Annotated in this window: 56 protein-coding genes, 5 tRNA genes and 1 pseudogene (2 of these 62 only partly in view); 50 read left to right on the top strand and 12 right to left on the bottom strand. The window is 71.5% G+C overall.

All coding sequences use genetic code 11. From position 1 onward, the window contains the following. From AB0K02_RS19375 to AB0K02_RS19355, 5 genes are all read left to right on the top strand, one after another. Positions 1-11, top strand: a tRNA-Gln gene (locus AB0K02_RS19375); it begins 61 nt to the left of the window's first position. Positions 12-32: 21 nt separating this feature from the next. Then, positions 33-105, top strand: a tRNA-Glu gene (locus AB0K02_RS19370). Positions 106-192: 87 nt separating this feature from the next. Beyond that, positions 193-265, top strand: a tRNA-Glu gene (locus tag AB0K02_RS19365). 16 nt (positions 266-281) lie between these two features. Beyond that, positions 282-353 (top strand) — tRNA-Gln (locus tag AB0K02_RS19360). A 27-nt stretch (positions 354-380) separates the two neighbouring features. Beyond that, positions 381-453: transfer RNA gene (locus tag AB0K02_RS19355), tRNA-Glu, on the top strand. A gap of 270 nt (positions 454-723) precedes the next feature. On the opposite strand, the gene AB0K02_RS19350 is transcribed toward AB0K02_RS19355, so the two are convergent. Together AB0K02_RS19350 and ndgR are read right to left on the bottom strand one after the other, a co-directional pair. Beyond that, entirely contained in the window at positions 724-972 is a 249-nt protein-coding gene (locus tag AB0K02_RS19350; RefSeq protein WP_365993662.1) for an SCO4226 family nickel-binding protein, read from the bottom strand. A 120-nt stretch (positions 973-1,092) separates the two neighbouring features. After that, the gene (ndgR, locus tag AB0K02_RS19345; protein ID WP_026278050.1) at positions 1,093-1,809 is read right to left on the bottom strand and encodes an IclR family transcriptional regulator NdgR; all 717 of its coding nucleotides are present in this window, start codon (positions 1,807-1,809) and stop codon (positions 1,093-1,095) included. Positions 1,810-1,953: 144 nt separating this feature from the next. Between ndgR and leuC the strand changes: the two genes are divergently transcribed. From leuC to AB0K02_RS19325, 4 genes are all read left to right on the top strand, one after another. Further along, positions 1,954-3,384, top strand: coding sequence for a 3-isopropylmalate dehydratase large subunit (gene leuC / locus AB0K02_RS19340; protein WP_365993661.1), 1,431 nt, complete (start codon positions 1,954-1,956; stop codon positions 3,382-3,384). A gap of 6 nt (positions 3,385-3,390) precedes the next feature. Continuing rightward, positions 3,391-3,984, top strand: coding sequence for a 3-isopropylmalate dehydratase small subunit (gene leuD, locus AB0K02_RS19335; RefSeq protein ID WP_307713251.1), 594 nt, complete (start codon positions 3,391-3,393; stop codon positions 3,982-3,984). 104 nt (positions 3,985-4,088) lie between these two features. Continuing rightward, the gene (locus tag AB0K02_RS19330) at positions 4,089-4,316 is read left to right on the top strand and encodes a hypothetical protein (protein WP_365993660.1); all 228 of its coding nucleotides are present in this window, start codon (positions 4,089-4,091) and stop codon (positions 4,314-4,316) included. A 142-nt stretch (positions 4,317-4,458) separates the two neighbouring features. Further along, on the top strand, positions 4,459-5,115 hold the full coding sequence (locus tag AB0K02_RS19325; protein WP_365993659.1) for an HU family DNA-binding protein: 657 nt from the start codon (positions 4,459-4,461) through the stop codon (positions 5,113-5,115). A gap of 93 nt (positions 5,116-5,208) precedes the next feature. Here the strand turns inward: AB0K02_RS19325 and AB0K02_RS19320 are convergent, their stop codons facing one another. Continuing rightward, positions 5,209-5,412: a hypothetical protein gene (locus tag AB0K02_RS19320; protein ID WP_365993658.1), complete on the bottom strand. Its 204-nt coding sequence runs from the start codon at positions 5,410-5,412 to the stop codon at positions 5,209-5,211. Between the two features lie 52 nt (positions 5,413-5,464). After that, the gene (gene cofC, locus AB0K02_RS19315) at positions 5,465-6,106 is read right to left on the bottom strand and encodes a 2-phospho-L-lactate guanylyltransferase (RefSeq protein WP_365993673.1); all 642 of its coding nucleotides are present in this window, start codon (positions 6,104-6,106) and stop codon (positions 5,465-5,467) included. A gap of 195 nt (positions 6,107-6,301) precedes the next feature. Here cofC and AB0K02_RS19310 point away from each other — a divergent pair, with 195 nt between their 5' ends. The 3 genes from AB0K02_RS19310 to AB0K02_RS19300 are packed head-to-tail and all read left to right on the top strand — an operon-like array spanning position 6,302 to position 9,253. Beyond that, entirely contained in the window at positions 6,302-7,054 is a 753-nt protein-coding gene (locus tag AB0K02_RS19310) for a lysophospholipid acyltransferase family protein (protein ID WP_365993657.1), read from the top strand. Next, the gene (locus tag AB0K02_RS19305) at positions 7,051-8,061 is read left to right on the top strand and encodes an NAD(P)H-dependent glycerol-3-phosphate dehydrogenase (RefSeq protein ID WP_365993656.1); all 1,011 of its coding nucleotides are present in this window, start codon (positions 7,051-7,053) and stop codon (positions 8,059-8,061) included. The genes AB0K02_RS19310 and AB0K02_RS19305 overlap by 4 nt, the downstream gene beginning before the upstream one ends. A 34-nt stretch (positions 8,062-8,095) precedes the next feature. Further along, on the top strand, positions 8,096-9,253 hold the full coding sequence (locus AB0K02_RS19300; RefSeq protein ID WP_365993655.1) for a D-alanine--D-alanine ligase family protein: 1,158 nt from the start codon (positions 8,096-8,098) through the stop codon (positions 9,251-9,253). A 12-nt stretch (positions 9,254-9,265) separates the two neighbouring features. Here the strand turns inward: AB0K02_RS19300 and AB0K02_RS19295 are convergent, their stop codons facing one another. Beyond that, the gene (locus AB0K02_RS19295) at positions 9,266-9,736 is read right to left on the bottom strand and encodes a DUF3515 domain-containing protein (RefSeq protein ID WP_365993654.1); all 471 of its coding nucleotides are present in this window, start codon (positions 9,734-9,736) and stop codon (positions 9,266-9,268) included. A gap of 20 nt (positions 9,737-9,756) precedes the next feature. After that, positions 9,757-9,990, bottom strand: coding sequence for an Lrp/AsnC ligand binding domain-containing protein (locus tag AB0K02_RS19290; RefSeq protein WP_365993653.1), 234 nt, complete (start codon positions 9,988-9,990; stop codon positions 9,757-9,759). A 273-nt stretch (positions 9,991-10,263) separates the two neighbouring features. On the opposite strand from AB0K02_RS19290, the gene AB0K02_RS19285 reads away from it, so the two are divergent. Together AB0K02_RS19285 and thiD are read left to right on the top strand one after the other, a co-directional pair. Further along, on the top strand, positions 10,264-11,250 hold the full coding sequence (locus AB0K02_RS19285) for a thiamine-phosphate kinase (protein ID WP_365993652.1): 987 nt from the start codon (positions 10,264-10,266) through the stop codon (positions 11,248-11,250). 109 nt (positions 11,251-11,359) lie between these two features. Continuing rightward, positions 11,360-12,148, top strand: a complete 789-nt coding sequence (thiD, locus tag AB0K02_RS19280) for a bifunctional hydroxymethylpyrimidine kinase/phosphomethylpyrimidine kinase (protein WP_365993651.1) — start codon at positions 11,360-11,362, stop codon at positions 12,146-12,148. Between the two features lie 83 nt (positions 12,149-12,231). Here the strand turns inward: thiD and rpmB are convergent, their stop codons facing one another. After that, on the bottom strand, positions 12,232-12,417 hold the full coding sequence (gene rpmB / locus AB0K02_RS19275; protein WP_003957616.1) for a 50S ribosomal protein L28: 186 nt from the start codon (positions 12,415-12,417) through the stop codon (positions 12,232-12,234). Positions 12,418-12,670: 253 nt separating this feature from the next. Here rpmB and AB0K02_RS19270 point away from each other — a divergent pair, with 253 nt between their 5' ends. From AB0K02_RS19270 to mutM, 9 genes are all read left to right on the top strand, one after another. Next, positions 12,671-14,266 carry a DAK2 domain-containing protein gene (locus tag AB0K02_RS19270; RefSeq protein ID WP_365993650.1) on the top strand — a complete coding sequence of 532 codons (1,596 nt, stop codon included), beginning with the start codon at positions 12,671-12,673 and terminating at the stop codon, positions 14,264-14,266. Between the two features lie 63 nt (positions 14,267-14,329). After that, on the top strand, positions 14,330-16,564 hold the full coding sequence (gene recG, locus AB0K02_RS19265; protein WP_365993649.1) for an ATP-dependent DNA helicase RecG: 2,235 nt from the start codon (positions 14,330-14,332) through the stop codon (positions 16,562-16,564). Between the two features lie 37 nt (positions 16,565-16,601). Beyond that, positions 16,602-17,186 (top strand): 16S rRNA (guanine(966)-N(2))-methyltransferase RsmD, encoded by a 585-nt coding sequence (rsmD, locus tag AB0K02_RS19260; RefSeq protein WP_365993648.1) that lies wholly within the window; start codon positions 16,602-16,604, stop codon positions 17,184-17,186. Positions 17,187-17,212: 26 nt separating this feature from the next. Then, positions 17,213-17,692: a pantetheine-phosphate adenylyltransferase gene (coaD, locus tag AB0K02_RS19255; RefSeq protein ID WP_218183855.1), complete on the top strand. Its 480-nt coding sequence runs from the start codon at positions 17,213-17,215 to the stop codon at positions 17,690-17,692. A 99-nt stretch (positions 17,693-17,791) separates the two neighbouring features. Further along, positions 17,792-18,886 (top strand): ATP synthase F0 subunit B, encoded by a 1,095-nt coding sequence (locus AB0K02_RS19250; RefSeq protein ID WP_365993647.1) that lies wholly within the window; start codon positions 17,792-17,794, stop codon positions 18,884-18,886. Positions 18,887-19,039: 153 nt separating this feature from the next. Then, complete coding sequence (locus tag AB0K02_RS19245; protein ID WP_365993646.1) at positions 19,040-19,669, top strand: DUF177 domain-containing protein; 630 nt, start codon at positions 19,040-19,042, stop codon at positions 19,667-19,669. A gap of 2 nt (positions 19,670-19,671) precedes the next feature. Continuing rightward, a complete protein-coding gene (rpmF, locus tag AB0K02_RS19240; protein ID WP_026165248.1) occupies positions 19,672-19,845 on the top strand; it encodes a 50S ribosomal protein L32 in 174 nt (57 codons plus the stop codon). Positions 19,846-19,864: 19 nt separating this feature from the next. After that, on the top strand, positions 19,865-20,716 hold the full coding sequence (rnc, locus tag AB0K02_RS19235) for a ribonuclease III (RefSeq protein WP_365993645.1): 852 nt from the start codon (positions 19,865-19,867) through the stop codon (positions 20,714-20,716). A 139-nt stretch (positions 20,717-20,855) separates the two neighbouring features. Then, positions 20,856-21,716, top strand: coding sequence for a bifunctional DNA-formamidopyrimidine glycosylase/DNA-(apurinic or apyrimidinic site) lyase (gene mutM, locus AB0K02_RS19230; RefSeq protein WP_365993644.1), 861 nt, complete (start codon positions 20,856-20,858; stop codon positions 21,714-21,716). A gap of 10 nt (positions 21,717-21,726) precedes the next feature. Here mutM and AB0K02_RS19225 read toward each other — a convergent pair whose 3' ends face one another. Together AB0K02_RS19225 and AB0K02_RS19220 are read right to left on the bottom strand one after the other, a co-directional pair. Then, complete coding sequence (locus AB0K02_RS19225; RefSeq protein WP_365993643.1) at positions 21,727-22,125, bottom strand: helix-turn-helix domain-containing protein; 399 nt, start codon at positions 22,123-22,125, stop codon at positions 21,727-21,729. Positions 22,126-22,266: 141 nt separating this feature from the next. Then, positions 22,267-23,157, bottom strand: a complete 891-nt coding sequence (locus tag AB0K02_RS19220; protein WP_365993642.1) for a CAP domain-containing protein — start codon at positions 23,155-23,157, stop codon at positions 22,267-22,269. Between the two features lie 154 nt (positions 23,158-23,311). Between AB0K02_RS19220 and AB0K02_RS19215 the strand changes: the two genes are divergently transcribed. The 4 genes from AB0K02_RS19215 (at position 23,312) to AB0K02_RS19200 (ending at position 29,629) form a co-directional block, all read left to right on the top strand. Further along, on the top strand, positions 23,312-23,593 hold the full coding sequence (locus AB0K02_RS19215; RefSeq protein ID WP_177151414.1) for an acylphosphatase: 282 nt from the start codon (positions 23,312-23,314) through the stop codon (positions 23,591-23,593). A 404-nt stretch (positions 23,594-23,997) separates the two neighbouring features. Continuing rightward, on the top strand, positions 23,998-24,216 hold the full coding sequence (locus tag AB0K02_RS19210) for a hypothetical protein (RefSeq protein ID WP_365993641.1): 219 nt from the start codon (positions 23,998-24,000) through the stop codon (positions 24,214-24,216). A 164-nt stretch (positions 24,217-24,380) separates the two neighbouring features. Next, the gene (smc, locus tag AB0K02_RS19205; RefSeq protein WP_365993640.1) at positions 24,381-27,950 is read left to right on the top strand and encodes a chromosome segregation protein SMC; all 3,570 of its coding nucleotides are present in this window, start codon (positions 24,381-24,383) and stop codon (positions 27,948-27,950) included. A 257-nt stretch (positions 27,951-28,207) separates the two neighbouring features. Next, positions 28,208-29,629 carry a sugar porter family MFS transporter gene (locus tag AB0K02_RS19200; protein WP_365993639.1) on the top strand — a complete coding sequence of 474 codons (1,422 nt, stop codon included), beginning with the start codon at positions 28,208-28,210 and terminating at the stop codon, positions 29,627-29,629. 40 nt (positions 29,630-29,669) lie between these two features. On the opposite strand, the gene AB0K02_RS19195 is transcribed toward AB0K02_RS19200, so the two are convergent. Further along, on the bottom strand, positions 29,670-30,641 hold the full coding sequence (locus AB0K02_RS19195; RefSeq protein WP_365993638.1) for an LLM class flavin-dependent oxidoreductase: 972 nt from the start codon (positions 30,639-30,641) through the stop codon (positions 29,670-29,672). A gap of 191 nt (positions 30,642-30,832) precedes the next feature. Between AB0K02_RS19195 and ftsY the strand changes: the two genes are divergently transcribed. Beyond that, complete coding sequence (gene ftsY, locus AB0K02_RS19190; RefSeq protein WP_365993637.1) at positions 30,833-32,053, top strand: signal recognition particle-docking protein FtsY; 1,221 nt, start codon at positions 30,833-30,835, stop codon at positions 32,051-32,053. A gap of 69 nt (positions 32,054-32,122) precedes the next feature. On the opposite strand, the gene AB0K02_RS19185 is transcribed toward ftsY, so the two are convergent. Next, a complete protein-coding gene (locus tag AB0K02_RS19185; protein ID WP_365993636.1) occupies positions 32,123-32,782 on the bottom strand; it encodes a bifunctional DNA primase/polymerase in 660 nt (219 codons plus the stop codon). Positions 32,783-33,210: 428 nt separating this feature from the next. Here AB0K02_RS19185 and AB0K02_RS19180 point away from each other — a divergent pair, with 428 nt between their 5' ends. From AB0K02_RS19180 to ffh, 5 genes are all read left to right on the top strand, one after another. Beyond that, positions 33,211-34,686 (top strand): hypothetical protein, encoded by a 1,476-nt coding sequence (locus AB0K02_RS19180; RefSeq protein ID WP_365993635.1) that lies wholly within the window; start codon positions 33,211-33,213, stop codon positions 34,684-34,686. A gap of 304 nt (positions 34,687-34,990) precedes the next feature. After that, entirely contained in the window at positions 34,991-36,346 is a 1,356-nt protein-coding gene (locus AB0K02_RS19175) for an ammonium transporter (protein WP_365993634.1), read from the top strand. Further along, positions 36,343-36,681 carry a P-II family nitrogen regulator gene (locus AB0K02_RS19170; RefSeq protein ID WP_365993633.1) on the top strand — a complete coding sequence of 113 codons (339 nt, stop codon included), beginning with the start codon at positions 36,343-36,345 and terminating at the stop codon, positions 36,679-36,681. The genes AB0K02_RS19175 and AB0K02_RS19170 overlap by 4 nt, the downstream gene beginning before the upstream one ends. 25 nt (positions 36,682-36,706) lie before the next feature. Continuing rightward, on the top strand, positions 36,707-39,163 hold the full coding sequence (locus AB0K02_RS19165) for a [protein-PII] uridylyltransferase (protein WP_365993632.1): 2,457 nt from the start codon (positions 36,707-36,709) through the stop codon (positions 39,161-39,163). 106 nt (positions 39,164-39,269) lie between these two features. Beyond that, on the top strand, positions 39,270-40,820 hold the full coding sequence (gene ffh, locus AB0K02_RS19160; protein ID WP_365993631.1) for a signal recognition particle protein: 1,551 nt from the start codon (positions 39,270-39,272) through the stop codon (positions 40,818-40,820). A 67-nt stretch (positions 40,821-40,887) separates the two neighbouring features. Here ffh and AB0K02_RS19155 read toward each other — a convergent pair whose 3' ends face one another. Further along, on the bottom strand, positions 40,888-41,733 hold the full coding sequence (locus AB0K02_RS19155; protein ID WP_365993630.1) for an SAM-dependent methyltransferase: 846 nt from the start codon (positions 41,731-41,733) through the stop codon (positions 40,888-40,890). Between the two features lie 207 nt (positions 41,734-41,940). Here AB0K02_RS19155 and proS point away from each other — a divergent pair, with 207 nt between their 5' ends. The 17 genes and pseudogenes from proS to whiG form a co-directional block, all read left to right on the top strand. Further along, a complete protein-coding gene (gene proS, locus AB0K02_RS19150) occupies positions 41,941-43,353 on the top strand; it encodes a proline--tRNA ligase (protein WP_365993629.1) in 1,413 nt (470 codons plus the stop codon). Positions 43,354-43,559: 206 nt separating this feature from the next. Continuing rightward, positions 43,560-44,189 (top strand): hypothetical protein, encoded by a 630-nt coding sequence (locus AB0K02_RS19145; RefSeq protein WP_365993628.1) that lies wholly within the window; start codon positions 43,560-43,562, stop codon positions 44,187-44,189. A 285-nt stretch (positions 44,190-44,474) separates the two neighbouring features. Next, positions 44,475-44,918, top strand: coding sequence for a 30S ribosomal protein S16 (gene rpsP, locus AB0K02_RS19140; RefSeq protein ID WP_365993627.1), 444 nt, complete (start codon positions 44,475-44,477; stop codon positions 44,916-44,918). 2 nt (positions 44,919-44,920) lie between these two features. Further along, the gene (locus AB0K02_RS19135; protein ID WP_005311361.1) at positions 44,921-45,160 is read left to right on the top strand and encodes an RNA-binding protein; all 240 of its coding nucleotides are present in this window, start codon (positions 44,921-44,923) and stop codon (positions 45,158-45,160) included. A 112-nt stretch (positions 45,161-45,272) separates the two neighbouring features. Next, positions 45,273-45,821: a ribosome maturation factor RimM gene (gene rimM / locus AB0K02_RS19130; protein ID WP_365993626.1), complete on the top strand. Its 549-nt coding sequence runs from the start codon at positions 45,273-45,275 to the stop codon at positions 45,819-45,821. Then, positions 45,821-46,642 (top strand): tRNA (guanosine(37)-N1)-methyltransferase TrmD, encoded by an 822-nt coding sequence (gene trmD, locus AB0K02_RS19125; RefSeq protein ID WP_365993625.1) that lies wholly within the window; start codon positions 45,821-45,823, stop codon positions 46,640-46,642. The genes rimM and trmD overlap by 1 nt, the downstream gene beginning before the upstream one ends. A gap of 125 nt (positions 46,643-46,767) precedes the next feature. Continuing rightward, positions 46,768-47,118: a 50S ribosomal protein L19 gene (rplS, locus tag AB0K02_RS19120; RefSeq protein WP_307713218.1), complete on the top strand. Its 351-nt coding sequence runs from the start codon at positions 46,768-46,770 to the stop codon at positions 47,116-47,118. Positions 47,119-47,175: 57 nt separating this feature from the next. Then, the gene (gene lepB / locus AB0K02_RS19115) at positions 47,176-47,955 is read left to right on the top strand and encodes a signal peptidase I (protein ID WP_365993624.1); all 780 of its coding nucleotides are present in this window, start codon (positions 47,176-47,178) and stop codon (positions 47,953-47,955) included. Then, a pseudogene (lepB, locus tag AB0K02_RS19110) lies at positions 47,948-48,977 on the top strand (signal peptidase I); the annotation flags it as partial. The gene lepB (AB0K02_RS19115) and the pseudogene lepB (AB0K02_RS19110), both read left to right, overlap by 8 nt. After that, positions 48,925-49,836, top strand: a complete 912-nt coding sequence (gene lepB / locus AB0K02_RS19105; RefSeq protein ID WP_365993623.1) for a signal peptidase I — start codon at positions 48,925-48,927, stop codon at positions 49,834-49,836. The pseudogene lepB (AB0K02_RS19110) and the gene lepB (AB0K02_RS19105), both read left to right, overlap by 53 nt. A gap of 69 nt (positions 49,837-49,905) precedes the next feature. Continuing rightward, the gene (gene lepB, locus AB0K02_RS19100; RefSeq protein ID WP_365993622.1) at positions 49,906-50,646 is read left to right on the top strand and encodes a signal peptidase I; all 741 of its coding nucleotides are present in this window, start codon (positions 49,906-49,908) and stop codon (positions 50,644-50,646) included. Beyond that, positions 50,636-51,145, top strand: coding sequence for an NUDIX hydrolase (locus AB0K02_RS19095; protein WP_365993621.1), 510 nt, complete (start codon positions 50,636-50,638; stop codon positions 51,143-51,145). Before lepB (AB0K02_RS19100) ends, AB0K02_RS19095 begins: the two co-directional genes overlap by 11 nt. Positions 51,146-51,200: 55 nt before the next feature. Next, entirely contained in the window at positions 51,201-51,509 is a 309-nt protein-coding gene (locus AB0K02_RS19090) for a DUF2469 domain-containing protein (RefSeq protein ID WP_005311352.1), read from the top strand. A 119-nt stretch (positions 51,510-51,628) separates the two neighbouring features. After that, the gene (locus AB0K02_RS19085; RefSeq protein WP_365993620.1) at positions 51,629-51,991 is read left to right on the top strand and encodes a YraN family protein; all 363 of its coding nucleotides are present in this window, start codon (positions 51,629-51,631) and stop codon (positions 51,989-51,991) included. Next, positions 51,992-53,611: a YifB family Mg chelatase-like AAA ATPase gene (locus AB0K02_RS19080; RefSeq protein ID WP_365993619.1), complete on the top strand. Its 1,620-nt coding sequence runs from the start codon at positions 51,992-51,994 to the stop codon at positions 53,609-53,611. An 89-nt stretch (positions 53,612-53,700) separates the two neighbouring features. After that, positions 53,701-54,837 (top strand): DNA-processing protein DprA, encoded by a 1,137-nt coding sequence (dprA, locus tag AB0K02_RS19075; protein ID WP_365993618.1) that lies wholly within the window; start codon positions 53,701-53,703, stop codon positions 54,835-54,837. Positions 54,838-55,077: 240 nt separating this feature from the next. Continuing rightward, positions 55,078-55,485, top strand: partial view of an RNA polymerase sigma factor WhiG gene (gene whiG / locus AB0K02_RS19070; protein ID WP_365993617.1) — the 5' end (the start) only. Its footprint extends 429 nt past the window's final position; the window shows 408 of its 837 coding nt (coding positions 1-408); the start codon lies at positions 55,078-55,080; its stop codon lies off the right edge, out of view.

The raw sequence follows: 55,485 nt of genomic DNA, 5'->3' as shown, positions 1-55,485 counted from the left end.
TGGTAGGCCAGCTCGCAGAGCTCATCTGCAAAGCCCCCGTTGTGTAGCGGCCTAGCACGCTGCCCTCTCAAGGCAGTAGCGCCGGTTCGAATCCGGTCGGGGGTACAGATCCTTCCCGCCAGATCACCTGGGTCGCACCCGGTGGTTCTCGCGGTGACAACATCCGGCTGCCGCCGGATGAGGATCGCTAGGGCCCCCGTTGTGTAGCGGCCTAGCACGCCGCCCTCTCAAGGCGGTAGCGCCGGTTCGAATCCGGTCGGGGGTACTGGTCTAAACCACCATGGGCTATGGTGTAATTGGCAGCACGAGTGATTCTGGTTCATTTAGTCTAGGTTCGAGTCCTGGTAGCCCAGCGGATCCAGCCCATGGATCATGAGCTTGCCCCCGTTGTGTAGCGGCCTAGCACGCCGCCCTCTCAAGGCGGTAGCGCCGGTTCGAATCCGGTCGGGGGTACAAGACCGAAGGGGTCCTCCACGAAGGTGGAGGGCCCCTTCGGCGTTCTCCCGGGCCGGCCCGTGGCTGCCTGCCGATCCGCTCCATCCGGCATGCGTACGGCAGGAGTTGGGCGGCCCGGACCCGTACCCGAGGCTGTCGGCGTCACGAGCGACGTGGCGCGGTGGACCGGGGGCGAGGTGCGGGACCTCCCGTGCGCTGTCCCGCCCAGGCCCGCCGGACACGAGGGAGCCTCCGTCACACGCGGTGACGGAGGCTCCACGGAAAGGCTCACACGGTCAGGGGCACCGCGTGGATCTCGTCCGCCGGGTGGCCCGTGCGCTCGTGGATGCGCTGCACGGCGTCCGCGGACGGCCCTTCGGACAGGCAGTACACGGTGCCCGACTCCGGGTCCGCCCACGCCTGCTTGAAGTGCACGCCCTCCTCGCCCTCGATCGCGAGGTCCGCGCGGTGCGCCTCCATGAGCTGGTCGCTCGTGATGCCCTTCATCCCGTGGTGTACGTCCATGAACTCGGCCATGGTCCTGCACCTCCGTCGCTCGGCAGGTACCTCCATGCTGCACCCGGCGGGCCCCGGAAACACCTCCGGCCGGCCCCTGCGGCGTTGAAGGGGCCGGCCGGACGTGGACGCGCGGGAAAGTCAGCCGGAGCGGCGCAGGGCCTCGCTCAGGCGCGCGGCGGCGTCGATGACCGCCTGGGCGTGCATGCGCCCGGGGTGGCGGGTCAGGCGCTCGATGGGGCCGGAGACCGACACGGCGGCCACCACGCGGTTCGACGGGCCCCGCACAGGAGCGGAGACCGAGGCCACGCCCGGCTCGCGCTCGCCGATCGACTGGGCCCAGCCCCGGCGCCGTACGCCTGACAGGGCCGTCGCCGTGAAGCGCGCGCCCTGCAGCCCGCGGTGCAGCCGCTCGGGCTCCTCCCAGGCCATGAGGATCTGCGCCGAGGAGCCGGCCTTCATCGTGAGCGTGGAGCCGACGGGCACGGTGTCCCGCAGTCCGGACAGCCGCTCGGCCGCCGCCACGCAGATGCGCATGTCTCCCTGCCGGCGGTAGAGCTGCGCGCTCTCGCCGGTCACGTCGCGCAGGTGGGTGAGCACAGGTCCGGCCGTGGCCAGCAGCCGGTCCTCGCCGGCCGCCGCGGCGAGCTCCGCCAGCCGCGGTCCGAGGATGAACCGGCCCTGCATGTCCCTCGCCACCATACGGTGGTGTTCCAGTGCCACGGCCAGGCGATGGGCCGTGGGTCGTGCGAGTCCCGTGGCCGCGACCAGACCCGCGAGGGTGGCCGGACCGGACTCCAGGGCGCTCAAGACAAGGGCTGCCTTGTCGAGAACACCGACGCCGCTAGAGTTGTCCATGCAACGATACTCACGTCTCACTCTGTGAAACGCAAGTTCAATTTTCCATGGAACTTGTCACGCTGTAGTGGCGGCCCGCGGACCAACGGGCACTGCACAAGATCTCTAGTTGTGTCGGCGGCACAGCCGGCCGGAGGGAAAGCGATGGGTAGGACACTCGCGGAGAAGGTCTGGGACGACCATGTCGTCCGGCGCGCCGAAGGCGAGCCCGACCTCCTCTTCATCGATCTGCACCTGCTGCACGAGGTGACCAGCCCCCAGGCCTTCGACGGTCTGCGGAAGAGCGGTCGCCGGGTGCGGCGGCTCGACCTCACCATCGCCACCGAGGACCACAACACCCCGACCCTCGACATCGACAAGCCGATCGCCGACCCGGTCTCCCGCGCACAGCTGGAGACCCTGCGGAAGAACGCGGCGGAGTTCGGTGTCCGGCTGCACCCGCTCGGCGACGTCGAGCAGGGCGTCGTGCACGTCGTCGGCCCCCAGCTGGGTCTGACCCAGCCCGGCACCACGGTCGTCTGCGGCGACTCGCACACCTCCACCCACGGCGCCTTCGGCGCGCTGGCCTTCGGTATCGGCACCTCCCAGGTGGAGCATGTGCTGGCCACCCAGACCCTGCCGATGGCCCGCCCCAAGACCATGGCCATCACGGTCGAGGGCGAACTGCCCGAGGGCGTCACCGCCAAGGACCTGATCCTCGCCATCATCGCGAAGATCGGCACCGGCGGCGGCCAGGGCTACGTCATCGAGTACCGCGGCTCCGCCATCGAGAAACTCTCGATGGAGGCCCGGATGACCATCTGCAACATGTCGATCGAGGCCGGCGCCCGGGCGGGCATGATCGCCCCGGACCAGACCACGTTCGACTACCTGCAGGGCCGCGACCACGCCCCCGAGGGCGAGGACTGGGACGCCGCCGTCGCGTACTGGAAGACGCTGCGCACGGACGACGACGCCGTCTTCGACGCCGAGGTGTTCATCGACGCCGCCGAACTGGCCCCGTTCGTCACCTGGGGCACCAACCCCGGCCAGGGCGCGCCCCTGTCGGCGAACGTCCCCGACCCGGCTTCGTACGAGGACGCTTCGGAGCGCCTGGCGGCCGAAAAGGCCCTGGAGTACATGGGGTTGACCGCGGGACAGCCGCTGCGCGACATCAAGGTCGACACCGTCTTCGTAGGCTCGTGCACCAACGGCCGTATCGAGGACCTGCGCTCCGCCGCCGCGATCCTGGACGGCCGCAAAGTCGCCGACGGCGTACGGATGCTGGTCGTCCCGGGCTCCGTCCGGGTCGCCCTGCAGGCGGTCGAGGAGGGCCTGGACAAGGTCTTCACCGCCGCCGGGGCCGAATGGCGCCACGCGGGCTGCTCCATGTGCCTGGGCATGAACCCCGACCAGCTGGCTCCGGGCGAGCGTTCCGCGTCCACCTCCAACCGCAACTTCGAGGGCAGGCAGGGCAAGGGCGGCCGTACGCACCTGGTCTCGCCGCAGGTCGCCGCCGCCACCGCGGTGCTCGGCCATCTGGCCTCCCCGGCCGACCTGTCCGACTCCGTCGTCTCTACGCCCGCGGGGGTCTGAGGAACCATGGAAGCTTTCACCACGCACACCGGCCGGGCCGTTCCGCTGCGCCGCAGCAACGTCGACACCGACCAGATCATCCCCGCCCACTGGCTGAAGAAGGTCACCCGCGACGGGTTCGAGGACGGCCTGTTCGAGGCCTGGCGCAAGGACCCCGAGTTCGTGCTCAACCGGCCGGAGCGCAGCGGCGCCACGGTTCTGGTCGCCGGCCCCGACTTCGGTACCGGCTCCTCGCGCGAGCACGCGGTGTGGGCCCTGCAGAACTACGGCTTCAAGACCGTCATCTCGTCCCGCTTCGCCGACATCTTCCGCGGCAACTCCCTCAAGAACGGCCTGCTGACCGTCGTGCTCGACCAGGAGACCGTGGACGCGCTCTGGGCGCTGACCGAGGCGGACCCCACGGTGGAGATCACGGTGGACCTGGAGCAGCGAAAGGTCCTCGCGCCGGGAATCGACGCCGACTTCGAGCTCGACGAGAACGCCCGCTGGCGACTGCTGAACGGCCTCGACGACATCAGCCTCACCCTTCAGAACGAAGCGGACATCGCGGCGTACGAGGCGGGCCGACCGTCCTTCAAGCCCCGCACGATTGACGCCTGAGCAGCGCTTTTCCCGATCTGCGCCCTCCACCTGCCGGTGGGGGGCGCAGTCGTATGTTGAGACCCCATCGGGCGACAACTCGCCCCAGATGGCACAATCGGTGCATGGACCGTGACAGCCAACTCGAGCTCTACGAGGCGGTCGCGGCCCGGCTGAAGGAAGCGCACACAAGAGTGCGCGCACTGCAAGTCCCGGAGGGCGTAAGGATGGCGCTGTCCCGGAAGCTGCTGATCATCACGGCGGCGGCGAAGCACGATCTCCCGGACGCGGCAAGGCGTCTGGACCGGTTGATGAAGGACCTCGACGAGGGCCGATTCCCCGAAGGTGACTGACCTCAGAACTCCGCCGAGGTCGACTTCGTTGCGGCACTAGGGTGATTAGCCCGTTTCGTGTTTGATTTGCGGTATATATCTGCCTAACGTGCGAAAAAGCCTGGACGCAATCGTTCCGGCCAATGTCTCCGAAGGGGAAGACGTGAACAAGGCGCAGCTCGTAGAAGCGATTGCCGACAAGCTCGGCGGCCGCCAGCAGGCCGCTGACGCTGTCGACGCGGTGCTTGACGCGATCGTCCGCGCAACAGTCGCCGGAGACCGGGTTTCGGTCACCGGCTTCGGCTCGTTCGAGAAGGTCGACCGTCCCGCCCGTTACGCCCGCAACCCGCAGACGGGTGAGCGCGTGCGGGTCAAGAAGACGTCCGTTCCGCGGTTCCGTGCGGGCCAGGGCTTCAAGGACCTGGTCAGCGGCACGAAGAAGCTCCCCAAGGGAGGCGAGGTCTCCGTCAAGAAGGCCCCCAAGGGCAGCCTCTCCGGCGGTGCCCCGACCCGTACGACCGCCAAGGCCGCCGCCAAGAAGGCCACCGCCAAGAAGGCCACGGCGAAGAAGACGACCGCGAAGAAGACCACCGCGGCCGCCAAGAAGACCACGGCGAAGAAGACGACCGCGAAGAAGGCCCCGGCCGCCAAGAAGACCACCGCGGCGGCCAAGAAGGCGGCACCGGCGAAGACGACGGCCAAGAAGGCGGCGGCGAAGAAGACCGCTCCCGCCAAGAAGGCCACCGCCAAGAAGGCGCCCGCCAAGAAGGCGACGGCGCGCAAGACCACCGCCAAGAAGACCACCGCCCGCAAGAAGTAGGCGGAAGCAAGCGGTACGAGGTCACAGGGCCACTCACGCGCCGGGCCGGTCTCCCCCTGGGAGACCGGCCCGCGGCGTGTGCGCGCCCCGGTGTCAGAAGGTGTGCAGCGTCACCAGCGTGACGCGGCGGGAGTCGCCCTCGCCCTCGGTCTCGATCCGCACCCGCTGGCCGGGGCGCAGGAGCCGCAGGCCGCCCGCGTCGAACGCGGCGGCGTCGAACTCCACCGGGGTGCCGTCGTCGAGCAGCACACTCCCGCTGCGGGTCTCGGGGTCGTACGTGTACGAGGTCGCCTGCATGCGCCCAGCCTACGGGGCCGGGAGCACCCCCGTGGATCAGGGCGGGCGGCGGCTAGAGGCTGTCCGGCGCGGGCGCGCCCTTCATGAGCCGCCGGCTGGTCCGAGGGCCGACCCCGAGCGCCAGCGCCACCGACAGATCCGCCGCCGTGTCCACGTCGCGGCGCACCGAATCGACACCGCCGACGACGATTTCCGATGCGCCGGATGCCAAATGCCGACGGCGTGAAGGGCCGCCGAAAGCCGGACGCAATTCCACTCCCGGCAACGCGCTGAGCAATGTCGTACCGATTCCTGCGGCATCCGCCAGAAATGCCCGGGAAAATACCGAAGCCGCGCCCAGTACCCGGGCCAATTCGCGCGGCCGCAATGCCGGCAGATCGGCGTTGAGCGCGGCGACGGCCGCCCCCGGGCGTCGCGCGCGCACCGCGTGTGCGCCGTACGCCAGTGCCGCGTTGAGACCGGCCGCGGGCGCGTCCGGCACCGTCCGCGCCCCGAGCGCCGCCAGTGACGCCCCGGCCGCGGGGTCGTCCGTGACGACCACCACATCGCGCACCGCGGTGCAGGCCAGGGCCGCGGCCACGGTGTCCTGGGCGAAGGCGAGCGCGAGCCGCGGCCGCAGCACCTCGTCCGCCGCTTCCGCCAGCCTGCTCTTGGCGAGGGCAAGGGGCTTCAGCGGGACGATCAAGGACCACAGGAGGGTCGGCTTCGTGTCCGTGGCGGGCTCTCCGTCCGTGCGCGTCGGGGCCCCATTGTCGCCTGGGACGGCGAAGGGCCCGAGGGCCGGGTGCGGGTGGCGAGGCGTACCGTGTCCTCGACAGACCAGGGGCCTGGGGCGACACTTGACCCCCAGCAGCCAGGCAATAGCCCGGTCGTAGAGGAAGGTGTCCGAGTGTCCCGCCGTAGAATCGGCTTCTGGTACCGCCTGGCGGCGGTCATCGCCAAGCCGCCGCTGTTGCTTCTGTTCAAGCGGGACTGGCGGGGAATGGAACACATTCCGGCCGAGGGCGGATTCATCACCGCCATCAATCACAACTCGTACCTCGACATGTTCTCCTACGGGCACTTCCAGTACAACACCGGACGAGTGCCCCGCTTCCTGGCCAAGGCGGCGCTCTTCAAGGCGCCGGGGGTCGGGCTGATGCTGCGCGGGACGGGCCAGATCCCCGTCTTCCGCGAATCCTCGAACGCGGTCGGCGCCTTCCGCGCCGCCGTCGACGCCGTGCAGCGCGGCGAATGCGTGGCCTTCTACCCCGAGGGCACACTCACCCGCGACCCCGGCCAGTGGCCGATGACCGCGAAGACGGGCGTGGCCCGCGCGGCCCTGCAGACCAAGGCACCGGTCATCCCGGTCGCCCAGTGGGGTGCCAACTTGGCGATGCCGCCGTACGCCAAGGAGAACAAGATCCGCCTCTTCCCGCGCAAGACGCTCCGGGTGCTGGCCGGCCCGCCCGTCGACCTCACGCGTTTCTACGACCAGGACCCCACGCCCGACGTGCTCAAGGCCGCGACGGAGGAGATCATGGCCGCGGTCACCGCGCTCCTGGAGGAGATCCGCGGCGAGAAGGCACCCGAGAAGCCGTACGATCTGCGCGAAGCGCGAGCCGAGCAGCGCCGCAAGGCCGCCGGGGAGGAAGTGAAGTGACCCAGCCCGTCAAGGCAGCCGTCTTCGGAACGGGCTCGTGGGGCACCGCGTTCGGCATGGTCCTCGCCGACGCCGGGTGCGACGTCACCCTCTGGGGCCGCCGCGCCGGACTCGCCGACGCGATCAACACCACCCGCACCAACCCGGACTACCTGCCCGGCATCGAGCTCCCGGCGAACCTGCGGGCGACCACGGACGCGGCGGAGGCCCTGCACGGCGCCGACTTCACCGTCCTCGCCGTCCCCTCCCAGACGCTGCGCGGCAACCTCGCCGCCTGGGCTCCCGAACTGGCCCCCGACACCGTCCTCGTCTCGCTGATGAAGGGTGTCGAACTCGGCACCGCGAAGCGGATGAGCGAGGTCATCGAGGAGGTGGCCGGGGTGCCCGCCGACCGCGTCGCCGTGGTCACCGGCCCCAATCTGGCCAAGGAGATCGCCTCCCGCATGCCGGCCGCCGCCGTGGTCGCGTGCCGCGACGAGGCCGTGGCCCGGCGGCTGCAGTCCGCCTGCCACACGCCCTACTTCCGCCCCTACACCAACACCGACGTCGTCGGCTGCGAGCTGGGCGGCGCCGTCAAGAACGTCATCGGGCTCGCCGTCGGCATCGCGGACGGCATGGGACTCGGCGACAACGCCAAGGGATCGCTCATCACCCGCGGCCTCGCCGAGACCACCCGCCTCGGCCTCGCCATGGGCGCCGACCCGCTCACCTTCTCCGGGCTCGCGGGCCTCGGCGACCTCGTCGCCACCTGCTCCTCGCCCCTGTCGCGGAACCACACCTTCGGCACCAACCTCGGCCGCGGGATGACGCTCCAGGAGACGATCGCCGTCACCAAGCAGACCGCGGAGGGCGTCAAGTCCTGCGAGTCGGTGCTCGATCTGGCGCGCCGGCACGATGTCGACATGCCGATCACGGAGACGGTCGTCGGGATCGTCCACGAGGGGAAGCCGCCGGTCGTCGCGCTCAAGGAACTCATGTCCCGCGCCGCCAAGCCCGAGCGGCGCTGACGCGTCAGGAACCAGCGGGTAGTCTCATCGCGATATGAGCACCGAGAACCTCCCCCAGAGCCCCGAGCAGCAGCTCCGCAAGCCGCGCGTAGCCGTCGTCTTCGGCGGCCGCAGCTCCGAACACGGGATCTCCGTGGTCACCGCGGGCGCGGTGCTGCGGGCCATCGACCGCACCACGTACGACGTGCTGCCGATCGGCATCACCAGCGACGGCCGGTGGGCTCTGACCGCCGACGAGCCGGAGCGGATGGCGATCACCGATCGCCGTACCCCCAGCGTCGACGAACTGGCCGAGTCCGACGAGGGCGGCGTGGTGCTCTCCGTCGACCCCGGCAGCCGTGAGGTCGTCTACAGCGAGCCCGGCTCCGTGCCCAAGGTGCTGGGGGAGGTCGACGTCGTCTTCCCGATGCTGCACGGCCCGTACGGCGAGGACGGCACGCTGCAGGGGCTCCTGGAGCTCTCCGGCGTCCCGTACGTCGGCTCGGGCGTGCTCGCCTCCGCGGTCGGTCAGGACAAGGAGTACATGAAGCGCGTCTTCATCTCCTTCGGCCTGCCCGTCGGCCCCTACGAGGTGATCCGCCCGCGCGAGTGGGCGGCCGACCCGTCCGCGGCCCGCAGGAAGATCGTGGACTTCGCGGGCGAGCACGGCTGGCCGCTGTTCATCAAGCCCGCACGCGGCGGTTCCTCGATGGGCATCACCAAGGTCGACGGCCTCGCCGGACTCGACGACGCGATCGCCGAGGCGCAGCGCCACGACCCCAAGATCCTGGTGGAGTCGCTGCTGCGGGGGCGCGAGATCGAGTGCGGCGTGCTCGAGTTCGAGGACGGCCCGCGCGCCAGCGTGCCCGCCGAGATCCCGCCGGTCTCGTCGCACGACTTCTACGACTTCGAGGCCAAGTACATCGACTCGGCGGCCGGCCTGGTGCCCGCGCCGCTGACCGACGAGCAGACGGCCGAGGTGCAGAGGCTGGCGGTCAAGGCCTTCGACGCCGCCTCCTGCGAGGGCCTCGTGCGTGCGGACTTCTTCCTCACCGAGGACGGCGAGTTCGTCATCAACGAGATCAACACCATGCCGGGCTTCACCCCGATCTCCATGTACCCGCGGATGTGGCAGGAGAGCGGCGTCACGTACACCGAGCTGGTGGACCGGCTCATCCAGGCGGCGCTGAACCGTTCCACCGGGTTGCGGTAGTTCCGGGCCGGATCAGAGCGTGGCCGGGACCGTCTTCTCGACGGGCCCGGCCAGATCCGTGAGCGGGCTCGCGTCGTGCGTGTACTGCTTCGCGAGCGTGACCTCGACATAGGTCCTGCGGTACGTGGTGGTGAACCGCGGACCGTCGTCCCGCTCCTCCAGCAGCCAGTTGACCCCGTTCACCTCGACGCCCTGTGCCTGCGGATCGGACATCCTCTCCGGCCGCGGCACCCCGCAGCGCAGTACGATCGCGGCGTCGCCCCAGCCGGCGGTGAGTTCGGACGCGGGCTCGGGATCATTCCGCTCCTGCCCCGCGACCGACCGCGGCAGCGCTCGGTCGAGCGCACGGCACAGGGCGGCTTCTCCGGCCGGGGGGCTGGGAACCGCCGCCGACGCCGGCGCGTCGCTGGAGGAGCAGCCGACGGCGGCGACAAGGAGCGCGGCGGCGGACAGGACAAGTGGCCGGCGGGCGAAAGACGTCACCGGCCAAGGGTAGACGGGGGCTACAGGTGGACGACCGGGCAGGTGAGGGTGCGGGTGATGCCGTCGACCTGCTGGACCTTGGCGACCACCATGCGACCCAGCTCGTCGACCGTGTCGGCCTGTGCGCGCACAATGACGTCGTAGGGGCCGGTCACATCCTCGGCCTGGATCACGCCGGCGATCTTGCCGATGGTCTCGGCGACCGTCGACGCCTTGCCCACCTCGGTCTGAATGAGGATGTACGCCTGTACCACGGAACCTCCAGGGCGGCAGCAGGATCATGTCCCCTACCGTCGGTGGGGAGATCCCAGGGAGAAGGGTCGTTACGGTATCGCGTCGTCGCGGGTCACGGGGAGACCTGGGCGGCTTACGGCGCCCGCAGCGTGGCGTGCACAGAGCAGAAGTTGACGTATCTCTTGACGGTACCGACGGCCGTGACGGCCTGCGACCCCAGTGCGGGGTCGCCGGCTGGGGCCGCCGGCGCGCCGGATCCATCGGACACATCACAAACGAAGAGGTGAACCTCGGTGAAGGGCACTGTGGGCGAGTTGGGGGAGTTCGGGCTCATCAGGGAGCTCACCTCCCGGCTCACCTCCACCCCCGCGGTGCGGCTGGGACCCGGCGACGACGCCGCGGTCGTGGCCGCACCGGACCGGCGGGTCGTGGCGAGCACGGACCTGCTGCTGGAGGGCCGGCACTTCCGCCGTGACTGGTCGACGGCGTACGACGTCGGGCGCAAGGCCGCCGCCCAGAATCTGGCCGACATCGCCGCCATGGGCGCGGTCCCGACCGCTCTGCTCCTCGGCCTCGTGGTGCCCGCCGAGCTGCCCGTCACCTGGGCCACCGAGCTGATGGACGGCATCCGGGACGAGTGTCAGGTGGCCGGGGCGGCCGTCGTGGGGGGCGACATCGTGCGCGGCGACGTGATCACCGTCGCGATCACCGCACTCGGGGACCTGCGCAACCACGAGCCGGTGACCCGGGCGGGCGCCCAGCCCGGTGACGTCGTCGCCTACACCGGCTGGCTGGGCTGGTCGGCCGCCGGGCACGCGGTGCTCTCCCGCGGCTTCCGCTCGCCGCGCGCCTTTGTCGAGGCCCACCGCCGGCCGGAGCCGCCGTACCACGCCGGCCCGGCGGCCGCCGGGCTCGGCGCCACCGCCATGTGCGACGTCAGCGACGGGCTCGTCGCCGACCTCGGGCACATCGCCGAGGCCAGCAAGGTCCGCATCGACCTGCGCTCGGGGCTGATCGACATCCCCTCGCAGATGAACGACATCGGCCAGGCCGTCGGTGTCGACCCGCTCCAGTGGGTGCTGACCGGGGGAGAGGACCACGCGATCGTCGCGACGTTCCCGCCGGACGCCAAGCTGCCCGCCCGCTGGAAGGTGATCGGAGAGGTGCTCAACCCCTCGGCGCTGCCCCAGGTGACGGTCGACGGCGCACCGTGGACCAGCAAGGGCGGCTGGGACCACTTCGGGGGCATCGAGGACGGCAGGCAGCCGGACGCCCAGTAGTGCGCGGGCTCAGCGGGTCCGGTCCACGGGGTCGCCGGTCCCGTCCGCAGGCCCAGCGGGTCCGGGTCCGGGCGCCCGGTGGATCGGGGTGCCCAGTAGATTCGGAGGCATGCCCATACCCCCTCGCGTGCTCACCGTCGCCGGGTCCGACTCCGGCGGCGGTGCCGGCATCCAGGCAGACCTCAAGACCATGCTGGCCCTCGGTGTCCACGGCATGAGCGTGCTGACCGCCGTCACCGCCCAGAACTCGACCGGTGTGCAGGGCGCGTGGGAACTGCCCGTGGAGGCCGTACGGGCCCAGTACCGCAGCGTCGTCGACGACATCGGCGTACAGGCCGTCAAGACCGGCATGCTGGCCTCCGCCGAACTCGTCGCGACCGTCGCCGAGCTGCTCGCCGGCACCGAGGCGCCCGTCGTCGTCGACCCGGTCGGCGTCTCCAAGCACGGGGACCCGCTGCTGGCGGCCTCCGCGCTCCACTCCGTACGCACCGAGCTGCTGCCCGCGGCCACCGTCGCCACCCCCAATCTCGACGAGGTCGCCCAGCTGACGGGCATCGAGGTCCACGACGAGCGGGGCATGCGCCGGGCCGCCGACGCCGTGCTCGGATTCGGGCCGCGCTGGGCTCTCATCAAGGGCGGTCATCTCGCCGGGGACGCCGTCGACCTGCTGACCGACGGAACCGAGGAGCACTGGCTGCGCGCCCGGCGTCACGACAACCGGCACACGCACGGCACCGGCTGCACGCTGGCGTCGGCGGTCGCGTCGGGGCTGGCCCGGGGAATGTCCGTGCCGGATGCCGTACGGGCTGCCAAGGAGTACGTCACCGGCGCGATCGCGGCAGGCTTCGCCCTGGGAGCGGGCATCGGCCCGGTCGACCACGGCTGGCGTCTGCGCTAGCGGGAAAGGCGAAAGCCGGTCCACCTGAGGTGGACCGGCTTTCAAGGCAACCGCAGGGGCTGCGCTACGACGAAACGTCGCGGTTAGCGCGAGACCTTGCCGGCCTTGATGCACGAGGTGCAGACGTTGAGCCGCTTCGGCGTCCGACCGACCACGGCACGCACGCGCTGGATGTTCGGGTTCCAGCGACGGGACGTACGGCGGTGCGAGTGCGAAATGTTGTTGCCGAAGCCCGGCCCCTTGCCGCAGACGTCGCAGTTGGCAGCCACGGGTCACTCCAAAGACTTCAGATGCACTTACAGTGAAATCCGGCGTGCCGGAATCAGTGATCTGAAGTGGCCTGCCGGGGGAATGGCCCGATTCTCATCGGGCAACCGGAGCAGCATACAACGGCTGCGTCCGAGATACGAAACTACCATGGCTTCCTCCGCACCCGCCCCCGTGCCTGGTCGGCGCCGGGGTCTACGCTGCGAGGCACCCCGCCGCCCACGGCCCCAAGGGCCGACCGAGGAGGACCACCAGGTGCCGCAGACGATGGATGCCGAAGTGGTTCGCGCCTGGTGCTCGCTGGCACTGGAGGCACTCGGCCGGGAGCGCGAGGAGATCGACGCGATCAACGTCTACCCCGTCGCGGACGGGGACACCGGTACGAACCTCTACCTGACGGCGGAGTCCGCCGCCCAGGCCGTCGAAGCCGTCTTCGCCGCCCACGAGATCGGGCGCTCGGCGCCCTCGCTCGCCGATGTGATGCACGCGATGGCCCACGGCGCGCTGATAGGCGCCCGGGGCAACTCCGGCACGATCCTCGCCCAGCTGCTGCGGGGCATGGCCGAGCGCATCGGCACCGGGGACCAGCTGGCCGCAGCGCTGCGGCGGGCCGCAGAGATGGCGCGCGAGGCCGTCGCCCACCCCGTCGAGGGCACCATCCTCACCGTCGCCGCGGCCGCCGCCGACGCGGCCGAGAACGCACCGACCGACGCGCTCCACGCGGCCTACGCCGGCGCCCGGGCCGCCCTGGACGCCACCCCCCGCCAGCTGGCGGTGCTCGACCTGGCCGGCGTCGTCGACGCGGGCGGGCGCGGGCTGCTCACGGTGCTCGGCGCCCTCGTGGAGGCCGTCTCCGGCGAGGCGCCGGCGGCCCCGGTGCTCTCGTCGGCCCGGCCGGCGCTCCAGGCCCGCGCGGTCGAGCCGTGCGAAGGCGGCGGGCCCGCCTTCGAGGTGATCTACCTGCTGGAGGCGGACGACGAGGCCGTCGCCCGGCTGCGCACCCGGCTGGACGGGCTCGGCGACTCGCTCGTCGTCGTGGGCGGCGACGGCCTGTGGAACGTGCACGTCCATGTGGACGACGCGGGCGCCGCCGTCGAGGCCGGCGTCGAGGCCGGGCGGCCGTACCGGATCCGGATCACCCACTTCGGCGCGGAGGCCGCCGAGCCGGCGACGGAACCGCGCGAGCGGGTGCAGCGCGCGGTCGTCGCGGTCGTCCCCGGCGACGGCCTGGCCGACCTGTGCGACCAGGCGGGTGCCACGACCGTGCCCATGCGGCCGGGGGAGCCGCCGGCCAGCGGCGAACTGGTCGACGCGATCCGACGGGCGCACGCCCGCGAGGTCGTCCTGCTGCCCAACGACGCCTCCCTGCGGCACACCGCCGCGGCCGCGGCGGAACAGGCCCGCGCGGAAGGCGTCCGCGTCGCGCTCATCCCGACCCGTTCCGCGGTCCAGGGCATCGCGGCGCTCGCAGTCCACGAACCGGACCGCCGTTTCGACGAGGACGTGGTCGCCATGTCGGCGGCCGCGGGCGCGACCCGGTACGCCGAACTCGCCGTGGCGGAACGCCAGTCGTGGACCTCGGCAGGGGTGTGCCAGGCCGGTGACGTGCTGGGCCTGATCGACGGCGACGTCGCCGTCATCGGCAAGGACCTCACCGACACCGCGCTCACGGTCCTGGACCGGATGCTGTCCTCCGGCGGCGAACTCGTCACCCTCGTGCTCGGCGACGGCGTCCCCACCGGCCTCGCCGCACACCTGGAGGCCCATGTCCGCGAGGGGTACCTCGCCGTCGACACCCTCGTCTACGAGCGGGGCGGCCGCGGGACTCCGCTGCTCATCGGCGTGGAGTAGGCACACGGGCCGTGGGGCGCGCTGTCCACAGGTGCGCGACGGCTGTCGGTGGTGTGGTGTGCAATGGATGGCGTGCCCGCGCTCGACGAACCTCTCAAGAACGCGCTCGGAGCCGCCACCGCCAAGGTGATGGCCGAGCACCTCGACCTGCACACCCTCGGCGACCTGCTGCACCACTACCCCCGGCGGTACGCGGAGCGCGGCGAGCTGACGCCGTTGTCCGAGCTGCCGCTGGACGAGCACGTCACGGTGGTGGCCCGCGTCGCCGACGCGCGCGTCCTGACCTTCAACCAGGGCCGCGGGCGGCGGCTGGAGGTGACCATCACCGACGGCAGCGGCCGGCTCCAGCTGGTCTTCTTCGGCAAGGGTGTGCACAAGCCGCACAAGGACCTGCTGCCGGGCACCCGCGCGATGTTCGCCGGCAAGGTCTCCATGTTCAACCGCAGGCTCCAGCTCGCCCACCCCGCCTACGAGCTGCTGCGCGGCGAGGACGGCGAGGAGGCCGTGGACAGCTGGGCCGGGGCGCTCATCCCGATCTACCCGGCCACCACCAAGCTGGAGTCCTGGAAGATCGCCAAGGCGGTCGACGCCGTCCTGCCGAGCGCGCGGGACGCCGTCGACCCGCTGCCGCCCGCCCTGCGCGAGGGGCGCGGGCTGACGGGCCTGCCCGACGCCCTGCACAAGATCCACCGGCCGCGCACCAAGGCCGACATCGAGGCCGCGCGGCAGCGGCTGAAGTGGGACGAGGCGTTCGTCCTCCAGGTCGCGCTGGCCCGCCGCCGGTTCGCGGACACCCAGCTGCCCGCCGTCGCCCGCAAGCCGGTGCCCGGCGGACTGCTCGACGCCTTCGACGCCAAGCTGCCCTTCACCCTCACCGACGGCCAGCGCTCGGTCAGCAAGGAGATCTTCGACGACCTGGCGACCGAGCACCCCATGCACCGTCTCCTCCAGGGGGAGGTGGGCAGCGGCAAGACTCTGGTGGCACTGCGGGCGATGCTCGCGGTCGTCGACGCGGGCGGCCAGGCCGCGATGCTCGCGCCCACCGAGGTCCTGGCCCAGCAGCACCACCGCTCGATCACCGAGATGATGGGCGACCTCGCCGAGAACTGGGGGCTGTGGCGCGCGGCGCCTGCCCAGCAGGGAGCGGGCGACGGGCCGGCGCCGGGGGGCTCGGACCACGGCACCAAGGTCGTGCTGCTGACCGGTTCGATGGGCGCGCCGGCACGCCGCCAGGCGCTGCTCGACCTCGTGACCGGCGAGGCGGGAATCGTCATCGGCACCCACGCCCTGATCGAGGACAAGGTGCAGTTCCACGACCTCGGCCTCGTCGTCGTCGACGAGCAGCACCGCTTCGGCGTGGAGCAGCGCGACGCCCTGCGCTCCAAGGGCAAGCAGCCGCCGCACCTGCTGGTGATGACCGCCACCCCCATTCCGCGCACGGTCGCGATGACGGTCTTCGGCGACCTGGAGACCTCCGTGCTCGACCAGTTGCCGGCCGGGCGGTCGCCGATCGCCAGCCATGTGGTCCCGGCCGCCGACAAGCCGCACTTCCTGGCGCGCGCCTGGGAGCGGGTGCGCGAGGAGGTCGAGGGAGGCCACCAGGCGTATGTGGTCTGCCCGCGGATCGGTGACGCCGAGGACGAGAGGACCAGGAAGAAGTCGGCCGAGGACGAGGCGGAGAAGCGGCCGCCGCTCGCGGTCCTGGACGTCGCCGAGCAGCTGACCCGCGGCCCCCTCGCGGGACTGCGCGTCGAGGTCCTGCACGGGCGGATGGCGCCCGACGACAAGGACGACGTGATGCGCCGCTTCGCCGCGGGCGACGTGGACGTGCTGGTCGCCACCACGGTCATCGAGGTCGGCGTCAACGTGCCGAACGCCACGGCCATGGTGATCATGGACGCGGACCGCTTCGGCGTCTCCCAGCTCCACCAGCTCCGTGGCCGGGTGGGCCGGGGCTCCGCGCCCGGACTGTGCCTGCTGGTCACCGAGATGCCCGAGGCGAGCCCCGCCCGTGCCCGGCTCGGCGCGGTCGCTGCCACGCTGGACGGGTTCGAGCTCTCCCGGATCGACCTGGAGCAGCGCCGTGAGGGCGACGTGCTCGGACAGGCCCAGTCCGGGGTGCGCTCCTCGCTGCGGATGCTCGCCGTCATCGAGGACGAGGAGGTCATCGCCGCCGCCCGCGAGGAGGCCGCCGCCGTCGTCCGGGCCGATCCGGAGCTGGAGCACCTGCCCGGACTGCGCATCGCGCTGGACGCCCTGCTGGACAAGGAGCGGGAGCAGTACCTGGACAAGGGCTGAGAGACTTGGGAGGTCAGCCCGCACAGAGAGGCCCGAGATGACCCGCGTGATCGCCGGCGCGGCCGGCGGACGCCGCCTCGCCGTCCCGCCCGGCAACGGCACCCGCCCCACGTCCGACCGCGCCCGGGAGGGACTGTTCTCCAGCTGGGAGTCCCAGCTCGGCAGCCTCCACGGCATACGCGTCGCCGATCTCTACGCGGGCTCGGGCGCCGTCGGTCTGGAGGCCCTGTCCCGCGGCGCGGCCCACGCGCTGCTGGTCGAGGCCGACTCCCGCGCCGCCCGCACCGTCCGGGAGAACGTCCGCGCGCTGGGCCTGCCCGGTGCCGAGGTCCGTACCGGCAAGGCCGAGCAGATCGTCACCGGCCCGGCTCCCGAGCACCCCTACGACGTGGTCTTCCTCGACCCTCCGTACGCCGTCACCGACGACGATCTTCGGGAGATTCTGCTCACACTCCGCCGCGGGGGCTGGCTCGCGGACGCTGCGCTCGCCACCGTGGAGCGCAGCACCAGAGGTGGAGAATTCAACTGGCCCGAGGGTTTCGAGCCGTTGCGGGCCCGTCGCTACGGCGAAGGGACGCTTTGGTACGGTCGCGCCGCCTCTCCGTGCGAAGAGGCACCATGACCGGACCGGAGAGCGAGGGACTTCAGTTGCGCCGCGCAGTCTGTCCGGGGTCGTTCGACCCCATCACCAACGGACACCTCGACATCATCGCCCGCGCCTCCAAGCTGTACGACGTCGTACACGTCGCGGTGATGATCAACCAGTCCAAGAAGGGGCTGTTCACGGTGGAGGAGCGGATCGAGCTGATCCGCCAGGTCACCACCGAGTACGGGAACGTCGTGGTGGAGTCCCACCACGGTCTCCTCGTGGACTTCTGCAAGGAACGCGACATCCCCGCGATCGTCAAGGGGCTGCGCGCCGTCAGCGACTTCGACTACGAGCTGCAGATGGCCCAGATGAACAACGGCCTCTCGGGCGTCGAGACCCTGTTCGTCCCGACCAACCCGACCTACAGCTTCCTCTCCTCCAGCCTGGTCAAGGAGGTCGCGGCCTGGGGCGGCGACGTCTCCCACCTGCTGCCGCCGGTGGTCCACGAGGCTCTCGTCCGGCGGCTCGCCGAGAAGTGAGCCGCTGACAGTCCGTCACCCGGTGTCGGGACGACGCCGAGTGGTCGTACAGTCGACCCGTCCGTCTCCAATCCGGCTGTAGAGAGTGGCAAACACACGGTGGACGTGCAGAAGAAGCTCGACGAGATCGTCGAGGCGGTCGGGAACGCCCGGTCCATGCCCATGTCGGCCTCCTGCGTGGTCAACCGCGCCGAGCTGCTCGCCATGCTCGAAGAGGTCCGCCAGGCGCTGCCCGGCTCCCTCGCCCAGGCCCAGGAACTCATCGGCGGCCGGGAACAGCTCGTCGAGCAGGCCCGCAAGGAGGCCGAGCGGATCATCGAGTCCGCCCATGCCGAGCGCGGTTCACTCATCTCCGGCACCCAGGTCGCCCGTGAGTCCCAGGAGCGGGCGGAGCGGATCCTCGCCGAGGCGCGCCAGGAGGCGGAGGAGATCCGCGCGGAAGCCGACGACTACGTCGACTCCAAGCTCGCCAACTTCGAGGTCGTCCTCACCAAGACCATCGGCTCGGTCGACCGCGGGCGCGAGAAGCTGCTCGGCCGCGGTCCCGGCCTCGACGAGCACGGCTTCGCCGACGAGGACGCCCCCGAGCACAGCAACGACCCGCAGACCCTCATCCGGCGCGCGGACGAGTACGTCGACGCCAAGCTGGGCGCCTTCGAGGCCGTGCTGTCCAAGACTCTCGACGCCGTCGGCCGCGGCCGGCAGAAGCTGCACGGCCGGATCGCCACCGACGAGCTGGGCGCCCACATGGCCGCGCAGGACGCCGCGGGCGACAGCCGGCACACGAGCGACGCGGACTACCTCGCGGGCCTCGCCGAGCTCGCCGACCCCGCCCCGGAGCCCGCGCGGCAGGAGACGTACGCGGCGTACCAGCCGCAGCAGGCGCCCCAGATCCCCGTCCAGCAGGACGTGTACGGCTACCAGGCGCAGGAGGCGTACGCCCCCGAGAGCGCCTCCCACGCCGGCTACGGGACGCAGGGCGCCGACCCCTACGCCGCGTACCAGGAGCAGGGCTACGACCCGCAGCAGTACGCGCAGCAGGACCCCTACGCCTACCAGCAGCACCAGCCGCGGGACCAGCAGGGCGCCTCGCTCGACGAGACCAGCCTGTTCGACACGAGCATGATCGACATGGAGCAGCTGCGCCTGGGGGTACCTCCCAGGCGAAGCCATGGGGGAGAGCAGGGCCGCTAGGGCCGGAAGGCCGCCGAACAGCCCGGATTGGGTCTACGGCGGCCGTTCCAGTATCCTGGCTCTTCGGTCGCGCGTAGTTCCGCGATCCCGGCTGCCCGCTTCACCCCACGAATCGGGACGGCCCCTCCCCACGATCCGAAAGCAGGAAGAGCCGTGAGCACGCGCCTCGACCACCGCAACCCTCTCGTGTTCGACACGCACGAGCTGGGACGGCGGCCCGGCGCGCTCCAGCGGCTGTCCCGCACGGTGGACGCGCCGAAGGACCTGGGCATCGAAGGCGTCATCGGAGTGCCCGAGGGCAGGCCGGTGGAGCTGGAGCTCCGGCTCGAGTCCGTCATGGAAGGGGTGCTCGTCACAGGTACCGCCCGTGCGAGCGCCGAGGGGGAGTGCGTAAGGTGTCTGGAGCCGCTGCGCCAAGAGGTCGCCGCGGACTTCCAGGAGATGTTCACGTATCCCGACGCCGACGAACGGGGCCGCCCCGCGGAGCCCGTCGACGACGAGGACGAGGACATTCTCTATCTCGAGGACGGCATGTTCGACCTCGAGCCCGTGCTGCGTGATGCGGTGGTGCTCGCACTGCCGATGCAGCCGGTGTGCCGGGAGGACTGTGCCGGCCTGTGTCCCGAGTGCGGGATCAGGCTGGACGACGACCCGGACCACCACCACGACGCCGTCGACATCCGTTGGGCGGCACTGCAGGGACTCGCCGATTCACTCGGAACCGGTGAGAAGGACAACATGGGCGGCGCCGAAGCGGGCGTCGACGAGAAGCAGGAGAAGTAGCCGTGGCTGTTCCGAAGCGGAAGATGTCGCGCAGCAACACGCGCCACCGCCGGTCGCAGTGGAAGGCTGCGGTCCCCACCCTGGTTTCGTGTGAGCGTTGCCAGGAGCCGAAGCAGCAGCACATCGCGTGCCCGAGCTGCGGCACCTACAACAAGCGCCAGGTCCTCGAGGTCTGAGCGGCTGGTGAGAGGCCCGATGTCTGAGGTGTCCCCTGCCAAGAAGCAGGCAGACGCAACGAACACAGTCAACGCAGCCTCGTCCCACACGCTTCTGGAAGGGCGGCTCGGGTATCACCTCGAGTCCGCCCTTCTGGTGCGCGCGCTGACCCACCGTTCGTACGCGTACGAGAACGGCGGTCTGCCCACCAACGAGCGTCTGGAGTTCCTCGGGGACTCGGTGCTCGGCCTGGTGGTCACCGACACGCTGTACCGCACCCACCCCGACCTGCCCGAGGGCCAACTGGCCAAGCTGCGGGCCGCGGTGGTCAATTCGCGTGCGCTGGCGGAGGTCGGCCGCGGCCTCGAACTGGGCTCCTTCATCCGGCTGGGCCGGGGTGAAGAGGGCACGGGTGGCCGGGACAAGGCCTCCATCCTCGCCGACACCCTTGAAGCGGTGATCGGCGCCGTCTATCTCGACCAGGGTCTCGAAGCGGCGTCCGAGCTGGTGCACCGGCTCTTCGACCCGCTGATCGAGAAGTCCTCGAACCTCGGTGCGGGCCTCGACTGGAAGACCAGTCTCCAGGAGCTCACCGCGGCCGAGGGGCTCGGTGTGCCGGAGTACCTCGTCACCGAGACCGGACCCGACCACGAGAAGACCTTCACTGCTGCCGCCCGCGTCGGTGGTGTCTCGTACGGCACCGGCACCGGCCGCAGCAAGAAGGAAGCGGAGCAGCAGGCGGCGGAATCCGCGTGGCGGGAGATCCGTGCCGCCGCGGACGAGCGCGCCAAGGCGGCGGCCCAGGCCGCGGCCGAGCCGGGCGCGGGCACGGGCGAAGGGGCTGTCGACACCCCCGCCACTCCGGCGCCCACGGACCGGGCCTCGGCCTGAGCCGGTCCCTTCCGGGCACCCCGCTTCCCCAGCAGTTCCTGTGAGGCCCCTCGCCCTGCGGCGAGGGGCCTCACCGCTGCGTGCCCCGTGTCGCGCGATACGCTGCGGGCATCGCCCCGACCACCGCGGAAGGAGACCCGTGCCCGAGCTGCCCGAGGTCGAAGTCGTACGCCGCGGACTGGCCACCTGGGTCGGCGGACGCACCATCGCCGAGGTGCAGGTGCTGCACCCGCGCGCCGTGCGCCGGCACGTCGCGGGCGGTGAGGACTTCGCGGCCCGGCTGAAGGGGCAGGCCATCGGGGACGCGCGCCGGCGCGGCAAGTACCTGTGGCTGCCGCTCAGCGACACGGACACCTCGATCCTCGGTCACCTGGGGATGAGCGGACAGCTGCTGGTGCAGCCGCACGACGCCCCGGACGAGAAGCACCTGCGCATCCGGCTCCGCTTCGACGACTCCCTCGGCACCGAGCTGCGCTTCGTCGACCAGCGCACCTTCGGCGGCCTGTCGCTGCACGACAACACCCCCGAGGGGCTGCCCGACGTCATCGCGCACATCGCCCGTGACCCGCTCGACCCGCTCTTCGACGACGCCGCCTTCCACACCGCGCTCCGCGCGCGCCGCACCACGCTCAAGCGCGCCCTGCTCGACCAGTCCCTGGTCAGCGGCGTCGGCAACATCTACGCGGACGAGGCGCTCTGGCGCTCGCGGCTGCACTACGACCGCCCGACCGCGACGCTCACCCGGCCGCGCTCGGTGGAACTGCTGGGCCATGTCCGCGAGGTGATGACGGCCGCCCTCGCGGTCGGCGGCACGACCTTCGACAGCCTGTACGTGAACGTCAACGGCGAATCGGGGTACTTCGACCGTTCCCTGGACGCGTACGGCCGCGAGGGCGAGCCCTGCAACCGCTGCGGCACGGGCATGCGGCGCCGCCCCTGGATGAACAGGTCCAGCTACTTCTGTCCCCGCTGCCAGCGGGTCCCGCGCACCACGGCCTGACGCCGCCGGCCTAGCGGGCCGCCGCCCGTTCGCCGGTTTCCTCACGGCCTGCGTCGTACCGCCGCCGCGCCTCGAGCACCTCGGGCATCCGGCCCTCGACCAGGCGGATCAGGCCGAGCAACTGCTCGGTGAAGGCCCGGCCGAGCGGGGTGAGCTCGTAGTCCACGCGCGGCGGATTGGTCGGCTGGGCCTCACGGTGCACGAGCCCGTCGCGCTCCAGCGCGTGCAGCGTCTGGGACAGCATCTTCTCGCTCACGCCGTCGATCCGGCGGCGCAGCTCGTTGAACCGCAGCCGCTCCCCGTACAGGGCACCCATCGTCAGGCTGCCCCAGCGACCCGTCACATGCTCCAGCGTGCCGCGCGAGGGGCACTGCCGGGAGAACACGTCGAATCCGAGGTCGTCACCCATGCCCGTCAGCCTACGCCGGACAGCGCTGTCCCGGAGATTGCCCTTTCGGGAAGAGAGCGCTGCCGGGCGGGGGCGGCAACGGGCCGGGCCCCCGCACCGAGGTGCGGGGGCCCGACCCGTGTCGCCACGCGTGCGCGGTCGTCAGTAGCCGAAGTTCTGTGTCCACCACGGGCCGTCGGGGCCCAGGTGCACGCCGACGCCCATCGTCGTGAAGTCGCAGTTCAGGATGTTGGCGCGGTGGCCCTCGCTCTGCATCCACGCGTTCATCACCGCACCGGCGTCGGCCTGGCCGCGTGCGATGTTCTCGCCGCCGAGGTTCGAGACACCGGCCGCGGCCGCGCGGTCCCAGGGGGTGTGGCCGTCGGGGTTCGTGTGGTCGAAGAACCCGCGTACCGCCATGTCCTTGGAGTGGGCGCGTGCCAGCTCCGCCAGTGCGGTGTCGGCCTTGAAGGGGGAGCAGCCCACCTTCGCGCGCTCCTCGTTGACCAGGTTGAGCACGGCCGCCTCGGTCGCCGACGCATCCGAGGTGGGAACGGCGGCCGGAGAGGACGGGCGCGACTCGGGCCGGTCCGCCTCACGGGACGGTTCGCGCACCGGCGCCGACGTGGTCTTCACCGGTTCGGGGGCGCGGGTCTTCTTCTGCGCGGGCTTCTCGGAAGGCGTCGCGGACGGCCTGGCCTTCTCGGCCGGCCTGGTGGGCGACGGCTTAGCGGCCGGCTTCGTCGGCGACGGCTTCGCGGCCGGCTTGGTCGGCGACGGCTTCGCCGGGGACTTCGACGGCTGGAGGGTCCGCGTCGGCGTCGCCGACGGCGTCGGCTCGGTGCTCGCCTCGCCCTGCGTCTGGAGCAGGGCGGGTCCTCCCGTGCGCATCTCCACCGGGGACTCGTTGCTGGAGGAGCCGATCGTGTACGTGTCACCGATCGGCAGGATTCCGGTGGTGACGGCCACGGCGCCTACCGCCATGGCAGCGGAGGCGCCGAGCAGCCCGGTGCGTACGGGCAGACCCGCACGCTTCTTCCGATGGCGACCCATCTGGTGTGCCTTCCTGGTTCCCGACGCCGTCCTGCTCGGCGTCGAACGTCAACGAGTTCACCCGAACGGGTGATGCTCATTGCGTCCGGACTGTACGCCATGGCGCGCCGGGGGCGATGTGATCTGTGTGCTTTCGGCCCGTTACCGTGCCCTCATGAACGACGATGCGCGCCTCACCGCGTGGGTACGCGGCCGGGTACAGGGAGTGGGCTTCCGCTGGTTCACCAGGGCGAACGCACTCGAGATCGGCGACCTCAAGGGCTTCGCCCTCAACCTGGAGGACGGCAGAGTGCAGGTGGTCGCCGAGGGGCCACGTGAGAATTGCCACCGTCTGCTGGACTGGCTGCGGTCCGGCGACACTCCCGGCCGTGTCGACGGCGTCACTGAGATCTGGGACACGCCTCGTGGCATCTACGCCGACTTCGCCGTCCGCTGAGCTTGCTCCACCCGGGTGCCCGCCGTCGCGTCGGGGGCCCCTCCGGCATGTGCCACAGGCATCGGTCAGGGAAGGAAACTGCCTGGTGGTTGCCAAGAAGAGGCTCGCCGTGACAGGCTGCGGAGAGAAGGATGATCGCCACGCCCCCAGGGCCCCGCAGGTCAGGCACCCCGCTCGAGCGAGCGGCCGTATGCCCCCGGGCTGCCCGCCGATACGGGGCGTGATCGTGTTGACCGTCAAACTTTTTGGTGAGACTCTGGAAGCCCCGCGCACCTTAGCTGTTTGGCAGTGAAGAACCGCAGCAAGACCCCAGCAGTACAAGAAAATCTGTCAGCACCGCGGGTGCGAATCCCTCACGACCCACACCGCATCGGTCGGTCACTCATTGTGGAGGACCATCCATCATGGCAAAGGCGCTTCTCGGTTACGTCGGCGGTTCCGACCCGCGACTCCTCGCCGAGATGCGACGGCTACAGCAGCGCGTCCAGGACCTCGAGTCCGAGCTCGTACGGATTCAGTCCGAGAACGACGCGCTCACGGCTGCCGCTGCTCAGCACCCTGGCGAGCCGCTTCTCAAGGGCCTCGACATCGACGTACACCAGGGGGAGCCTGCGCTCACCTGAGCACGGACTCCGTCGCGCACGAAGATATGCAAGGGACGCCCAGGCGTCCCTTCTTTCTTTCCCCCGTCTCTCCCCGTCCCCACCCCGTACATGCTTCCTTTACCGTCTGATGTGCCCTGCGCCTTCAGAGGCGAAACCGTGAGCGAGAGGTAGAGTCCGGCGGCGTGCACCTCAAGGCCATGACCCTCCGCGGGTTCAAATCCTTCGCGTCCGCCACGACGCTGCGCTTCGAGCCGGGGATCACCTGCGTCGTCGGCCCGAACGGCTCCGGCAAGTCCAACGTGGTGGACGCGCTGTCCTGGGTCATGGGGGAGCAGGGGGCCAAGTCGCTGCGCGGCGGCAAGATGGAGGACGTCATCTTCGCAGGGACGACCGGCCGGCCGCCCCTCGGGCGCGCCGAGGTCTCCCTGACGATCGACAACTCCGACGGCGCCCTGCCCATCGAGTACGCCGAGGTCACGATCACGCGGATCATGTTCCGCAACGGCGGCAGCGAGTACCAGATCAACGGGGACACCTGCCGGCTGCTCGACATCCAGGAGTTGCTGTCCGACTCCGGCATCGGCCGCGAGATGCACGTCATCGTCGGCCAGGGCCAGCTCGACTCGGTCCTGCACGCCGACCCGATGGGCCGCCGCGCCTTCATCGAGGAGGCCGCGGGCGTCCTCAAACACCGCAAGCGCAAGGAGAAGGCGCTGCGGAAGCTCGATGCCATGCAGGCCAATCTCGCGCGCGTGCAGGACCTCACCGACGAACTGCGCCGCCAGCTCAAGCCCCTCGGGCGCCAGGCCGCCGTCGCCCGCCGCGCCGCCGTCATCCAGGCCGACCTCCGCGACGCCCGCTTGCGGCTGCTCGCCGACGACCTCGTCACCCTTCGCGAGGCGCTGCGCGCCGAGATCGCCGACGAGGCCGCCCTCAAGCAGCGCAGGGAAGCGGCCGGGACACAGCTGAAGGCCGCCCTCGTCCGGGAGGCCGAACTGGAGGACGAGGTACGACGCCTCGCGCCGCGCCTCCAGAGCGCCCAGCAGACCTGGTACGAGCTCTCCCAGCTCGCCGAACGGGTCCGCGGCACGATCTCGCTCGCCGACGCCCGCATCAAGAGCGCCACCGCCCAGCCGCCGGAGGAGCGGCGCGGACGCGACCCCGAGGACATGGAGCGCGAGGCGGCCCGCATCCGCGAGCAGGAGGCGGAACTGGAGGCGGCGCTGGAGGCGGCCGAGCGGGCGCTGGAGAACACGGTCGCCCACCGCGCCGAACTGGAGCGGCAGCTGACCGTCGAGGAGCGCCGGCTCAAGGACGTCGCCCGCGCCATCGCCGACCGGCGCGAAGGACTCGCCCGGCTGAACGGACAGGTCAACGCGGCGCGTTCCCGCGCGGCCTCGGCCCAGGCCGAGATCGAGCGGCTCGCCGCCGCCCGCGACGAGGCCCAGGAGCGGGCCGCCGCCGCTCAGGAGGAGTACGAGCAGCTCAAGGCCGAGGTCGAGGGGCTGGACGCGGACGACTCGGCCCTCGCCGACCAGCACGAGGCGGCCAGGCGGGAACTGGCCGATGCGGAGAGCGCGCTGAGCGCCGCACGCGAGGCGCTGACCGGCGCCGAACGCCGCCGCGCCGCGGTCGCGGCCCGGCGTGAGGCGCTCGCCCTCGGCCTGCGCCGCAAGGACGGCACCGGCACACTGCTCGCCGCGCGCGACCGGCTCACGGGTCTCCTGGGCCCGGCCGCCCAGCTGCTCACGGTGACGCCCGGATACGAGATCCCGGTGGCGGCGGCCCTGGGCGCCGCCGCCGACGCGGTGGCCGTCGCCGACCCGTCCACGGCCGCGGAGGCGATCCGGCTGCTGCGCAAGGAGGACGGCGGACGCGCGACCCTTCTCCTGGCGGCCGCGACGGGAGCGGCCGAGGCCCCGGCGGCTTCCCCGGGAGCCGGCCCCTCCGGTCACCCGTACGCCGCCGGACTGGTGCGCGGGCCCGAGGAACTGACGGCCGCCGTACGGCGGTTGCTGCGCGATGTCGTGGTCGTCGGCACCTTGGAGGAGGCCGAGGACGTCGTGTACGCGCACCCCGGCCTGACCGCCGTCACCGGCGAAGGCGACGTGCTCAGCGCGCACCTGGCACAGGGCGGGTCGGCCGGGGCGCCGAGTCTGCTGGAAGTGCAGGCATCCGTCGACGAGGCCGCCGCCGAGCTCGAACAGCTCGACGCGCGGTGCGAGGAGCTGATCGCCGCCCAGCAGCAGGCGGCAGCCCGCCGTGGCGCCTGCGCCGCTCGCGTCGAGGAGTTGGGGGAACGCAGGCGCGCCGCCGAGCGGGAGAAGTCGGCCGTCTCCGGACAGCTCGGCCGCCTCGCCGGGCAGGCCCGTGGTGCCGCGGGCGAGGCCGAGCGCGCCGGCGCGGCGGCGGCCCGGGCCCAGGAGGCGCTGGAGCGGGCGGCGGAGGAGGCCGAGGAGCTGGCCGAACGGCTGCTCGTCGCGGAGGAGACCCCGGTCGAGGAGGAGCCCGACACCCATGTGCGCGACCGGCTCGCCGCCGACGGGGCCAACGCGCGCCAGACCGAGATGGAGGCACGGCTCCAGGTCCGTACGCACGAGGAGCGGGTCAAGGGCCTCGCGGGCCGCGCCGACGCCCTCGACCGGGGGGCGCGCGCCGAACGCGAGGCACGGGCGCGCGCCGAACAGCGCCGTGCCCGCATGCGCCACGAGGCCGAGGTCGCCGCGGCGGTGGCGAGCGGGGCCCGGCAGTTGCTGGCGCACGTCGAGGTGTCGCTGGTGCGGGCGGAGGCCGAGCGCGTGGCCGCGGAGGCGGCCAAGGCGGAGCGCGAGCAGGAGCTGGCGTCCGCCCGTAACGAGGGACGCGACCTCAAGAGCGAGCTGGACAAGCTGACCGACTCGGTGCACCGGGGCGAGGTGCTGGGGGCGGAGAAGCGGCTGCGCATGGAGCAGCTGGAGACCAGGGCACTGGAGGAGCTCGGTGTGGAACCGGCCGGGCTCGTCGCCGACTACGGCCCCGACCAGCTCGTGCCGCCCTCCCCGCCCGCCGAGGGCGAGGAGCTGCCCGAGGACCCGGAGCATCCGCGCAACCAGCCGAGGCCGTTCGTCCGCGGGGAGCAGGAGAAGCGGCTCAGGGCTGCCGAGAGGGCGTACCAGCAGCTCGGAAAGGTGAATCCGCTGGCGCTCGAGGAGTTCTCGGCGCTGGAGGAGCGGCACAAGTTCCTCTCCGAGCAGCTCGAGGACCTGAAGAAGACCCGCGCCGACCTCCTCCAGGTCGTCAAGGAGGTCGACGAGCGCGTCGAGCAGGTCTTCACCGAGGCGTACCGGGACACCGCCCGTGAGTTCGAAGGGGTCTTCTCCCGGCTCTTCCCCGGCGGTGAGGGGCGGCTGGTGCTGACGGATCCCGACAACATGCTGACCACCGGGGTGGACGTCGAGGCCCGGCCGCCCGGCAAGAAGGTCAAGCGGCTGTCGCTGCTGTCCGGCGGCGAGCGCTCCCTGACGGCCGTGGCGATGCTCGTGTCGATCTTCAAGGCCAGGCCGAGCCCGTTCTACGTCATGGACGAGGTCGAGGCCGCGCTCGACGACACGAACCTGCAGCGGCTGATCCGCATCATGCAGGAACTCCAGGAGAGCTCGCAGCTGATCGTGATCACGCACCAGAAGCGGACCATGGAGGTCGCGGACGCGCTCTACGGCGTGTCCATGCAGGGCGACGGCGTCTCCAAGGTCATCAGCCAGCGGCTGCGCTGACCGATCGCCGGCGCGGTGCCCGCCCATCGTTGCGGACGCTCCTCGGACGCTTCACTGAATCTTCAACACTTGAACTCAACGCCACATGCGGGCGTCCATAACGGATTCTCTTCGACCCCTTGACTTCGAAACTTGAAGGAATAGTCTCTGCAACGTTGCTTTTACCTTCAAGTGGTGGGCGGCCAGAACTTGTGCGCCACTTGAAGGGCTCGCCCCCCACGCCCGGCGACGCCTGCCGGACGGCCCCAGGAGTACACGTGACCAGCACTGCGCAGCCCCCGCCGGCATCGGGCGCCCGCGAGGCCCACCCCGAACACCTCGGGCATGTCGTCTTCATCACGGCGGCCGCCGCCATGGGCGGTTTCCTCTTCGGATACGACAGTTCCGTCATCAACGGCGCCGTCGAGGCGATCCGGGACCGCTACGACATCGGCTCGGGAACCCTCGCCCAGGTCATCGCCATCGCCCTGATCGGCTGCGCCGTCGGCGCCGCGACCGCCGGCCGTATCGCCGACCGCATAGGGCGCATCCGCTGCATGCAGATCGCGGCCACGCTCTTCACCGTCAGCGCCGTCGGCTCCGCTCTCCCGTTCGCCCTCTGGGACCTGGCCCTGTGGCGCATCGTCGGCGGCTTCGCCATCGGCATGGCGTCCGTCATCGGCCCCGCCTACATCGCCGAGGTCTCCCCGCCCGCCTACCGAGGCCGGCTCGCCTCCTTCCAGCAGGCCGCGATCGTCATCGGCATCGCCGTCTCCCAACTGGTCAACTACGGCATCCTCCAGCTCGCCGACGGCGAGCAGCGCGGTGAGATCGGCGGGCTCGAGGCCTGGCAGTGGATGCTCGGCGTCATGGTCGTCCCGGCCGTCCTGTACGGCCTGCTCTCCTTCGCGATCCCCGAGTCGCCCCGCTTCCTCATCTCCGTCGGCAGGACCGACAAGGCGAGGGCGGTCCTCGCCGAGGTCGAGGGCAAGAACGTCGACCTCGACGCCCGGATCGAGGAGATCGACCTCGCGATGCGCCGCGAGCACAAGTCGACCTTCAAGGACCTGCTCGGCAGCCGCTTCGGCTTCCTGCCCATCGTCTGGATCGGCATCGGGCTCTCGGTCTTCCAGCAGCTCGTCGGCATCAATGTCGCCTTCTACTACTCCGCGACCCTGTGGCAGTCGGTCGGCGTCGACCCGTCCGGCTCGTTCTTCTACTCGTTCACCACGTCGATCATCAACATCGTCGGCACCGTGATCGCGATGGTCCTCGTCGACCGCATCGGCCGCCGGCCGCTCGCGCTCATCGGCTCCGCCGGCATGGCGATCGCGCTGGCCTTCGAGGCGTGGGCCTTCTCCGCCGACCTCGTCGACGGCAAGCTGCCCGAGACCCAGGGCGTCGTCGCCCTGATCGCCGCGCACGTCTTCGTGCTCTTCTTCGCCCTGTCCTGGGGCGTCGTGGTCTGGGTCTTCCTCGGCGAGATGTTCCCCAACAGGATCCGCGCCGCCGCGCTCGGCGTCGCCGCGTCCGCGCAGTGGATCGCCAACTGGGCCATCACCGCGAGCTTCCCGAGCCTCGCCGACTGGAACCTGTCGGGCACCTACATCATCTACACGGTCTTCGCCGTGCTCTCGATCCCCTTCGTGCTCAGGTACGTCCGGGAGACGAAGGGCAAGGCGTTGGAGGAGATGGGCTAATCCCCGCTGCCCCTCTCCTCGTCACGGAAACTGCCCCGGCTCAGCGCGTGAGCCGGGGCAGTACGCCTTCGCACAGCAGATGCAGGCTGTGCCAGCCCTCGTCCACCGGCATGCCGCCGCACAGCGGATGCAGCACCAGGCTCTCCGCGCCCAGGTCCACGCACTCGTCCGGCGTGACGATCCGGTACACGCCCTCCGCGCGCAGCTCCTCCACCGTGTCCGCGGTGGAGCGCACCGCCGAGCGGATGTCCTTCGACTGCCACGACGCGTAGGTGCGCGCCTCGTGGAGGAAGTGGTGGCCGTACAGATCCCACGCCCGGTCCGGGTCCTCGGCGATGTGCAGCAGCGGCGTCCTCGGGGCGGGCATCATGCAGAAGCCCTCTGTGCCGTACTCCGCCCTGCGCTCGTGGTAGTACGCCTCCAGTTCCGGCAGGTGCGCGCTCGGGAAGAAGGGCAGGCCGAGGCGCGCCGCCCGCCGGGCGGCCGCCCGTGACGAACCGCCGACCAGCAGCGGCGGATGCGGCCGGGTGTACGGGCGGGGCGTGACGCGCACGCCGCGACCGCGGTACACGAACTCCTCGCCTGTCCACGCGGCGATCAGCGTCTCGAGCAGCTCGTCCTGGAGCGCGCCCCGCCTCCCCCATTCCACACCCGCCCGCTCGTACTCCTCCGGCCGGTAGCCGATGCCCGCGACCGTGACGAGCCTGCCCCGGCCGAGGAGGTCCAGCACCGCGATGTCCTCGGCCATGCGCAGCGGATCGTGCAGCGGCCCGATGACCGCCGAGACGGTGACGGCGATGCGGCGGGTGGCGCCGAGGACCGCGCCCGCGAAGACGAAGGGCGAGGGCAGCCAGTTGTTGTCCGCCCCGTGGTGCTCCTCGGTCTGGACGGTGTCGATGCCGCGGTCGTCGGCGTACGCGGCCATCTCCAGCGCCGCGCGGTAGCGGGCGGCGAGCGTGCCGGGCGTCGCGTTGGGCTGCACCAGATTGAACCGGACCACCGTGAAGGCCATGGGACGTCCCCCTCCGCCGTGTACGGGCATGGCGAGGGGGACCGTAGCTGACGCAGCATCAGATGAATAGGGCGCGGCGGTGCCTCCCGTCGGCCGCGGCGCCCGGGCCCGCCCGCGGGGGCCGGGTGGCGGACCCGCCAGCCGCAGCGCAGCGGCTCCGGGGCGGGGCGGTCGCGCATACTGGACGCGTTATGGAATTCGTCATCCTTGCTGTAGTCATCGCCCTGGTCGCGATCGGCGCCATCAGCGGGCTCGTGGTCAGCAGCCGCAAGAAGAAGCTGCCGCCCCCGGCACCGTCGAGCACGCCGACCATCACTGCTCCGCCCGCCGAGCCGCACGTCGGCGACGAGGCGGAGACGCCGCGGGACGAACCCCGCCGCACCATCGAGGAGGTCGACCTCCCGTCGGCCGAGGAGGCCGTCGGGACCCCGGTCGCCGTCGAGGACCCGGTCGTCGCCGAGCCCCTCGCGCCGCAGATCGAGATTCCCGAGCCGACCGCCGGCCGGCTCGTCCGGCTGCGCGCGCGCCTCGCCCGCTCCCAGAACTCCCTCGGCAAGGGACTGCTCACGCTGCTGTCGCGCGAGCACCTCGACGAGGACACGTGGGAGGAGATCGAGGACACCCTCCTCACGGCGGACGTCGGCGTCGCCCCGACCCAGGAACTCGTCGAGCGGCTGCGCGAGCGCGTGAAGGTGCTGGGCACCCGTACGCCCCAGGAGCTGCGCACCCTGCTCCGCGAGGAGCTGCTCACGCTCGTCGGCACCGACCTGGACCGCGCGGTCAAGACCGAGAGCGGCCTCGACACCCCCGGCGTCGTCATGGTCGTCGGCGTCAACGGCACGGGGAAGACCACCACCACCGGCAAGCTCGCCCGCGTGCTCGTGGCCGACGGCCGCTCCGTGGTCCTCGGCGCCGCCGACACCTTCCGCGCCGCCGCCGCCGACCAGCTGCAGACCTGGGGCGAGCGCGTCGGCGCCCGCACCATCCGCGGGCCCGAGGGCGGCGACCCGGCCTCGATCGCGTTCGACGCGGTCAAGGAGGGCATCGCCGAGGGCGCGGACGTCGTGCTCATCGACACCGCGGGCCGGCTGCACACCAAGACGGGCCTGATGGACGAGCTCGGCAAGGTCAAGCGCGTCGTGGAGAAGCACGGCCCGCTGGACGAGGTCCTGCTGGTCCTGGACGCCACGACCGGTCAGAACGGTCTGGTGCAGGCGCGCGTCTTCGCCGAGGTCGTGGACATCACCGGCATCGTGCTCACCAAGCTGGACGGCACGGCCAAGGGCGGCATCGTCGTCGCGGTCCAGCGCGAGCTGGGCGTACCGGTGAAGCTCGTCGGTCTGGGCGAGGGCGCGGACGACCTGGCTCCGTTCGAGCCGGAGGCGTTCGTCGACGCGCTCATCGGGGACTGACCCGCTCACGTCACAGGGGCCCGGCCGCGTACGACGCGGCCGGGCCCCCTTGTGTGTCCGGGCGGGGACTCAGGGACTGCGGTGGCAGATGTACGCGAGCGTGCCGAGCAGCAGCCGGGCCTCGGGCGGTGCCACCGCCGTGTCCGGGGACGGCGCGCGCAGCCACCGCACCGGTCCGAGGCCGCCGCGGTCGGACGGCGGGGCGGTGATGTGGTCGCCGGGCCCCAGGCAGCGCAGGTCCAGGTCGGCGTCGTCCCAGCCCATCCGGTACAGCAGGCGCGGCAGCCCGGCCGCGGCGCCCGGCGCCACGAGGAACTGGCAGCGGCCGTCGGGGGTCTGGGACACCGGACCGAGCCGCAGGCCCATGCGCTCCATGCGTACCATCGCGTGGTGCCCCGCCGGGGCCGCCACGTCGAGGACGTCGAAAGTGCGGCCCACGGGCAGCATCAGCGCCGCGCCCGGTACCTCCGACCATGCCTTCGCGGCCTCGTCGAGCGTGGCCCCGGCCGGGACCTCGAGCGCGAAGGCGAGGGGATGGGCGCCCGGCGCGGCGCACCCGGGGTCGCCGCAGGAGCACCGGCCCGCGGCCGCGCGCGCTCCCGGAATCACGGACCAGCCCCACAGTCCGGTGTACTCGGCCACCGCGGTGGCCTCCGTCATGCGTCCGCGGCGCCGGGAGCCGGACCGGATCTGACTGATCCCCCGGGTGCCGCCGATCGTGAAGCCCATGCCCCCTCCAACGGGTCGGACGTGCCGGTGGTTACGAGCCGGGACTCGCCGGTGACGCTGCGTCGCCGACGGCCGGCTCCCGGCGGCGCGCGGTGGCGTCGGGGAGAGTGCGGCGTGCGACACGCGCCTGCCCGTGCGACACTGCACCACCCCTGGAATCGTGCTGTGTCAAGTGAATCGCGCCTGACCGCAAGTGAGTTCACTCGGAGGGGTGGCGAATGGTGGCGTTTCTGCAATCCCACTCGCTGAGGCCGTGATCGTAGGATTACGTTCAGTACACGCACCCCGCATGTGCAGTGCACCGGTGGGTATGCCAGAGGCAACACGGCACCACCGCGAGCGCGTGCAAGCGGGTCACCGGAGGCTGTGACCCACGGCATTCTGGTAGGGGTTCGGGCGACAGGGCATCGGCGGATGGGGGCACCCAGGTGAGCGGCAGCGGCGCAGACGGTACGAGCACCGGCAAGCGCCCGAACGAGCAGCTGAACTCGTGGTTCCTGCGGAGCGGCTGGTCGAAGGGCGAGCTCGCGCGCCAGGTGAACCGCAGGGCACGCCAGATCGGCGCCCACCACATCAGCACGGACACCTCCCGCGTGCGCCGCTGGCTCGACGGCGAACAGCCCCGCGAGCCCATCCCGCGCATCCTGTCCGAGCTCTTCTCCGAGCGGTTCGGCAGCGTCGTCGCCATCGAGGACCTCGGTCTGCGCACCGCGCACCAGGCACCCGCCGTGTCCGGGGTCGACCTGCCCTGGGCGGGCGACCAGACCGTGAGCCTGCTCAGCGAGTTCTCCCGCAGCGATCTGATGCTGGCCCGCCGCGGCTTCCTCGGCACCTCGCTCGCCCTCTCCGCGGGTCCCGCACTCGTCGAGCCGATGCAGCGCTGGCTCGTGCCCACCCCGGGGGAGGGCGCGGCGCGCCAGGAGTCGCCCACCCCCCTGCGCAGACCGGCCCGGCTGTCGGGCCCCGAGCTGGACCTGCTGGAGTCCACCACCGTCATGTTCCGCAAGTGGGACGCCCAGTGCGGCGGCGGACTGCGGCGCAAGGCGGTCGTCGGCCAGCTTCACGAGGTCACCGACCTCCTCCAGGAGCCCCAGCCCTCCGCCACCGCGCGCCGGCTCTTCAAGGTCGCCGCCGAGCTGGCCCAGCTCGCCGGCTGGATGAGCTACGACGTGGGACTCCAGCCCACCGCGCAGAAGTACTTCGTCCTCGCGCTGCACGCCTCCAAGGAGGCCGGTGACAAGCCGCTGGGCTCGTACATCCTGTCCTCGATGAGCCGGCAGATGATCCATCTCGGCCGGCCCGACGACGCCCTGGAGCTCATCCACCTCGCGCAGTACGGAAGCCGCGACTGTGCCACCGCCCGCACCCAGGCCATGCTGTATGCGATGGAGGCCCGCGCCTACGCCAACATGGGCCAGCCCAGCAAGTGCAAGCGGGCCGTGCGGATGGCCGAGGACACCTTCGCCGACGTCGGCCTCGACAACGAGCCCGAGCCCGACTGGATCCGCTTCTTCTCCGAGGCCGAGCTCAACGGCGAGAACGCCCACTCCTACCGCGACCTCGCCTACGTCGCGGGCCGCAGCCCCACCTACGCCTCCTTGTCCGAGCCGGTCATGCGGCGTGCCGTCGACCTCTTCGGCCGCGACGCGGAGCACCAGCGGTCGTACGCACTCAACCTGATCGGCATGGCCACCGTGCACCTGCTGAAGAAGGAGCCGGAGCAGGCCACCGCCCTGGCGGACCAGGCACTCGGGGTCGCGAGGAAGGTCCGCTCCGAGCGGGTCAACAACCGGCTCCGCAAGACCGTCGACACGGCCGCCAGGGACTTCGGGGACGTCCCCGAGGTCGCCTGGTTCACCGACCGCCTCACCGCTCAGCTGCCCGAGACCGCCGAAGCGGTCTGACGGGCGGGCGCACACCCCGGCCGCGGCGCCCCACCCCCGGACTGTCCGGCTCGGCTCCCCCTGTGCCAGGTCTTCCGGGTGGGTGTCGTGGCCGGCTCCGCGAGGGGCCAGAGGGTACGCCCGGGCCCCCTCGGCGATCAGTCCGTTCATGACGACGTAACACGCAGGACCCCTTCGTCACGGCCGCGAAACATCGAGCGGCATCGGCGGAAACCGCGCTGCGCCAACCTCATGGCGCATAACCGGCCCGCTCTACCGCACTGGCTCCGCCCGCACGCGGCCGCACGACGACGAGGAGACGCCGATGCCCCCAGGCATCTCGACCCTTGCCGCAGACGCCCCCGAGCTGTCTGCCGCCAACACAGGGTTCATGCTCATCTGTTCCGCCCTGGTGATGCTCATGACGCCTGGCCTGGCCTTCTTCTACGGAGGCATGGTCCGGGTCAAGAGCACCCTGAACATGCTGATGATGAGCTTCATCAGCCTCGGGATCGTCACCATCCTCTGGGTGCTGTACGGCTTCAGCCTTGCCTTCGGCACCGATTCCGGCTCCCTCATCGGCTGGAGCTCCGACTATGTCGGCCTCAGCGGAATCGGGATCACCGAGCTGTGGGACGGCTACACCATCCCCGTGTATGTCTTCGCCGTCTTCCAGCTGATGTTCGCGATCATCACGCCCGCGCTGATCAGCGGTGCGCTGGCCGACCGCGTGAAGTTCACCGCATGGGCCCTGTTCATCACCCTGTGGGCCACCGTCGTGTACTTCCCGGTCGCGCACTGGGTGTGGGGTGCCGGCGGCTGGCTGTTCGAGATGGGCGTCATCGACTTCGCCGGTGGCACGGCCGTGCACATCAACGCCGGTGCGGCCGCCCTCGGCGTCATCCTCGTCATCGGCAAGCGCGTCGGATTCAAGAAGGACCCGATGCGCCCGCACAGCCTCCCGCTCGTGATGCTCGGCGCCGGCCTCCTGTGGTTCGGCTGGTTCGGCTTCAACGCCGGCTCGTGGCTCGGCAACGACGACGGCGTCGGCGCGGTGATGTTCGTCAACACGCAGGTCGCCACCGCCGCCGCGATGCTCGCCTGGCTCCTCTACGAGAAGATCCGCCACGGTGCCTTCACCACCCTCGGTGCCGCCTCCGGCGCGGTCGCCGGCCTGGTCGCCATCACCCCGTCCGGCGGCGCCGTGTCCCCGCTCGGCGCGATCGCGGTCGGCGCCATCGCCGGTCTGCTGTGCGCCATGGCCGTCGGCCTGAAGTTCCGGTTCGGCTACGACGACTCCCTCGACGTCGTCGGCGTCCACCTCGTCGGCGGTGTCATCGGCTCCCTGCTCGTGGGCTTCTTCGCCACCGGCGGCGTCCAGTCCGACGTCAAGGGCCTCTTCTACGGCGGCGGCTTCGACCAGCTGGTCAAGCAGGCCATCGGTGTCTTCGCGGTCCTCGCCTACTCTCTGGTGGTCTCCGCGGTCCTCGCCTTCGTCCTCGACAAGACGATCGGCATGAGGGTCTCCGAGGACGACGAGGTCTCCGGTATCGACCAGGTCGAGCACGCCGAGACCGCGTACGACTTCAGCGGCGCGGGCGGCGGTACGGGCTCCCGCAAGGCCGCACCCGCACCCGCGGACGCCGTCGCAGCAGCCGAGAACAAGAAGGTGGACGCATGAAGCTCATCACCGCAGTCGTGAAGCCGCACCGGCTGGACGAGATCAAGGAGGCCCTGCAGGCCTTCGGCGTCCAGGGGCTCACGGTCACCGAGGCCAGCGGCTACGGCCGGCAGCGCGGCCACACCGAGGTCTACCGGGGCGCCGAGTACACCGTCGACCTCGTCCCCAAGATCCGCATCGAGGTGCTGGTCGAGGACGACGACGCCGAACAGCTCGTGGAGGTGATCGTCAAGGCCGCGCGCACCGGCAAGATCGGTGACGGCAAGGTCTGGAGCGTGCCGGTCGACACCGCGGTCAGGGTCCGCACGGGCGAACGCGGCCCCGACGCCCTCTGACCCCACCACGAACAGGAGCTGCTGGGTGAGTCTCGACGTGATCAGTGAATCGGAAAGCTCGGACCCCAGCGGCTACGCGGCGGCCCGGCTGCGCCTTCTCCGCGAGAAGGCGCAGCCCGGGCCGCCGCGCCGTGCGGCGCTCGCCGCACTGACCGACGACTGGCTGGCCGCCCAGTTCGCCGCCGCGGTCCTGGAGACCGGGGTGCGGGGCGCGGCGCTCGTCGCCGTCGGCGGTTACGGACGCGGCGAACTCTCGCCGCGCAGCGACCTCGACCTGCTCCTCCTGCACGACGGCAGCGCGGACCCCGCGGCCGTCGCCGCGGTCGCCGACCGGATCTGGTACCCGGTCTGGGACCTGGGCCTCGCGCTCGACCACTCCGTACGCACCCCGGCCGAGGCCCGCAGCACCGCGGGCGAGGACCTCAAGGTGCAGCTCGGCCTCCTCGACGCACGCGCCGTCGCCGGCGACCTCGGGCTGGTGGCCTCCCTGCGCACCGCCGTACTCGCCGACTGGCGCAACCAGGCCCCCAAGCGCCTGCCCGAGCTCGACGAACTGTGCCGCGAGCGGGCCACCCGCCAGGGCGAACTCCAGTACCTGCTCGAACCCGACCTCAAGGAGGCCCGCGGCGGCCTGCGCGACGTGACCGCCCTGCGTGCCGTCGCCGCCTCCTGGCTCGCCGACGCCCCCCGCGAGGGCCTCGCCGAGGCCCGCCGCACCCTTCTCGACGTCCGCGACGCGCTCCACCTGACCACCGGACGGGCCACCGACCGCCTCGCCCTCCAGGAACAGGACCAGGTCGCCGCCGAGCTGGGCCTCCTCGACGCCGACGCCCTGCTGCGCCAGGTGTACGAGGCCGCGCGGACCGTCTCGTACGCCAGCGACGTCACCTGGCGCGAGGTCGGCCGGGTGCTGCGGTCCCGCGCCGTACGCCCCCGGCTGCGCGCCATGCTCAGCGGCGGGCGGAGCGTCCAGCCCGAACGCACCCCGCTCGCCGAAGGTGTCGTCGAGCAGGACGGCGAGGTCGTACTCGCCCGCACCGCGCGGCCCGACCGCGACCCGGTCCTGGTGCTGCGTGCCGCCGCCGCGGCGGCGCAGGCAGACCTGACCGTCTCCCGGCACGCGGTGCGCCGCCTGGCCCAGGCGGCGGGCACGCACCCGCTGCCCGTGCCCTGGCCCGCCGAGGCCCGCGAGGAACTGGTCACCCTGCTCGGCGCGGGGGAGCCGACCGTCCCCGTCTGGGAGGCGCTGGAGGCCGAGGGCCTGATCACCAGGCTGCTGCCCGACTGGGAGCGGGTGCGCTGCCGGCCGCAGCGCAACGCCGTGCACACCTGGACCGTCGACCGCCATCTCGTCGAGACCGCCGTCAAGGCGTCCGCGCTGACCCGCCGCGTCGGCCGCCCGGACCTGCTGCTGGTCGCCGCGCTGCTCCACGACATCGGCAAGGGCTGGCCCGGCGACCACTCCGTGGCGGGTGAGACCATCGCCCGCGACGTCGCCGCCAGGATCGGCTTCGACCGCGCGGACGTCGAGGTCGTCGCCACGCTCGTACGCCACCATCTGCTGCTCGTAGAGACCGCGACCCGGCGCGACCTGGACGATCCGGCCACCGTCGCCTCCGTCGCCTCCGTGGTCGGCTCCCTGGGCACGCTGGAGCTGCTGCACGCCCTCACCGAGGCCGACGCCCTCGCGACCGGACCGGCGGCCTGGTCGTCCTGGCGCGGCTCGCTCGTGGCGGACCTGGTGCGGCGCGTGGCCGCCGTCCTCGCGGGCGACGCGCCGCCCGAGCCGGAGGAGCAGGCCCCCAGCGCCGAGCAGGAACGTCTCGCCGTCGAGGCCCTGCGGACCAGGGAGCCCGTCCTCGCCCTGCACACCCAGGCCACCGCACCCCAGGAGGATGGCGAGGCGGAACCGGTCGGCGTCGAGCTGCTGATCGCCCTGCCCGACCAGCCCGGCGTCCTGCCCGCCGTCGCCGGCGTCCTCGCGCTGCACCGTCTCACCGTCCGCGCGGCCGACCTGCGTGCCATCGAGCTGCCGGACGAACTGGGCGACGGCGCGGTCCTCGTGCTCGACTGGCGGGTGGCGGCCGAGTACGGATCGCTTCCGCAGGCCGCCAGGCTGCGTGCCGACCTCGTCCGCGCTCTGGACGGCTCCCTGGACATCCGAAGCCGCCTGGCCGAGCGCGAGGCCGCCTACCCCCGGCGGCGAGGCCTGACGGCGCCGCCGCCCCGGGTGACGCTCGCCCCGGCCGGTTCGCGCCGCGCGACGGTCATCGAGGTCCGCGCCCAGGACGCCCCGGGCCTGCTCCACCGCATCGGCCGGGCCCTGGAGGGCGCGGCGGTCCGCGTGCGCAGCGCACACGTGTCCACGCTCGGCGCGAACGCGGTCGACGCCTTCTACGTCACCGATCCGCAGGGCTCCCCGCTGTCCCCCTCCGAGGCCGCCGACGTGGCGCGGGCCCTGGAGAGCGCGTTGCGCGCGTAGCGGGGGTCAGGCCGGGCGGTGCCCGTGTCTGCTGCGTACTCGCCCGGCCCGATACCCTGGGGGGCGACCGACCGCCCGCTTCCGACCTCGAGGACCCGCGACCGCCGTGTTCGATACCCTCTCCGACCGCCTTGCAGCGACATTCAAGAACCTCCGGGGCAAGGGCCGCCTCAGCGAGGCCGACATCGACGCCACGGCACGTGAGATCCGTATCGCGCTGCTCGAGGCGGACGTCGCGCTCCCCGTGGTCCGTTCCTTCATCAAGCAGGTCAAGGAGCGGGCGAGCGGTGCCGAGGTCTCCCAGGCGCTGAACCCCGCCCAGCAGGTCATCAAGATCGTCAACGAGGAGCTCATCGGCATCCTCGGCGGCGAGACCCGCCGCCTGCGGTTCGCCAAGACCTCGCCGACCGTGATCATGCTCGCCGGTCTGCAGGGTGCCGGTAAGACCACCCTGGCCGGAAAGCTCGGTCTCTGGCTCAAGGGCCAGGGCCACTCCCCGCTCCTCGTCGCGTGTGACCTCCAGCGCCCCAACGCCGTCACGCAGCTCGGCGTCGTCGCCGAGCGCGCCGGCGTGGCCTTCTACGGCCCCCAGCCGGGCAACGGCGTCGGCGACCCGGTCCAGGTCGCCAAGGACTCGATCGAGTACGCGCGCGGCAAGCAGTACGACATCGTCATCGTCGACACCGCCGGCCGCCTCGGCATCGACGCCGAGATGATGCAGCAGGCCGCGGACATCCGCGACGCGGTCTCGCCCGACGAGATCCTCTTCGTCGTCGACGCGATGATCGGTCAGGACGCCGTCAACACCGCGGAGGCGTTCCGCGACGGCGTCGGCTTCGACGGCGTGGTGCTGTCCAAGCTGGACGGCGACGCCCGAGGCGGTGCCGCGCTCTCCATCGCGCAGGTCACCGGCAAGCAGATCATGTTCGCCTCCAACGGCGAGAAGCTGGACGACTTCGACGCGTTCCACCCGGACCGCATGGCGTCCCGCATCCTCGGCATGGGCGACATGCTCTCGCTCATCGAGAAGGCCGAGCAGACCTTCAGCCAGGAAGAGGCCGCCAAGATGGCCTCCAAGCTGGCGAGCAGCAAGGGCAAGGAGTTCACGCTCGACGACTTCCTGGCCCAGATGGAGCAGGTCCGCAAGATGGGCTCCATCTCCAAGCTGCTCGGCATGCTGCCCGGCATGGCGCAGATGAAGGAGCAGATCAACAACATCGACGAGCGCGACGTGGACCGCACGGCCGCGATCATCAAGTCGATGACCCCGGGCGAGCGCCACGACCCCACGATCATCAACGGCTCGCGGCGCGCCCGTATCGCCAAGGGTTCGGGCGTGGAGGTCAGCGCGGTCAAGTCGCTGGTCGAGCGGTTCTTCGAGGCGCGCAAGATGATGTCCCGCATGGCCCAGGGCGGCGGGATGCCCGGCATGCCCGGCATCCCGGGCATGGGCGGCGGCCCCGGCCGGCAGAAGAAGCAGCAGAAGCAGGCCAAGGGCAAGCGCAAGAGCGGCAACCCGATGAAGCGCAAGGCCGAGGAGGCAGCGGCCGCGGCCCGGCGCGAACAGGCCGCCCAGGGCGGCGCGTTCGGCCTGCCCGCCGGCCAGCCCGGTCAGGACTTCGAACTGCCGGACGAGTTCAAGAAGTTCATGGGCTGAGGCCCACCGGTCCCGTACGCGAAGGGGCCCGCGACCGATCCGGTCGCGGGCCCCTTCGCGTACGGGGTCAGGGCGTGCGGGTGATCAGGTAGCGGAAGACGTTCGGCATCCAGACCGTCCCGTCGGGCCGCACATGCGGGTGCAGCGCCTCGGCGATCTCCTTCTCCACCTGCGCCTGGTCGCTGTCACGTACAGCGGCGTCGTACAGCCCGGTGGACAGCAGGCCGCGCACGGCGCTGTCCACGTCGGCGTACCCGAAGGGGCACGCCACCCGCCCCGAGCCGTCCGGCCGCAGTCCGGCCCGAGCCGCCACATCCTCCAGGTCGTCGCGCAGCGCCGGCCGCCAGCGCCCCTCCTCGGCGCGCGTCCGGCCGGAATGCCCCTCCGCCACGCGCAGCACCCCCGAACTGGCGCACCGCTCCGGCGGGCCCCAGCCGGTGAGCACCACGGCACTGCCGCGCTCCGCCAGCGCGACGGCGCTCCGCAGCGCCGCGCCGAGCCCGTCCGCGTCACCGGCCCGGCAGCCGATCGGCTGGAAGACCGTGACCAGGTTGTACGGGGGGCGGCCCTGATCGGCCGCGGCCCCGGCCTCGCCGTCGAACAGGCGCGCGGCCTGCGCGGGGGAGTCGGGGGCGCTCATCCGCTCGCGTGCGAGGGCCAGCCGCTCGCGGTCCGTGTCCGTCCCGCTCACCGCGGCGCCGCGCTGAGCGGCGATCAGCAGCGCGAGACCGGAGCCGCAGGCGAGGCCCAGCAGCCTGGAGCCCGCACCGACCTCCAGGCGCTCGTAGACGGCTTCGTACAGCGGCACCAGCATCCGTTCCTGGATCTCGGCCCAGTCACGGGCCCGTTCGCACGCCTGAGCAGAGGACGCCGACGCCGCGTGGGGTCGGTGCCGGACGAGCGTGGATGTCATCTGTGCGCCCCATTCCGCCGAAGGAGTCGGTTGTGCCCTGAAGCAAAACCCCCCGTGCGCTTTCGCCGCGCCCCCCGTATGCCAGGGAACTGCGCGTGCGCCCCCACGTCCAGGGGTCGTGCCGCACTGCTTGCGCGCCCGAGGCGTGCGCCCGGGCCCGCCTGGCCGATTCCCGATCCGGTCCCGGACCGCCGTACCATGCGCGCCATGGCCAAGACACCTGTCCTGACGCCTCAGGCGGAGGACTTCCCGCGCTGGTACCAGGATCTGATCAACAAAGCCGAACTGGCGGACAACGGCCCGGTGCGCGGCACCATGGTCATCCGGCCGTACGGCTACGGCCTGTGGGAGCGGATGCAGCAGGAGATGGACGCCCGCATCAAGGCCGCGGGCGCTCAGAACGCCTACTTCCCGCTCTTCATCCCCCAGTCTTACCTGACTCGTGAGGCTGAGCACGTCGAGGGCTTCGCCCCCGAGCTCGCCGTGGTCACCCACGGAGGGGGCAAGGACCTCGAGGAGCCCGTGGTGGTGCGGCCGACCTCCGAGACGATCATCAACGACTACTTCTCGAAGTGGGTCCAGAGCTACCGCGATCTGCCGCTGCTGATCAACCAGTGGGCGAACGTGGTGCGTTGGGAGATGCGCCCCCGGGTGTTCCTGCGCACCACCGAGTTCCTCTGGCAGGAGGGCCACACCGCGCACGCCACCTACGAGGACGCCCGCGACTACGCGGCGTACATCCACCGGGACGTCTACGCGGACTTCATGGTCAATGTGCTCGGCATCGACGTCGTGCTCGGCCGCAAGACGCCCAGGGAGCGGTTCGCCGGAGCCGTCAACACGCTCACCCTGGAAGGGATGATGGGCGACGGCAAGGCCCTGCAGATGGGCACGAGCCATGAGCTCGGCACCAATTTCGCCAAGGCATTCAACACCACCTACCTCTCCGGAGAGGGACACCAGGAGCTCGTCTGGCAGACCTCCTGGGGGACCTCGACCCGGATGGTCGGCGGGCTGATCATGTCGCACGGCGACGACAACGGACTGCGCGTCCCGCCCCGGCTCGCGGCGGTTCAGGTCGTCGTGATGGCGATCAAGGGCGACGAGGCGGTCGCCAAGGTCCGCGAGGTGGGCGAGACGCTCAAGGCGGCCGGCCTGCGCGTGCACGTCGACGACCGCGTGGACACCCCCTTCGGCCGCCGGGCGGTGGACTGGGAGCTCAAGGGCGTACCCGTACGGATCGAGATCGGCCCGCGCGACCTTGCGGCGGGCACCGCGATGCTGGCGCGCCGGATCCCGGGAGGCAAGGAGCCGGTGACCACCGAGTCGCTCACCGCGCTGCTGCCCAAGGTGCTCGACGACGACCAGGCGCTGCTGCTCGAGCAGTCCCGCCGGCGGCGCGAGGACCGCACCACCGACGTCTCGACCGTCGCCGAGGCCGCCGAGGCCGCCACGGCGGGCGGCTGGGCCCGCATCCCCTGGGCCACCCTGGGCGAGGAGGGCGAGGCCGCGCTCGCGGAACAGGCGGTGTCGGTACGCTGCCTGGTCGCGGAGGACGGGTCGGTGCCCGAGTCCGATGACGCGCCCGGTACTGTCGCGATCGTGGCCCGCGCCTACTGACGGCGCCGCCCTGTGGCAGCGCGCCCCGGCGCGACGGGCCCGCCCGCGCGCCGGGGCGTACGCCCGCGGTGGCGTTTCGCCGACGCGCGCTACGTACCGGCTTGGTGTGAGGTGCGAGGCTTCTCCGCAGATCAGCGCACCCGCCCGCGTCAGGACGCATCAACGGCAACTGACGGGTACGTGCAAATTATTTGGGATGCCCCGGAATGGAACCCGGCGGGCTTCCGGCTCGTTATCACGACGTGAGCACGACACCACCTGTTCTCGCCGCAGAGCTGGCACAGGCGTGGGCCGACATTCAGCGGCACCACCCCGAGCTGCCGGATCTTGCCGCGCCCGAGTCCCTGATCGGAGAGTCGTCGTCCGCCTGCGGCGCCGAGCTCTCCTTCGAGCGGCTGCTCCACGAGGCAGTCCACGGCATCGCCGCCGCGAGAGGCGTCCGCGACACCTCCCGCGCCGGCCGCTACCACAATCGACGGTTCCTCGCGATCGCCGAGGAGATGGGCCTGGACCACGTGGAGGAGCCGCACCCGAGCAGCGGTTTCTCGCTGGTCGTCCTCAACTCCGAGGCCAAGCGGCGCTACCGTCCGACGATCGAGCGGCTGCAGCGCGCGCTCAAGGCGCACACGGCAGCGACGGCCTCCGACACCAAGCGCTCCTTCCGCGGACCGGCCGCCCGGCACGGCTCCTCGGGCGGAGGCGTGCGGGTGAAGGCCGTCTGCGACTGCGGCCGCAACGTCCGAGTGGTGCCCTCGGTCCTCGCCCAGGCGCCCATCGTCTGCGGAGGATGCGGGAAGCCGTTCCGCATCCCGGAGGCGGTCGGCGCCGCGAGCTGACCGGCGTACCGGCGCCGGCGGCACGGCGGTGCTCGCGTGAGCGGGCGCGTCCACCCGCCGGCTCGCTTTCTCCTGCCTTCGTTCGGGCGGCGTCCGGGGCGGTCGCGGCGTACCGGGCGGATGAGATGCCGCCGCGCGCGTATGGCACAATGGCTAGCTGTACTCGACAGCCGCACAGGAACCCTCTCGCCTCCGGCTGACGCGTCCATCGGGCACCCGAGTACCGCAACCCCACGTGGCATCTCGTTGTGCCCAACCACGTCAAGACCAGGAGACACCACTCCCGTGGCAGTCAAGATCAAGCTGAAGCGTCTCGGCAAGATTCGCCAGCCCCACTACCGCATCGTCGTCGCCGACTCCCGTACCCGCCGTGACGGCCGGGCCATCGAGGAGATCGGCCTCTACCACCCGACGTACAACCCGTCGCGCATCGAGGTCGACTCGGAGCGTGCGCAGTACTGGCTGTCCGTCGGCGCCCAGCCGACCGAGCCGGTCCTCGCCATCCTGAAGCTCACCGGCGACTGGCAGAAGGCCAAGGGCCTGCCGGCTCCGGAGAAGCCGCTGCTGGCCCCGGCGACCAAGGAGGACAAGCGCGCCTCCTTCGACGCCTTCGCCAAGGCTCTGGAGGGCGACGACGCCAAGGGTGAGGCCATCACCCCGAAGGCGAAGAAGGCCGACAAGAAGGCGGACGAGGCCGAGGCCGCTCCCGCCGAGTCGACCGAGGCCTGAGCATGCTCGAGGAGGCTCTCGAGCACCTCGTGAAGGGCATCGTCGACAACCCGGACGATGTGCAGGTCGCCTCGCGCAACCTGCGTCGCGGCCGCGTGCTGGAGGTCCGGGTGCACCCCGACGACCTCGGTAAGGTGATCGGCCGCAACGGTCGCACCGCGCGCGCACTGCGTACCGTCGTGGGCGCCATCGGCGGCCGTGGCATCCGCGTCGACCTCGTCGATGTGGACCAGGTCCGCTGATCGAAGGTGAATGTGGATCCGGGAGTTCCCCGGATCCCCGCAGCACCGGCTCGGGCCGGGGAGGGCTTACGGGCCCGCCCCGGCCCGTCGTCGTATCGAAGGAGAGACAAGCGTGCAGCTGGTAGTGGCGCGGATCGGCCGCGCCCATGGCATCAAGGGCGAGGTCACCGTCGAGGTGCGCACGGACGAGCCGGAACTGCGGCTCGGCCCCGGCGCCGTACTGGCCACCGACCCGGCCGCCGCGGGACCGCTGACGATCGAGTCGGGCCGGGTGCACAGCGGCCGGCTCCTGCTGCGCTTCGAGGGCGTGCGCGACCGCAACGCCGCCGAGGCCCTGCGCAACACGCTGCTGATCGCGGAGGTGGACCCCGAGGAGCTTCCCGAGGACCCGGACGAGTACTACGACCACCAGCTGATGGACCTCGACGTGGTGCTCGCGGACGGCACGGAGATCGGGCGCATCACCGAGATCAGCCACCTGCCCTCGCAGGACCTGTTCATCGTCGAGCGGCCCGACGGCAGCGAGGTGATGATCCCGTTCGTCGAGGAGATCGTCACCGAGATCGACCTGGCCGAGCAGAAGGCCGTCATCGACCCGCCGCCCGGCCTCATCGACGACAGCGAGGCCGAGATCGCGTCCAGCCGCGAGGACGAGTCCTGATGCGGCTCGACGTCGTCACGATCTTCCCCGAGTACCTGGAGCCGCTGAACGTCTCCCTCGTCGGCAAGGCGCGCGCCCGCGGACAGCTCGGCGTCCACGTGCACGACCTGCGCGACTGGACGTACGACCGCCACCACACGGTCGACGACACCCCGTACGGCGGCGGCCCCGGCATGGTCATGAAGACCGATCCGTGGGGCGACGCCCTGGACGAGGTCCTCGCGAACGGCTACGAGTCGGGCGCCCATGGCCCCGTCCTCGTCGTCCCGACGCCCAGCGGCCGCCCCTTCACCCAGGAAATCGCCGTCGAGCTCTCCGAGCGGCCCTGGCTCATCTTCACGCCCGCCCGCTACGAGGGCATCGACCGCCGGGTCGTCGACGAGTACGCGACCCGCATGCCGGTGTACGAGGTCTCCATCGGCGACTACGTGCTGGCGGGCGGCGAGGCGGCCGTCCTGGTCGTCACGGAGGCCGTGGCCCGGCTGCTCCCCGGCGTCCTCGGCAACGCCGAGTCGCACCGGGACGACTCCTTCGCGCCCGGCGCCATGGCCAATCTGCTGGAAGGGCCCGTCTACACCAAGCCCCCCGTGTGGCGCGGACGCGCGATCCCGGACGTGCTGGTCAGCGGCCACCACGGCAAGATCGCGCGCTGGCGGCGGGACGAGGCGTTCCGCCGTACGGCCCTCAACAGGCCCGATCTCCTAGAGCGTTGCGACCCCGCGGCCTTCGACAAGAAGGACAGGGAGATCCTCTCCCTGCTCGGCTGGGCCCCGGATCCCGGCGGCCGATTTTGGCGCAGGCCCGAGGCCATGGAAGAATGAGCCGCTGCTGTACGTCCGGCCGGCGCCCCTGCCACAGGGGGAACGACGCCCGCCCGGCTGAGGCACCCCTTCTCATCACGACATTCCGTCGATGACCTGTGGCATCGGCGAGGAAGCAGACCACCATGGCTCACCTGCTCGACAGCGTCAACGCGGCTTCGCTGCGCACCGACGTCCCGGCCTTCCGTCCCGGTGACACCGTGAACGTCCACGTTCGCGTCATCGAGGGCAACCGCTCCCGTATCCAGCAGTTCAAGGGCGTCGTCATCCGCCGCCAGGGCGCGGGCGTGAGCGAGACCTTCACGGTCCGCAAGGTCTCCTTCTCCGTCGGCGTCGAGCGCACCTTCCCGGTGCACAGCCCGATCTTCGAGAAGATCGAGCTCGTCACCCGTGGTGACGTCCGTCGCGCCAAGCTGTACTACCTGCGCGACCTGCGCGGCAAGGCTGCCAAGATCAAGGAGAAGCGCGACAACTGAGCTCCGGCTCATACACGCGCCCGGTGTCACAGGGCGGCCGGATAGGCTCTGCCACCGATGGACACCGAAGCACAGCACACGGAGCGCGACCGCTCTTCCGCACCCGAGGACGGGGCGCGGGGGGAGGGGTCGCGCTCCGCGCGTCGTTACGGCCTCTCCCGGATGTCCCTGCGCGCCGCGGCGCTGACCGGTCTCGCCTGCACCGTCCTCGTCCTGCTGTTCAGTCACTTCGTGGTGCAGCCCTTCCAGATCCCGAGCAGCTCCATGGAGCCCGTCCTGCAGGTCGGCGACCGGGTGCTGGTGAACAAGCTGGCCTACCGGTCCGGCTCCGAACCGGCACGCGGAGACGTCGTTGTCTTCGACGGCAGAGGTTCCTTCGTGCCCGAGGAACTGACGGAAAACCCCGTGAGTTCCGTAGTACGAGAGGGGCTCGCCATGCTCGGGCTCGCCGAGCCGGCCGAGACGGATTTCGTCAAGCGTGTGGTGGGCACGGGCGGGGACCGGGTGGTCTGCTGCGATACGGAGGGCAGGATCGAGGTGAACGGTGCACCGGTCGAGGAGGGATACCTCCACCCCGACGGCGTGCCCTCGGAGGTGGCCTTCGACATCGTCGTTCCCGAGGGGAAGCTGTGGGTCATGGGTGACCACCGCAGCGCGTCACGCGACTCCCGGGACCACCTGGGCGAGCCGGGCGGCGGCATGGTGCCCGTGGACAGGGTGATCGGCCGGGCCGACTGGATCGGCTGGCCCGCGGGGCGCTGGTCCGGCCTGGAGCCCACCGACGCCTTCGCCGGCGTGCCCGATCCCGGCCCGCTGTCCGGCGGTGCCCATGGGTAACCGCGGACGCCGTGCCAGCCACCGGGCCGACACCCGGCTGCCCACCGGGACACGGCCCACGGACGGCGGGCGGCCCCTGCCGGGCCGGGCGGAGCGGCGCAGGCTCGCGCAGAAGGTCCGGCGCAAGCGCCGCCGCTCGGCCGTCAAGGAGATACCGCTCCTGATCACCGTGGCGCTGCTGATAGCGCTGGTGCTGAAGACGTTCCTGGTGCAGGCCTTCGTCATCCCGTCCGGCTCGATGGAGCAGACGATCCGCATCCAGGACCGGGTCCTGGTCGACAAGCTCACGCCGTGGTTCGGCTCGAAGCCGCAGCGCGGCGACGTCGTCGTGTTCAAGGACCCCGGCGGCTGGCTGCCGAAGGACGAGAAGCCGAAGACCGACGATCCGGTCGTTGTGAAGCAGGTCAAGCAGGGGCTGACGTTCATCGGGCTGCTGCCGTCCGACGACGAGCGCGACCTGATCAAGCGGGTCGTGGCGGTCGGCGGGGACACCGTGAAGTGCTGCGACGCCAACGGCCTCGTCACCGTCAACGGCGTACCGCTGAACGAGCCCTATCTGCACCCCGGAAACGTTCCGTCGACCATGAAGTTCGACGTGAAAGTGCCCGCCGGGCGGCTGTTCGTGATGGGCGACCACCGCTCCAACTCCGCCGACTCCCGCTTCCACCTCGACGAGGAGGGCGAGGGCACCGTGGCGGAGGACCAGGTCGTCGGACGCGCCGTCGTCATCGCCTGGCCGCTGGACCACTGGCGCAGACTGGAGGAGCCGGAGACCTACGCATCCGTCCCGGACGCGCGCGCCGGACAGACCGCGGCGGCACCGAGGTCGAATAGTGTGTCCTCTCAGGATCTGAACGGAATGGTCCTGCTCCCGAGCCCTGCGGAACTCCCGCTCGTTATGGGAGTGGTGGGCCTGCTCCTGGTACGGGGCAGGCGGTTGGCACGCAGTGAGGAGTGGATGTGGGGGACGTGGCGGTCGGCGCACGGTCCGGACACGACGATCCCGAGGACCGGCAGGGGCGACTCCCCGCACAGCCCTCGGACATGACGGATGGGGCGGTGCCGACGACCGGGGAAGACGACGCGTCGGAGGGCAGCGGTACGGGACAGAAGAAGCAGCGATCCTTCTGGAAGGAACTGCCGCTCCTGATCGGTATCGCGCTGCTGCTCGCGCTTCTGATCAAGACCTTCCTGGTACAGGCGTTCTCCATCCCGTCGGAATCGATGATGAACACCCTGCAGCGCGGTGACCGGGTGCTTGTCGACAAGCTCACGCCGTGGTTCGGCGCCGAGCCCGAGCGCGGCGAGGTCGTCGTCTTCCACGACCCGGGCGGCTGGTTGGAAGGCGAGCCCACACCGGAGCCGAACGTGCTCCAGGAGGTCCTCAGCTTCATCGGGCTGATGCCGTCCGCCGAGGACAAGGACCTCATCAAGCGGACGATCGCGGTCGCCGGCGACACCGTGGAGTGCAAGAAGGACGGCCCGCTCAAGGTCAACGGCAAGCCGCTGGACGAGCCGTACATCGCCCCCGGCAGCACACCGTGCGACGAGCAGTCCTCCTTCGGGCCGCTGACCGTGCCGAAGGACCGGATCTGGGTGATGGGCGACAACCGCCAGAACTCCCAGGACTCCCGGTACCACATGGAGGACGTCAACGGCGGCTTCGTTCCCGTCGACAAGGTCGTCGGCCGTGCGGTCGTCGTGGCCTGGCCGCTGAACCGGTGGTCCACGCTCCCCGTGCCGGACACCTTCGACCAGCCGGGACTGGCCGCCGCGCTCTCCTCGGCGCCCGCGGCCATCGGCCTGGCCGGTGCCGTGCCGATCGTGCTCACGCGCAGGAGGAGGCATGCCCGCACACCAGATGTGCGTACCGCCGGGTAGTGTGCGGTCCCGGACAGCAGACCCGGGACCGGCATCCGGGGACGGGATCTCCGAGGCGGGAGCGCTGGGATGAGCGGTGCACGACGTGAGGGCGACGGTCAGGGCCGGCTCGGGGCCGCCCTGTCGGGCATAGCCGTGGCCGTGGGCTGTGTGCTGTTCCTGGGCGGATTCGTCTGGGGCGCCTTGGTCTACCAGCCGTACACGGTCCCCACGGACTCGATGTCGCCTACCGTGCAGGCGGGCGACCGGGTCCTCGCCGAGCGCATATCCGGCGACGAGGTGCGGCGCGGCGACGTCGTCGTCTTCCGCGACAAGACCTGGGGCGACATGCCCATGATCAAGCGCGTGGTCGGTGTCGGCGGCGACGAGATCACCTGCTGCGACGAGGGACGTCTGACCGTCAACGGCAAGGCCGTCGACGAGCCGTATCTGCGCAGCTCGGGACCGGCCGCGGAGAAGTTCACCGCACAGGTGCCCGAGGGGCAGCTGTTCCTGCTCGGTGACGAACGCAAGGGCTCGCTGGACTCCCGGTCCCACCTGCAGGAGGCGGGCCAGGGATCGGTGCCCCGCTCGGCCGTGGAGGCGCGCGTGGATGCCGTGGCCTGGCCGCTGAGCGGCGAGACGGTGGACCGCCCCGAAGGATTCGCCGCACTGCCCGGCGGGGTGTCCCGTCCCGGGCCGGTGGGACTCATGGTCGGGGCCGTCGTGGCCGGAGCAGTCCTCATCGTGGGCGGCGCGGCGTACGGGCCGGTGGCCGCCCGGATCGGCGGAGGACGGCGTGGGCAGGCGGTGACCGCGGGTGCCGCATGAGGTGCGGGCCGCCGAGGCCGGAGCGCGGAAGGTCGCCCGGGTCGTGCTGCTGGACCCGCAGGACCGGATCCTGCTGCTGCACGGCTTCGAGCCGGACGATCCGGCGGACGACTGGTGGTTCACCCCTGGCGGCGGTCTCGAGGGGGACGAGAGCCGCGAGGAGGCGGCGCTGCGCGAGCTGGCCGAGGAGACCGGGATCACCGAGGTGGAACTGGGGCCCGTCCTGTGGCAGCGGCACTGCTCGTTCCCGTTCGCCGGGCGGCGCTGGGATCAGGACGAGTGGTACTTCCTGGCGCGTACCACCTGCACCGATGCGGTCCCGCAGGCGCTCACGGAGCTGGAGCGCCGAAGCGTCAGGGGCCTGAGGTGGTGGACCTCCGCCGAACTGTCGGCGGCCCGTGAGACGGTGTACCCGACCAGGCTCGCCGAGCTGCTGCGTACGCTGCTCGACGAAGGACCTCCGCGTGCGCCGGTGGTGCTGGCCCCGGAAATCGTCTGAGGGCCGAGGATGCTGGAGCACAATAGGGGGACGCAAGGCTGAAGGGGAACATGCCATGAGCGCCGAGGACCTCGAGAAGTACGAGACCGAGATGGAGCTGAAGCTCTACCGGGAGTACCGAGATGTCGTCGGTCTGTTCAAATACGTGATCGAGACGGAGCGCCGCTTCTACCTCACCAACGACTACGAGATGCAGGTGCACTCGGTGCAGGGTGAGGTCTTCTTCGAGGTCTCGATGGCCGACGCCTGGGTCTGGGACATGTACCGCCCGGCCCGCTTCGTCAAGCAGGTACGGGTGCTCACGTTCAAGGACGTGAACATCGAGGAGCTCAACAAGAGCGACCTGGAGCTCCCCGGCAGCTGACCGCTGTCCTCGTCCGGGGGACGGAGTTTTCCACAATCCCGTGGTTGTCCACGGTTTCCTCCCAAGATCCACAAATCCGGGGCCGGCGTATCAGAGTCGGTGCCGGAGGTGGTGCCGAAATGAACGCGACGGGGGCACTGGGACGGTACGGCGAGGACCTGGCGGCACGGCTGCTGGTCGGGTCCGGAATGCGACTGCTGGCGAGGAACTGGCGCTGTGGACGCGCCGGTGAGATCGACATCGTCGCCCGCGACGGCGACACGGTGGTCGTCTGCGAGGTCAAGACCCGCAGAGCCGGCTGCTACGAGCATCCGATGGCCGCCGTCACCCCGGCCAAGGCGAGACGGCTCCGGCGTCTCGCCGACTGCTGGCTGGAGCGGCACGGGGGCCCGCCGCCGGGCGGAGTGCGCATCGATCTCGTGGGCGTGACGCTGCCCAGGCGCGGGGCCGCCGTCGTCGAGCACGCCAGGGGGGTGGCCTAAATGGGGTTCGCCCGTGCGTGTTCCGTGGCGCTCGTGGGCGTCGAGGGGGTGGTCGTCGAGGTCCAGGCGGACCTGGAACCGGGGGTCGCCGCGTTCACGCTGGTCGGTCTGCCGGACAAGAGCCTGGTGGAGAGCCGGGACCGGGTGCGCGCCGCCGTGGTCAACTCCGGCGGCGAATGGCCGCAGAAGAAGCTCACCGTGGGGCTGAGCCCGGCCTCCGTGCCCAAGGGCGGAAGCGGATTCGACCTGGCGGTGGCCTGTGCCGTCCTGGGCGCCGCCGAGCGCATCGACCCGCGGCAGATCGCCGATCTCGTGCTGATCGGGGAGCTCGGGCTCGACGGTCGGGTACGGCCCGTGCGCGGGGTGCTCCCGGCGGTGCTCGCCGCGGCCGAGGCGGGGTACGAGCACGTGGTCGTCCCGGAGCAGACGGCCGGGGAGGCCGCGCTCGTGCCGGGGATCTCGGTGCTCGGGGTGCGCAGCCTGCGACAGCTCATCGCCGTCCTGGCCGACGAGCCGGTCCCGGACGAGGAGCCGGTCGAGCCGGGGCGCCCCGACGCCATGCTCGCGGGCCTCCTGGTCCCCGGCGCGGGCGTCGGCACCGGACTGGCGGTCGACCGGCCGGACAGCGACGGGCCGGACCTGGCCGACGTGGCCGGCCAGCACGCGGCGCGCACCGGGCTGGAGGTCGCGGCGGCCGGCGGGCACCACCTCCTGCTCTCGGGGCCGCCCGGCGCGGGGAAGACGATGCTGGCCGAGCGGCTGCCCGCCGTGCTGCCACCGCTGTCCCGGCGGGAGTCCCTGGAGGTGACGGCGGTCCACTCGGTGGCCGGCATCCTGCCGCCGGGCGAGCCGCTCGTGAGGACCCCGCCGTACTGCGCGCCGCACCACTCGGCCACCATGCAGGCCCTGGTCGGCGGGGGAAACGGGCTGCCGAAGCCGGGCGCCGTCTCGCTGGCGCACCGAGGGGTGCTCTTTCTCGACGAAGCGCCCGAGTTCTCCGGAAAGGCCCTGGACGCCCTGCGTCAGCCGCTGGAGTCGGGCCATGTCGTGGTCGCCAGGAGCGGGGGAGTGGTGCGGCTGCCCGCCCGCTTCCTGATGGTGCTGGCCGCCAATCCGTGCCCGTGCGGGAGGCACACCCTGCACGGCGCGGGCTGCGAATGCCCCTCGTCCCTGATCAGGCGGTACCAGGCGCGGCTGTCCGGGCCGCTGCTCGACCGGGTCGACCTGCGGATCCAGGTCGAGCCGGTGAGCCGCTCGGACCTGCTCGGCCACGGTGGGCGCGGCGAATCCACGGCGACGGTCGCCGACCGCGTACGGGAGGCCAGAGATCGGGCCGCCGTTCGCCTCGACGGCACGCCGTGGACGGTCAACAGCGAGGTGCCCGGCCATGAGCTGCGCACGCGCTGGACCGTAGCGCCCGGGGCCCTGAGCGCCGCCGAGCGGGACGTGGAGCGGGGACTTCTCACGGCGCGCGGCCTCGACCGGGTGCTGCGCGTCGCGTGGACGGTCGCCGACCTCGCGGGGCACGACCGACCGGACGCGCAGGACGTCGCCCTCGCTCTCGAACTGCGCACCGGCATCGCCAGGGGCGTTCCGGCCGTCGCGGGGGCGGCCCCGTGACGGGGGCGGTGCGCCGGGACGGCACCAGGGGGGTCCCGGGCCGGGACGCTCCGCCGGGCGGACCGGCCCAGCAGGGCGAAGCGGAGCGTGTGGCGCGTTCGACGCTCACCCAGATCCTGGAGCCGGGCGACGAGAAGGGCGGTCGCTGGCTGAGGGAGCTGGGTGCGCAGGGGCTGCTTGCGCTGCTGATGTCGGACGCGTACGAGAAGGGGGCGCTGCCGGGGGCGTCCGAGCGCCGGGTGACCGGGCTGCGTGCCCGTGCAGCCGGGGTCGTGCCGGGGCAGCGGCTGACGGCGGTCCGCGCGCTCGGGGGCAGGTTCGTCATGCCCGGGGACACGGAGTGGCCGACCCAGCTCGACGACCTCGGCGACGCCCGCCCGGTCGGCCTGTGGGTGCGGGGCCTGCCCGACCTGCGCACCTGGGCACTGCGGTCGGTGGCCGTGGTCGGCGCCCGGGCCTGCACGCCCTACGGGGCGCACATGTCGGCCGTGCTCGCCACCGGGCTCGCCGAGCGGGGCTGGGTGGTGGTCTCCGGGGCGGCCTTCGGCGTCGACGGCGCGGCCCACCGGGGGGCGCTCGCCGCCGGTGGCGCCACCGTCGCCGTTCTGGCCTGCGGGGTCGACGTCGCCTATCCGCCCGGTCACACGGAGCTGATCAAGCGCATCGTGCAACAGGGGCTCGTCGTTGGCGAGTTGCCACCAGGAGACCATCCCACCCCGAGCCGGTTCGTCCTCCGGAACAGGGTGATCGCGGCCCTCACCCGGGGCACCGTCGTCGTCGAGGCGGAGTACCGCAGCGGCTCCCTGGTCACCGCCCGCAGAGCGCAGCAGCTCGGACGCTTCACGATAGGCGTTCCCGGGCCCGTGACCAGCGGTCTCTCTGCCGGGGTGCACGAACTGCTGCGCGGCGGCGCCACGCTCGTCACCGACGCCGCCGAAGTGGTCGAGCTCGTGGGTGACATGGGCGACCTCGCGCCCGAGCGCACCGGCCCCGTCCTGCCCAGGGATCTTCTGGATCCCGGCAGCAGGCGGGTCCTCGAGTCGCTGCCCGCCCGGCGCGCGGTCTCCTGTGCTGAGGCCGCTCGGTGCGCCGGTACGACGGACGACGAGGCGCTCGGCAGGCTGTACGAACTGCACTCGCTCGGCTTTGTCGAGCGGTGCCCGGAAGGGTGGAGGTTGGCCTCTCGCGCCATTCGGGGTTCGAACGCGCGGCGAGGCGATGCTTGACCTGGAGCATTCGGGTGAAAAGGTGAAGGCGATGACCTTCGGAGTCCCGTGCGTGACGTCTGAGGGGCCGGTGCGCAGGGCATCGGCCCCGAATCGAAGGTGTGGGCGAGGGCGAATACCCGAGCAGGTTCGTTCCGCTTCCCTCGCCCACCGCGACGGCGCAGTCACGCTACGCTCACCGGGTTCCGGCCTCGGCCTCCCCGTCCCGCCCCCTCGCAGCAGAACGGCTCAAGACAACGCATGCCCCAGCACACGTCCGGGTCTGACCGCGCGGCAGTGCCACCCGCTGCCCGTGGCACCGTGCGGCCCTCGGCTCCCTCGTCGGTCGAGGAGCTGTGGCGCTCGTACAAGGCCACGGGTGACGAGCGGCTGCGGGAGCAGTTGATCCTGCACTACTCGCCGCTGGTCAAGTATGTGGCGGGCCGCGTCAGCGTGGGGCTGCCCTCCAATGTCGAGCAGGCCGACTTCGTCTCCTCCGGCGTCTTCGGGCTCATCGACGCCATCGAGAAGTTCGACCTCGACCGGTCGATCAAGTTCGAGACGTACGCGATCACCCGCATCCGGGGCGCGATGATCGACGAACTGCGGGCGCTGGACTGGATCCCGCGCTCGGTGCGGCAGAAGGCCCGTGCCGTCGAACGCGCCTAC

Source organism: Streptomyces sp. NPDC049597, assembly GCF_040675505.1.
In the GTDB taxonomy this organism is placed as follows: Bacteria; Actinomycetota; Actinomycetes; order Streptomycetales; family Streptomycetaceae; genus Streptomyces.
Note: the sequence above shows the minus strand (reverse complement) of the source record. Positions and strands in the feature narration are given on the sequence as shown.

What these genes read in the sequence shown, in the direction of transcription:
- AB0K02_RS19330 (WP_365993660.1), top strand. Translation starts at nt 4,089, where the DNA reads ATGGACCGTGACAGCCAACTCGAGCTCTACGAGGCGGTCGCGGCCCGG.
- AB0K02_RS19320 (WP_365993658.1), bottom strand. Translation starts at nt 5,412, where the DNA reads ATGCAGGCGACCTCGTACACGTACGACCCCGAGACCCGCAGCGGGAGT.
- recG (WP_365993649.1), top strand. Translation starts at nt 14,330, where the DNA reads ATGGATGGCGTGCCCGCGCTCGACGAACCTCTCAAGAACGCGCTCGGA.
- leuD (WP_307713251.1), top strand. Translation starts at nt 3,391, where the DNA reads ATGGAAGCTTTCACCACGCACACCGGCCGGGCCGTTCCGCTGCGCCGC.
- AB0K02_RS19090 (WP_005311352.1), top strand. Translation starts at nt 51,201, where the DNA reads ATGAGCGCCGAGGACCTCGAGAAGTACGAGACCGAGATGGAGCTGAAG.
- AB0K02_RS19225 (WP_365993643.1), bottom strand. Translation starts at nt 22,125, where the DNA reads ATGGGTGACGACCTCGGATTCGACGTGTTCTCCCGGCAGTGCCCCTCG.
- rplS (WP_307713218.1), top strand. Translation starts at nt 46,768, where the DNA reads ATGGCTCACCTGCTCGACAGCGTCAACGCGGCTTCGCTGCGCACCGAC.
- AB0K02_RS19195 (WP_365993638.1), bottom strand. Translation starts at nt 30,641, where the DNA reads ATGGCCTTCACGGTGGTCCGGTTCAATCTGGTGCAGCCCAACGCGACG.
- AB0K02_RS19300 (WP_365993655.1), top strand. Translation starts at nt 8,096, where the DNA reads ATGAGCACCGAGAACCTCCCCCAGAGCCCCGAGCAGCAGCTCCGCAAG.
- rsmD (WP_365993648.1), top strand. Translation starts at nt 16,602, where the DNA reads ATGACCCGCGTGATCGCCGGCGCGGCCGGCGGACGCCGCCTCGCCGTC.
- AB0K02_RS19215 (WP_177151414.1), top strand. Translation starts at nt 23,312, where the DNA reads ATGAACGACGATGCGCGCCTCACCGCGTGGGTACGCGGCCGGGTACAG.
- AB0K02_RS19135 (WP_005311361.1), top strand. Translation starts at nt 44,921, where the DNA reads ATGCTCGAGGAGGCTCTCGAGCACCTCGTGAAGGGCATCGTCGACAAC.
- AB0K02_RS19085 (WP_365993620.1), top strand. Translation starts at nt 51,629, where the DNA reads ATGAACGCGACGGGGGCACTGGGACGGTACGGCGAGGACCTGGCGGCA.
- proS (WP_365993629.1), top strand. Translation starts at nt 41,941, where the DNA reads ATGGCCAAGACACCTGTCCTGACGCCTCAGGCGGAGGACTTCCCGCGC.
- AB0K02_RS19350 (WP_365993662.1), bottom strand. Translation starts at nt 972, where the DNA reads ATGGCCGAGTTCATGGACGTACACCACGGGATGAAGGGCATCACGAGC.
- rnc (WP_365993645.1), top strand. Translation starts at nt 19,865, where the DNA reads ATGTCTGAGGTGTCCCCTGCCAAGAAGCAGGCAGACGCAACGAACACA.
- AB0K02_RS19155 (WP_365993630.1), bottom strand. Translation starts at nt 41,733, where the DNA reads ATGACATCCACGCTCGTCCGGCACCGACCCCACGCGGCGTCGGCGTCC.
- AB0K02_RS19080 (WP_365993619.1), top strand. Translation starts at nt 51,992, where the DNA reads ATGGGGTTCGCCCGTGCGTGTTCCGTGGCGCTCGTGGGCGTCGAGGGG.
- lepB (WP_365993622.1), top strand. Translation starts at nt 49,906, where the DNA reads ATGAGCGGTGCACGACGTGAGGGCGACGGTCAGGGCCGGCTCGGGGCC.
- AB0K02_RS19170 (WP_365993633.1), top strand. Translation starts at nt 36,343, where the DNA reads ATGAAGCTCATCACCGCAGTCGTGAAGCCGCACCGGCTGGACGAGATC.
- AB0K02_RS19145 (WP_365993628.1), top strand. Translation starts at nt 43,560, where the DNA reads ATGGAACCCGGCGGGCTTCCGGCTCGTTATCACGACGTGAGCACGACA.
- ftsY (WP_365993637.1), top strand. Translation starts at nt 30,833, where the DNA reads ATGGAATTCGTCATCCTTGCTGTAGTCATCGCCCTGGTCGCGATCGGC.
- leuC (WP_365993661.1), top strand. Translation starts at nt 1,954, where the DNA reads ATGGGTAGGACACTCGCGGAGAAGGTCTGGGACGACCATGTCGTCCGG.
- AB0K02_RS19185 (WP_365993636.1), bottom strand. Translation starts at nt 32,782, where the DNA reads ATGGGCTTCACGATCGGCGGCACCCGGGGGATCAGTCAGATCCGGTCC.
- trmD (WP_365993625.1), top strand. Translation starts at nt 45,821, where the DNA reads ATGCGGCTCGACGTCGTCACGATCTTCCCCGAGTACCTGGAGCCGCTG.
- lepB (WP_365993624.1), top strand. Translation starts at nt 47,176, where the DNA reads ATGGACACCGAAGCACAGCACACGGAGCGCGACCGCTCTTCCGCACCC.
- ndgR (WP_026278050.1), bottom strand. Translation starts at nt 1,809, where the DNA reads ATGGACAACTCTAGCGGCGTCGGTGTTCTCGACAAGGCAGCCCTTGTC.
- AB0K02_RS19175 (WP_365993634.1), top strand. Translation starts at nt 34,991, where the DNA reads ATGCCCCCAGGCATCTCGACCCTTGCCGCAGACGCCCCCGAGCTGTCT.
- thiD (WP_365993651.1), top strand. Translation starts at nt 11,360, where the DNA reads ATGCCCATACCCCCTCGCGTGCTCACCGTCGCCGGGTCCGACTCCGGC.
- AB0K02_RS19210 (WP_365993641.1), top strand. Translation starts at nt 23,998, where the DNA reads ATGGCAAAGGCGCTTCTCGGTTACGTCGGCGGTTCCGACCCGCGACTC.
- AB0K02_RS19220 (WP_365993642.1), bottom strand. Translation starts at nt 23,157, where the DNA reads ATGGGTCGCCATCGGAAGAAGCGTGCGGGTCTGCCCGTACGCACCGGG.